The organism is Microcoleus sp. B4-D4 (assembly GCF_036705185.1).
Classification (GTDB): Bacteria; Cyanobacteriota; Cyanobacteriia; order Cyanobacteriales; family Microcoleaceae; genus Microcoleus.
This window is the reverse complement of the sequence record NZ_JAUBTX010000003.1, coordinates 115,343-173,013: the sequence shown is the minus strand read 5'-3', so window position 1 is coordinate 173,013 and position 57,671 is coordinate 115,343. Positions and strand designations below refer to the sequence as shown.

Genomic DNA, 57,671 nt, shown 5'->3' with positions numbered 1-57,671 from the left:
CGGCTTGGCTGGTAATTGATTCTAGGTTTTTCGTCCGCGAATGAGCTACAGTCACAGTACAATCAGCTTCTAACAGCATCAGCGCCATCGGTTTACCTACCAAAATACTGCGCCCCAAAACAACGGCATTTTTTCCTTTCAAATCAATCTGATATTCTTCCAATAACCGCATCACTCCGGCGGGAGTACAACTGCGTAAACCTTCTTCCCCGCGCACCAAGCGGCCTAAATTTATAGGGTGCAATCCGTCTGCGTCTTTGTCTGGGGCAATTTGGTACAGCAGTGCAATTGCATCTAGGTTTTCTGGTAGGGGGAGTTGCACTAAAATGCCGTCTACTCGATCGTCCTCGTTGAGCGCCCTAATTGCAAGTTCGAGCTCAGCTTGAGTCGCATTTGCTGGGTAATGCTGGCCAAAGGAAGCTATGCCAACTTTAGCGCAGGCTCGCTCTTTGTTACGCACGTAAGCCGCGCTGGCTGGGTTGTCCCCCACCATCAGCACTGCAAGTCCCGGAGGACGCCCAATCTGGGGCTGTAGGGCGCGGACTCGATCGCTCAGCTCGCTTTGAATCTTTGTCGCTAAAGCTTTGCCATCTAGTATTTGAGCAGTTTTGGAATCCATTGTAGACTCTGGGTTAGGGGCTGACGATTTTAGATTTTACCTTAATCGCAGACTCGGACTAAACTAGAGGAATTTCGCCTCTTGCGATCGAGTCTGGAGATTCTGTTAAAGTAAGTCGTATCTCAAATCTCAAATCAGTTGACCTAATGACTACATATGCAATTAAGCAAGTTTGGGTTCAAAGATTCTCCACTGGCTCTTTATTGCTAATACTTACCAGCGGTTTGCTCAGTTGTGGCAGTTTACCGATGTCTCAACTCAATCTTGGTTTTAATGTTACTAATATTGCGGACATTCAACAAAAGCGGCAAGTCGATAGTGAAGTTTATCTCCGGGGAAAGGTGGAAAATCGCGCTCCTTTTGTGGGGAATGCGGCTTATCAAATCCAAGACAGTACCGGTAAGATTTGGATTTTAACTAAGCAAGCTTTGCCCCAGCTTGGCGATGAAGTTTTGCTGAAGGGAGAAGTCCGCTACAAAAGTATTACGCTAAAGGGATTGGCAGGACAGGATTTAGGTGAAGTTTATGTTGAGGAACTGAAACAATTAAAACGCATTTCAGCGGCCGATGGTTCGCAATAGGTACAGGCGAATTTGTTCGCTAATTAAGATTGATTTTGATGTAGTTGGGATATTGTCTGTGGGGTGGGTGCTGGTTTATTAAAATTGTTTGTTGATGGTCGATATTATTGGTGAAACCGCCCCACAGACAATAAATGATTCCGTATATCCTAAGTCGCTAAACCTTTATGATTAATGACTAATGATATCAATTCCGGTTGCACTCAAACATGATTGTTGACTGTTGACTGTTGACTGTTGACTCGATTTTATTATTCCGATGCAACCGGAAACGATATGATTAATGACCAATAACCAATAACAAATAACCAATAACCAATGACTAAAATTCATGTTGCGGTCGCCATTTTATACCGAGACGGCAAGTTTCTCTGCCAGTTGCGGGACGATGTTCCTAATATTAGGTATCCGGGACATTGGGCTTTGTTTGGCGGACACATGGAACCGGGGGAAACGCCGGAAGTTGCCGTAGTCCGGGAATTGCAAGAAGAAATTAGTTATGCTGCTCCTCCTAGAAGTATCTCTCTTTTTTGTTGCGATGTCGAAGGAGATGTTGTTCGCCACGTTTTTCACGGACAACTTAGTGCGGATGTCAAGGATTTAGTTTTGCTTGAAGGTTGGGATATGAAGTTGTTGACACCGGAGCAGATTCGGGCTGGCAAATGCTTTTCTGAGCAGTCAGGAGATGTGCGACCTTTTGGCATTGCTCACCAACGTATTTTATTAAATTTTATTGACTCGATCGCTACCGTGAATATGAACTAGCGTACAGTACAATCACTAACAAACCACATATGAGACCTGGCTAGGGCGGCGAGAATGCTAGCCAACTGCCACAGCTCAGCCGTTGGTCGGCAAAAAATAGCAAGAAGACCCAACAGAAGGTTACGCGCAGATCATGCAACCATTTAAACTGCCAGAATTTTATATGCCTTGGCCGGCACGACTGAACCCAAACCTGGAAGCAGCGCGAGTTCATTCCAAGGCGTGGGCTTACGATATGGGCATACTTGGCTCAAAAGAGGAAGCCCAAGAGCAACCTATTTGGGACGAACGTAAATTCGATGCCCATGACTACGCTTTACTTTGCTCTTACACCCATCCAGACGCACCAGGGACGGAACTTGACCTAGTAACCGACTGGTATGTGTGGGTATTCTTTTTTGACGATCACTTTCTGGAAATCTATAAGCGCAGTCAAGATTTGGTTGGGGCGAAGGAATACCTCGATCGACTACCCGCATTTATGCCGATTTTCCCTAACGAAACCCCTCCCGTTCCCACCAACCCAGTAGAGCGCGGTTTGTTAAACCTCTGGTCTCGCACTGCCTTTACTAAGTCTGTGGAATGGCGGCGACGATTCTTTGAGAGTACCAAGCACCTCTTAGATGAGTCGATGTGGGAACTCGCCAATATCAATCAAAATCGGATTGCTAACCCGATCGAATATATCGAGATGCGGCGTAAAGTCGGTGGCGCACCCTGGTCAGCCCATCTCGTCGAACACGCTGCGTTTGTAGAAGTTCCAGCTAAAATTGCCGCCACTCGACCGATGCGAGTCTTAAAAGACACATTTGCCGATGCAGTGCATCTTCGCAACGACCTGTTCTCCTACCAGAGAGAAGTGGAAGATGAAGGTGAAAATTCCAACTGCGTGTTGGTTTTGGAGCGCTTCTTGAATATTAGTACCCAAGAGGCGGCTAATCTCACCAACGAGCTGCTGAACTCGCGGTTATATCAGTTTGACAACACTGCTGTTACCGAGTTGCCCTCCCTCTTTGAGGAACACGGAGTAGACCCCGTAGAGCGTGTGAACGTTCTCCTTTACATCAAAGGACTTCAGGATTGGCAGTCGGGCGGTCACGAGTGGCACATGAGGTCGAGCCGCTACATGAACGAGGAAGCGGGTAATTCTGCGACACCGACGCTGAATCTAGGCCCCACAGGGTTAGGGACATCGGGGTTGCGGTTGGAATCGTTATACTCCACCTTGGGTTTAGGAAGGTTCAATAGCTTTACTTACGTTCCCTACCAGGCTGTAGGGCCCGTGAAATTGCCTAAGTTTTATATGCCCTTCTCTACCACTTTGAATCCCAATCTGGATGAGGCGCGGAAGCATTCCAAGGAATGGGCGCGCCAGATGGGGATGCTGGACGAGCTACCGGGCATTCCTGATGGCTTCATCTGGAATGACCACAAGTTTGATGTTGCCGATGTCGCCCTATGCGGTGCGTTGATCCATCCGAAGGGGTCTGAGGATGAGCTGAATCTGACAGCGTGCTGGCTGGTGTGGGGAACCTATGCCGACGATTACTTCCCAGCCATCTACGGAAATAACCGGGACATAGTTGGTGCGAAAGTGTTCAACGCCCGAATGTCGGTTTTCATGCCCCTCGACGACTCCACTCCCCCTGCCGTGCCGACTAATCCGGTGGAACGGGGCTTGGCAGATATTTGGTCTCGCACTGCTGGGCCCATGTCCCTCACCGCGCGGACTGAGTTCCGCCGCGCGATTCAGGATATGACTGACAGTTGGGTGTGGGAACTGGCCAACCAGATCCAAAATCGGATTCCTGACCCGATCGATTATATTGAGATGCGCCGTAAGACCTTTGGCTCGGATTTGACGATGAGCTTGTCTCGACTAGCCCAGGGCGGCGAGATCCCGATGGAGATTTACTACAGCCGGCCGATGCGATCGCTGGAGAATTCTGCGGCAGACTTTGCCTGTTTCACTAACGATATCTTCTCCTACCAAAAAGAAATCGAATTTGAGGGCGAAATCCATAACCTCGTGCTAGTTGTGCAGAATTTCCTCAACTGCAATATACCCCAGGCTGTCGAGATTGTGAACAATTTGATGACCGATCGGGCAAAACAGTTTCAACACATTGTTGCCACTGAATTGCCTGCCCTATTCGACGATTTCAACCTGGATGAAAGTACCCGCGAGAAATTGCTGGGATACGTCGAGAAATTAGAAAATTGGATGTGCGGCGTACTCAGGTGGCATATCAAGGTAGACCGCTATAAGGAATTTGAATTGCGTAATAGTGCTTCCCCGATCGCGCGGCTGCTGGGCGGCCCCACAGGGCTGGGAACCTCGGCTGCACGGATCGGCTCGTTGGTCGGTGCGGGAAATCATTTTGACAATATTTGGTCGAGCAATTCAGACCCTTATGTAAGAAAATAGGTTTTGTTGGAGTGGGTTCTTTTGTCAGCGTTCGGTCAAATTAGACCGAGTTTTTTAGTAACTAGATAGTTGAGGATTAAGTTGTGACATATTCTAATGATTCGGGTGCGGATGTTGAGGGTCAACAGCCCCAACTGAGTTTGGGTACAGCCGCTGCCAAAAATTTGGCGACTACGACCAAATCTGCACCGCAGATGCAGGAAATTACATCCCGGTGGTTGTTGAAGCTATTGCCGTGGGTGCAGACGAAGGGTGGCGTGTTTCGAGTCAACCGTCGGTTGAGTTATACCGTCGGTGATGGGCGCGTCACTTTCACCAACACCGGAGCGACGGTGCAGGTGATTCCCCACGAACTTACTGAGTTGCCCTTGCTGCGAGGGTTTGACAACCTTGATGTGTTAACTGCCTTGGCAAATCAGTTTGTCCAGCGGGAGTACGCCCCAGACGAGGTGATCGTCGAGATTGGTCAGCCGGCCGATCGCGTGATCCTGATTGCTCATGGCAAGGTGAACAAGATTGGTGTTGGCAAGTATGACGAGCAAATCGTATTGGATGTGCTCGCCGACGGCGACCATTTCGGCGATGAAACTGTGGTGCAGTCCGACGACACTTGGCAGTACACCCTCAAGGCGATTACCAGAACCATAGTGTTGTCGCTACCCCAACAGGCGTTTGAGCAGTTGATCGACCAGTCGGAAGCGTTGCGAACTCATGTTGAGGAGTTCAGAGCCAGCTTGGAACAGCCGCAGAACATGCACGGTGAAGCCTGCATCGACCTGGCAGCGGGACATCTCGCGGAGACCGAGTTGCCGGGAACCTTCGTCGATTACGACCTTGCACCCCGGGAATATGAATTGAGCATCGCCCAAACTGTGTTGCGGATCAGTACCAGGGTAGCCGATCTCTACAATGAACCGATGAATCAGACCGAGCAACAATTGCGGCTGACCGTCGAAGCATTGCGGGAACGTCAAGAGTACGAGTTGATCAACAACCCAGATTTTGGGTTACTGCACAACGCTGACCTCAAACAGCGCATTTACAGCCGTGGTGGCACACCCACCCCCGACGACCTCGACGAACTGCTGGCTACGGTATGGAAGGAGCCATCGTTCTTCCTAGCTCACCCCCGCACGATCGCAGCCTTCGGTCGCGAGTGTAACAGCTTGGGTATCTATCCAAGCAGCATAGATATGAACGGCGCTCAAGTGACGGCTTGGCGCGGCGTACCCATATTCCCCTGCAACAAGATCCCCATCACCAAGGCCCGCACCAGTTCTATCCTCTTGCTCCGCACTGGTATGGAAAAACAAGGGGTGATCGGCTTACATCAAACGGGTATCCCCGACGAATACCAACCCAGCCTCTCTGTCCGCTTCATGGGTATCAGCGAAAAAGCTATCATCTCCTACCTGGTCACTGCTTACTACTCGGCAGCCGTCCTAGTACCTGACGCACTCGGCATCCTCGAAGATGTCGAAATCGGGCGCTAAATATTTGTGAGAGATTCAGGGAAATAACTTGTGTCAATGAGCAATTGGCAAAAGGGTTATCGCCTTAACTTCTTATCTATTGGATTAGGCACTCAGGACTTACGCAAATGTCATCCTACTAGATAGCGGTTAATGGCAGAATTTGCGTAAGTCCTTGCACTTTTGTTAGTAACTAAAGGATGAGGTAATGACGTATTCTAATGATTCGGCTGCGGATGTTGAGGGTCAACAGCCTCAACTGAGTTTGGGTACAGCCCCTGCTAGGAATTTGGCGACGACGACCAAATCTGCACCGCAGATGCAGGAAATTACATCGCGGTGGTTGTTGAAGATGTTGCCGTGGGTACAGACGAAGGGTGGCACCTATCGGGTGAACCGTCGCTTGACCTATACAGTGGGTGATGGGCGGTTGACTTTCACCAACACCGGAGCGAGGGTGCAGGTGATTCCCCAAGAACTGTGTGAGTTGCCCTTGCTGCGAGGGTTTGACGACATCGCGGTGTTGAGTGCGTTAGCAGGTCGGTTTGTGCAACAGGAGTTCGCACCTGGTGACATCATCGTGCAGTTAGGTCAGCCGGCCGATCGGCTTTTCTCGATCGCTCATGGCAAAGTCAACAAGATGGTTGTTGGCAAGTATGGCGAGGAGCCTTTGCTGGATATGCTGGCAGATGGCGATCATTTTGGCGATCATGTGTTGGTGGAGTCAGAAAGCACTTGGAAGTTTACAATCAAGGCTGTAACCCGATGCACCGTATTGGCGCTACCACAACAGGCGTTTCGGGAACTGCTCAACCAGTCGGGGGCGTTGCAGGCTCATGTTGAACAGTTTAGGACTCGTGCCGAACAACCACAAAACAAGCAGGGCGAAGCTTCGATCGCATTGTCTGCCGGTCATCTTGCGGAAACCCAGTTGCCAGGGACTTTTGTTGATTACGAACTCTCGCCCCGCGAATATGAGTTGAGCGTTGCCCAAACTGTGTTGCGGGTGAATACTCGCGTCGCGGATCTGTACAACGAACCGATGAATCAGACGGAACAACAACTGCGGCTGACCGTGGAGGCATTGCGGGAACGTCAAGAACACGAGTTGATCAATAACCGGGAATTCGGGTTACTGCACAATGCTGACCTGAAACAGCGTATCTACACCCGCAGCGGTCCTCCCACCCCCGACGATCTTGATGAATTGATTACTCGTCGGAGGAAGTCGAAGTTCTTCCTGGCTCATCCCCGAACAATTGCCGCCTTCAGTCGGGAGTGCAACCGCCGAGGCATCTACCCAGACAGCATTGACATGGATGGGAGCAAGGTAATCACTTGGCGCAATACACCCATTCTTCCCTGTAACAAGATCCCAATTACCAAGAACCAGACCAGTTCTATCTTGGTGTTGCGGACTGGTGAGGAAGACCAGGGCGTGATCGGTTTGCACCAAACGGGTATCGCCGACGAATACCAACCTAGCCTGTCTGTCCGATTGATGGGCATCGAGGAAAAGGCTATTATTTCTTACCTGGTCAGCGCCTACTATTCCGTTGCTGTCCTTGTTCCCGACGCCCTCGGTATCCTTGAAGATGTTGAAATCGGGCGCTAGGAGGGTACAGCTATTGAGCAGGTTCTGTGGGAAAAATTGTCCGATCCGAGACCCCGATTGCTTCCCCTAAATCCCGATCGCTAGCCAAGAAAACCTTCACTCAGCAACGCCAGAACTCCCACAAAACTCTAGGATATCTCATTACTTTAGGATTTACGCAAGTCTCACAAGTATTAAGGTACTCTACTATTTCAAACTTTCGATCGTCGCCCTATTATAACGAAAGTAGTAGAGCACTCTACAAGTCAATAGAAGTGTGCCAGTTGCATAAGTTTTCTACTTGTTAGGCACTACCAAATTTCCAAATAAAAGTAGGCGGACATCAATACAAACAAAATCAAGAAACCCGGTTTTTGTAGGCAATCCCTGTGGTTGCTATCGGGTTTCTTTGCAGTCTTTACCGAGCAGCAATCATTCCCGTTTGGCGCGCGTAGTCAAACAACCCTCCGGCATCAATTACCGGCCCTACTTCTCCTAAAGGTTTGAGCGAGAAAGTTCGATCGAGAGTGTGGTTGATAATTTGCTCTGCCGCAAAGTCGATCGTCACTTCTTGGCCTGTTACAAATACATCGCACAGTCGATCGACCGATTCGATCGGATACAATTCGCCAGTAGCCGAGCAATTGCGAAAGAAAATCCGCGCGTAAGACAAAGCTACCACAGCTTTCACGCCCGCAGCCCCCAGAGCGATCGGAGCGTGTTCCCGCGAAGAACCGCAGCCAAAATTTTCGCCAGCAATTATAATCGGATACTGGGTTTTGATTTCGCCGGCTTCCATAAACTTGCCGTAGCGATCGGGCAACCCAATCATCGCATAACTGCCGAGTTTCTCGTACTCGTCGGGCTTCGAGGGCACCAGGGTCAGATATTCGGCAGGAATAATTTGATCTGTATCGATGTTGTCGTCTAAAACAAAAATTTTACCGCTAATTACTTTACCCATAGTTTATTTATTTCCTTTTGGCGCGAGCTCTTCGGCTGTGCTGATAGTTTTAAGTGCGATCGGTATGCAAAATTTGCACCAGTTCATTTTAACCTGGCAGCGCCAGTGATAACCTGTAGGAGTAAAAATTAGATCCGAGACTTTGGATTGATAAATATACAGACTGCTAAGCGTCAAGAAGTTTTATGGTGAATCAACAAATAGATGATATTGCTCGACAAGCTCGCCTGGGCTCCGTGGCAGCGATTATTCAAATCCTTAACGACCAGCTCGCACAGGTAGGAGTCAGGGCCAGAGCCGTTTTTGCCGAAGGTGTGCTGCAACTGCTGTGCGAAGCTGCCACACCCCAACTGCTAGAACAGTCTAGTTTGGTCGATCGAGTCCGAGAAATTTTGGAGGGCCTAGATCCCCGCAATATTCGCCGAGTCAACATCAACAGCAGGCTTGTCCGAGAACACCAACTGCTGTGGCTCGAAGAAATTAGCCGCGATCCCGAAAATCAACTGCTGTGGTCTCAACAAATTAAACTCAGAAAGCCGAATTTGTTCAAGCGTTTGGCCGCCGCCCATCACGAACGCCACGATCGAGGGGGCAAGCGGGCTTTGCCGAGAATTGCTCCACTTCGCTCGATGCAGGAACCGCGAAAATTACCGCGCGGTCTCGTCGCAGGTGTCGGCTTGACCGTGCTGTTGCTCGCTGCGACCGCCGCCATCTACAAAGGGCTCAATTCCCAAGTGCCAAACAGCACCGCAGCCACCACCCAAGCCGTTGCTACTCCAAGTCTGGCAACACCAGAAAAGAAAATTTCTCAGCAGACTGCTAATTCTGCTGTGGACTCTTTTGCACAAGCTGTGCGAACGGCCGAGCAAGCAGCCACCGAGGGCAAAAATGCTCAATCTCGCCAGGATTGGTTAATGGTAGCTGCTAAGTGGCAACAAGCTTCGGATTTGATGGCCGCCGTGCCTCCAAATCATCCCCGCTACACGACTGCTGTCAACCGGACGGCTGTGTACCGCCAAAATAGCGATAACGCCCAAGAGGAAGCACAAAATAAGTAAGCAGGAAAGTTGCATAAATTTAACAAGATAGCTGGCTCAGTGTCTCTATAAGCAGTAAAAAATGATTTTTTGAGCAAAAACTTCGTAACCATCAGCCAGAGCGCGAGTAAGGATTTGGGGATTTTTTAATTTTTGCGCTCGCCATCACTCGATCGGCTGATTTGTATCACAATAAAATTTTGCTAGGATCACAAACTTAAATAGGAAACATCACAGACTCAGCAGAGGAGTGTCACCAAGCGGTCTCTAGAAAAGCTTGATAATCATAACGGTCAGTCGATTTTCGTATTGAAGATTTACCACAAAACTGGGTCTAAAGCCCCGTCCTTATAGGACGACTTTAATTTAGCCAAAACCGTGCTATAGTCTTTATATCCATCACAGCGACGTAAATGTTAGTATTTGAAGCCAAGCTAGAAGGAAAAAACGAGCAGTACGAACGGCTAGACGAAGCCGTTCGTACTGCTCGTTTTATTCGGAATAGCTGCATCAGGTACTGGATGGACACAAAAGATGTAGGTCGCTACGACTTAAGCGCTTATTGCGTAGTCTTAGCGAAGGAGTTTCCTTGGGCAGCCAAGCTCAACTCAATGGCAAGGCAAGCTTCTGCAGAAAGAGCTTGGTCAGCGATTGCGCGGTTTTTCGACAACTGCAAGAAAGCAAGACCCGGTAAAAAAGGTTTCCCGCGATTTAAAAAGCATGAAACACATGGTTCTGTTGAATACAAAACTTGTGGATGGAAACTTTCTGAAGACAGACGAAATATAACCTTCACCGATGGATTTAAAGCAGGAAGTTTTAAATTATGGGGAACTCGTGACCTACACTTCTATCAGTTAAATCAAATCAAGCGGGTGCGCGTAGTTCGCCGAGCTGACGGGTACTATGTACAATTCTGTATTGATGCGGAACGAAATGAGAAGCGCGAACCTACTGGACGAACCATTGGTTTAGACTTCGGGTTAACGTACTTCTATACAGACTCTGACGGAAATACCGTAGAGAATCCACGCCATCTGAGAAAGTCCCAAAGGTCACTTAAAAAGCTTAATCGGAGACTCTCTAAAACTCAGAAAGGCTCTAAAAATAGAGTTAAGGCTCGGAATCGTTTAAGCAGAAAACACCTCAAGGTAAGTAGGCGACGTAAAGACTTTGCCGTGAAATTAGCAAGGTGCGTAATCCAGTCCAACGACTTGGTAGCCTACGAAGACTTGTCGGTGCGTAACATGGTTAAAAACAGAAAGTTGTCTAAGTCTATATCAGATGCAGCTTGGACAGCTTTTAGAAATTGGGTTGAATATTTTGGCAAAGTGTTTGGGGTGGCGACTGTTGCAGTGCCTCCACACTATACAAGTCAAAATTGTTCTAATTGCGGGAAAGTCGCGAAGAAATCGTTAAGTCAAAGAACACATATTTGTCCACATTGTGGATTTGTCTTAGATCGAGATTGGAACGCCGCTCGCAATATATTAGAACTAGGATTGCGTACCGTGGGGCACACGGGAACCTCAAACGCCTCTGGAGACATCGACCTCTGTTTGAGTGAGGAAACTCCTTCAAATAAGTCGGGTCGTAGAAAGAGGAAATCTAAACAGTGATGTTTAGAATCACCGTGGCTTTAGCCCGGTGAGGATGTCAATTTCAGCATTCAATCTAGGAACCAGAACAAGACTCTAAAATCTTGGGATTTCCATGACAAAAGTGTCGGAAAGCAAGTACCCGTTTTTGGGCGCATGAAAATTAGTGGGATGGGATTTATCCCGATCGCGCACGAGGGTGTCAAAATCATCCAGTACAGATCGAAGGGTAGAAAAGAGCAAAATAAAACTCGATCCGCTTGAGGTATATTTTCCTACAGACAATGACCCGCCCGCAAGCTACACAAACACAGAAAGCGGGCTCATAACAGTTAAGCTGACTGTGATTGATAGGTTCAATTTGCAGCACCAGCTCAAACACTATTTAAAAATAAAGGCTTATTTGCCATGATCGATCGCCAGGGAAATCAAGACGTTACTCAGATCGATCGACCGATCGACCGATCGCCAGTCTTGCACTTTGCATCTACCACAAATCACAGAACCAGTATCAGTCCCAAAATTTCTGGATCGTCTTATGCAGTATCAGGTCGATCCCGCCCTTAATGGGCCGCAATTTTACCAAATTCTCGCTACCAGCATCGATCGAGAAGTCCTCCTGCAAATAGCAAATACTTTGGGGGCTGCATGGGGGGTAGATTTCTGCTTGGTTGCTGCTGTAGCTAACCAGAAACTAATAAATCCCAATGCTTGCTGGGAAAATAAGAGCGAGCGCCCAAATCCTGCCCCTGTCGCAGCGGATTCAACTCAAACAGCGGAACAGTCCCAAACCACAAAATTAGAATCGCCCAACATATCACTCGACCATCCACTCCTGGCCAAAGTCCTAGCAGAGGGCGAGATAGTGGCGATATCAGACTATCTCGATAGTGCAGCAGCTTCATCGCCCAATTCCCCCGTGACACCGCTGTCTTGGAGGGCAATTTTGGCAGGACCAGCACGATTTGGAGGAGCTGTAAATGGGATAATAGTTGTTGGTAAGTCGCAACCTCACGAGTGGTCGGCCGCCGACAAAAAGCGCCTAGAAGCAGTATCAGACGCGATCGGCATCGCGATTTGTCACATTCAAAAAAATCAAGAAATTGCCAGTTTAAAACAACAGTTACAGCAACAAGCTCAATACAAAAATCTTCTCAAATCTGTGGCCGCAGCGATTGAGACGAGTTCAGAAGTAGAGCTAATTTTGCAGCGAGTTATTGAACGTACCGTCGATACCCTGCAAGTAGATAGAGGTCAAATCCTGCTGTTGAAATATACAGATCCCCTCTTAGAAACATCTTCCCTGACTCAAACGCCCAAAGCAAAAGTCGAATTGGTTCGCGAATTCGCTGTTAAAAAAAATGCCAATAAACAAACAATAAAATCAAACAATGTCCCGAAAAAAAGTGCGAGTGGCAAAACAAAAAATTTAGAAAAAATATCAAATTCCAAATCTCAAATCTCCAACTCAAAATCAAAGAATTCTCCCGTTTTTTGGCTGTCGGAATCTAATTTGTGCGATCGAGCATTCCACACCGCACCCCAACCCCTCGCCCTCGCTGACGCCAGCGAATTAATCGGCAAGGAACCAGAGAAACTCGCAGAAATCTTGAAACTCCAAGACATTCGCGCCCTATTGCTAGTTCCCCTCACCGACACCAACAAAGAGCAAACCGTCTTGGGGTTCTTGGTGTTGCAGCGCTCCGAGCCCCGCCCTTGGAGTCCTGAAGAATTGGAAGTGCTCGAATCAGTCTGCTCCCGAGTCAGCAAGGCGATTATCCAAAATCAGAAACTCAAGCAAGCGCAAACCCTAGTCGAAGATAGAACCGCTCAGTTGCAGCAAAGTCTCGAGGTGCAGGAAAAACTGTACGCAAAATCTGCCAATCAACGAGAGCAACTACGCCAATTGAAAGTGATGAAAGACGAGTTTCTCAGTACAATGAGTCACGAGTTGCGTACCCCTCTAACCATCATGAAGCTGGCGATTCTGATGCTCAAACAAGCAGAACAGCCCTTAGCAAGTCGGGCTAGGAATCTCGACATTCTAGAGCAGCAGTGTTCTAAGCAAACCGCTCTGGTTAACGATTTGCTGGCTCTCAAGCAGTTTGAACCGCAGCAAGTCCCTATTGCTCCGATCGAAATCGATCTCAAGCATTTAATTCAAGATTTAGCTGGGGATTTTGAAAAAAATTGGGCACAGAAAGGATTGACTCTGAAGGTAAATTTGCCGAAGTCTTCCCCTTCGCTGCAAACCGACCTGGACAGTTTCAAGCGGGTGCTGCTGGAACTGCTGACGAATGCTGGCAAATACTCGGCTGCTGGAAGTGCGGTGATTTTCGAGGTTTCTGAGGCTGGTGACTGCATTGTCTTGAGCCTCTCTAATTTCGGGCGCGGCATTTCTGCTGCTGATTTACCCCACATCTTTGACAAATTCCGCCGCGGGACAGGCATTACTGACCAGGCGATCGCGGGTACGGGTTTGGGTCTGGCGCTGGTAAAGTGTTTAGTAGAGCACTTGAATGGTACGATCGAGGTGTCTAGCTCTCCTGCAGAAAGTTCTGAAGCTGGCGACTTGTGGCGCACATCTTTTACTCTGACTCTGCTAAAATCTCCAGCGGAATTCTGTCATCTAGAAGAATAGTTAGGTAAAAAAGCAACGCTTAATTGGCAACAAACAGGCGAAGACTTACCTTTATTCCGAGATTGGAAAATCTCGCAAACCTAGCAAATCCTGCTTTTAAAATTGTTTGTCAGGTTTCCTGTCTCAATAGCAGGTTCGTAGTGCGGACTTAAGTCCGCTCTTAAACAGGTTCGTAGTGCGGACTTAAGTCCGCTCTTAAACAGATTCTATAGGAGATAGAGGACTGGAGGGGGTGTTTAAATTATTAAATTTTAGTTCCTGAGTTTATTATCCATTTTTGACCGCATAAACCGGGTTTTTCAAATTTTTCCAAAGCCTGCAACGAAGTATTTTTGTACGTCGAAGCAGGTTTCTATGCTATAGAATATCCATAAAAAATTATCGCGCTGCATGGAACTAGAACCTGAATATTATGCTAACAAAAGCTGCACCAAAACTCCTGCGTTGGCAGCGTTCTAAATATTCGCCCCTGGCACGACAAATAGACGTTTTTGCTGCAACGGCACAGTTTATGTTTTTTTTGTGGTGGGATGGACTGCTGCAAAATAATTCTCCTCAAACTAGAAGAATTCGCGCCCATTGGTTGGTCAATACTTTGCTGGATTTGGGCCCGACTTTTATTAAAATCGGGCAGTCTCTCTCGACTCGGGCGGATTTGCTGCCGCTGGAGTACGTGAAGGAGTTGGAACAGTTGCAGGATCGGGTTCCTGAGTTTGGTTCCGAAGAGGCGATCGCCCTTGTAGAATCAGAATTAGGCAAAGATATTTATGCTTTGTACCGCGATTTTGACCCGTTTCCCATTGCTGCAGCGAGTCTGGGACAGGTGCACAAGGCGAGGCTGCACACCGGGGAAGATGTGGTTGTCAAGGTGCAGCGTCCGGGTTTGGAAAGTTTATTCGATTTAGATGTGAAGGCGGTGCGCCAAGTGATGCGTTTTTGCGATCGCTATTTTCCGGCGACGCGCAAGTACGATTTGGAATCTATTTATCACGAGTTTTTTAAGATTTTATATCAAGAAATTGACTACGTGCAAGAAGGTAAAAATTCCGATCGCTTCAGCCATAATTTTCAAGAATATCCTCAGATTATTGTTCCTAAAGTCTACTGGCAATATACTACTAAAAAAATTCTGACTGTAGAATACGCACCGGGCATTAAGGTGGACGATCGCCTGAGTTTAGAAGCGATAGGAGTAGATATTGCTAAGCTCAATCAAGTGGGGATTTGCTGTTACTTGAAGCAATTATTAATTGACGGCTTTTTTCAAGCTGACCCGCATCCGGGAAATTTGGCGGTGACAGAAGATGGTAGGTTGATTTTTTACGATTTTGGGATGATGGCTGAGGTGAAGTCTCTGGCTAAAGACCAAATGGTCAATACTTTTTTTGCGGTGCTCAGAAAAGATACTGATGAGGTACTCAATACTTTAATGACGATCGGCTTAGTTGAGCCGATGCCGGATATGATGCCGGTGCGGAGGCTGATTACTTTTTTGTTGGATAAGTTTATTGATAAGCCGATCGACTTTCAAGCTTTTAATGAAATTAAGAACGAACTTTACATTATGTTCGAGCAGCAACCGTTTCGCTTGCCTGCAGAAATGATGTTTATTGTCAAGTCTCTGACAACTCTCGACGGCATTGCTAGAACTCTTGACCCTGACTACAATTTCCTAGCATCCGCTCAGCCTTTTGTCAAGAGTATTGCTGTGAGTAAGGGCCGGGGAAGTGCGATCGCAGAATTGGCAAAACAAGCGCGAACTTTTATCACCTACAAATTGCGACAGCCGAGCAAATCGCAAGTTTTTTTGAAGCGTTTCGAGCAGCGGATCGAAGATGGCGAATTGCAAATTAGAGTACGAAATATCGAGAGCGATCGCGCCCTCAAACGCATTAATCTAGCTCTGAAAACTCTAATTTTTGCCTGTGTGACTGGTTTTGCGGTGCTGTCGGGTGCGGTGCTGCTGGTGGGCGGATATCAAACGGGGGCGATCGTGGCTTTTGCTGTTGCGGGATGCGGCGGCTTATTTGCGCTGCGCTTTTTATTAGATTTGCTGGTTAAGGAAAAGCTCGATCGCATGGTAGGAAAATAAATATACTTGGGAATTGGGAATTGCGATCGTAGTGAGGACTTTAGTTTTTTTAAAGAACTAAGGAATGAAAATTTAATAACTTAAGCGACTGCTCGTTACCAGGCTCTGCCTGGTAATGCAGATAGGCGAGGCTCTGCCTCCTTTGAGGAAGGCAACTTACAGGAGAGAGGACTGTAGGAGGTGTTTAAGTTATTAAGTTTTCGATCCTAAATGAAAGACGAATTGGGATCATGATGTCTCCTGCATTTAAAATTGCTAGTCCATATAATTTCCCAGAAACTCTTGCTGAGCGATCATCTCTTCTGCTGACTTTGCAGAAATCAACCTCAAAAATCCTCGCAATTGTTCCCCAATCGAATAACTTTGTCTGCCCATCACAATTCCTGAATGTTCCCGGTCTTGTTCCATATAAATTTTATGCAAGCGACAAAAGTCTCCCACATTCAAAGTATAGATAACTCGCCCTTGGGCAGTTGCCCATATTAATTGCTCTTCATCAGTGCAACTGAGATTGCTAGCTTCAGCAGTTGTAGCTACATCAATACCTGCATTTCGGAGCGCTTTGACTAAGGAACGTTCCAGAATATCCTCATCTAAATATAAACGAATTTGGCTCAAGATTAACTCTCTGCTTTGTGTTCATTAGCTAAGCGATCGCACTCAGCGTCTTCATCAGCAATATCAGCATCTATTTGCTGTTTATTGGCGTAGTAGTAAGCTAGTGCTGCATGAACTTGTGCTAAATTTAAGTGGGGAATTTCTGCAATAATTTCTTCGGGTTTCATCCCCATTTTGTACCAAACGGCGATTCGTTGAACTGTTATTCTAGTGCCTGCGATGCGGGGGCGATTTCCACAGGTGTCTGGTGTGGAAATGATGAGAGTGCCAATATCAGTTAAAGTTGGCATAGGTAAATCTGGGGTTAAAAATTAGAATTCAAGTATAGCATAAATTTATTAAATTTTTAAGTTATAATCAAATCAAATCAAATTGCCCTAATTTTTCCACAATATAAAAAGCAGGAGGATTTGCTATGTCAACTACTGTTCGAGAAGTTTACGATCGCGTTCTTTCTACCCTTTCACCAAAGGATAGACTGCGCTTGGCAACTCTTATTCTCAACGATTTGGTGCAGCAAAATGTATCGGTTGTCGATGAAAGCGAGACTTGGACTGAAGAAGATAAACTCGATGTAACGGCATTTTCTTTACAGTACGCGGCTACCATTTTTCCTGAAAACGAGGAGATTTAATAGTGTCTTTTAATCATGGTGATGATGAACGTAAAAAAAAAGGATTTCAATAGCATCGATCTGACTAATTTTAGGCGTTTTTAACTGCAATTGCAAATGCTTGAGAGCGGGCGATCGAGCTACGATCGATAAACTTAGCTATAATTGTAAGGAATCAGGTTATACTAAATTAGTAACTAACTTGCAATCAGATATGACTGCGGTAACTATCCTGCCTGTACTTAATACCAACGGTGAGAAATCCTATCGTGCTATTGCGGGCGATCGGCAATCTGTCGGTCAAACTGCGGGTCAAGCTTTAGATGCTTTGACTTCTTTGTTAGGCGAAACGGACTTCAGCGCATTAATAGTCATTCAAAGGTTTAATCCTGATGAATTATTTACTATCCAACAACAAAAAAGATTATCAGAATTAATGAATTTGTGGCGTACAGCGCGCGATCGAGGACAAACTCTTTCTCCCCAACAACAAGCGGAATTAGAAAGTCTTGTCGAAGCCGAACTTAAAGCTGCTACTATTCGGACAGAAGTTCTCGTACAACAATCGATCTGATGAATCCTAACTACAATTTAGTAGCAGATCGCGCTGCTCATCGTTGCGAATATTGCCGCGCACCTGAAATAGTATTTAACTTTCCTTTTGAGATTGAACATATTGTTCCACTTTATCGAGGCGGTAATAATGAGATTTCAAACTTAGCATTAGCTTGTCGCTCTTGCAATCTGCGGAAAGGAACTAATACAAGCGGAATTGATTCTACATCTAATACAGAACTTTCCCTGTTTCACCCAAGAGAAAATAGGTGGGAAGATAATTTTCAAGTGCAAGCTGAGTCAGGTGCGATCGCAGGAATGACACCAGTAGGTAGAGTAACAGTTACAGCTTTGGGAATGAATTCTCAAGCACAGTTAATAGCGCGACAATTATGGATTCGTTTAGGTTTATTTCCCTAATTTTTTTGTCAATCTATCTCCTTCACTACCTCCAAAGTTAGCCCCAAACAGTTTGTGTTGGCCAATTGCTATCACCCGAATTTCGCGAGTCTGTTGTTTGAATAGTAAACCCGCGCGTAGCAGGTAATGAAATGACCAAAAGCCGATAACTTCGTAGAAAAAGGTTAGAGAAAAAAGACTTGACAAAGGGCTGAAATCGCTATAGATTACAGCTTACAGCTCTCGATGCGAGAGAAGCTCTCGATGCGAGAGAACCACCACCACACCACCCGCCCCAACCCAACGACCGCCGGGCCCCACCCGCCGCCGGGAGGTGGCCGGTAGGTGCTTGCTTATTATTAAAGGTTAGGTTACTGTATTCCAACCACTGTCCTTCTTTTCGCCAACCCACACGATCGCCTAGCTTGCATTCAGTGTCATAATCAACTTTACCACCAACTTCCAACCAGATTTTTTTCTGGACGCTAAAGCCAAAACGACCCTGACTGCATTTTACCCACAACTGGTCGATCGTCCGCAAATCATCGCAAGGAAAATTCTCGATCGATTCCCTATTAAAATAGCCTTCCTTCTCCCGTCTTGCAGCTTTTAACATCACCTTGAGTGTTTTCCCATCCGCTGCTTCCCACTTTTCCGCTGCCAATAAATCCCGCAGGTGAGTATAGTCAACTCCCCGCGCCGATTTAAGCTGTACCGAAACACCGGCAACCGTTGACGGAATCGGTTCCCGGAGATAATTCAACCACTCTTTCATCGACTGCGGCCGATGTTGCGGAGCGGATGCCATGCCTTTTTCTATAGCTAAATTCACCCAATCCTTCACCCCAAAATCTTTAGCAGGTTTCAACGCTTCATTTCTAAAATGCCGATTGAGAGAAGCTGTTGGCACTTTTCCAGTTACCGCATAATATAAAGATGCAGCTAAAGCATAAATATCAACCGTTGGTTTACCGCTACCTTCGATATGCTGTTCCCAAGGAGCAAAAGCAGGGTTATGAGGATGTCGGCTACTAATAATACTTGGCATTAATTCACTTGCAAGACCAAAATCAATTAATACCGCTTGCCCGTTGGGACGCAACATAATATTACCTGGATGGGCATCTCGATGGACAATTCCTGCTTGGTGAACATCACTTAATGCTTCTCCAATTTGGCGGATAATTGCCACTGCTTCCGTATCCGGGAGTCGCCCCTGTTGCTGTACGGCATGAAATAAACTTTGCCCGACTACTAAATCCATTACCAAACAGTGAAGGCTTTTTTCCTCAAACAAATCGCTAATGCGGACAATTCCAGGATGCGCGTTTTGGCAAAATTTGGCTAAGATTTGCCCTTCGCGGATAAATCGGCGGACAAAGTTGGCGTATTCCGGGTCATTTTGCAAACTTAGATTCGGCGTTTTGAGGACAACTTGATGCTTGAGTTGCAAGTGTGTGGCCTTGTAAGTCATGCCAAATCCCCCCATTCCCAGGATGGTGTCAATGCGGTAGGGGCGAGTTTTGAGGATTTGTCCGGGCGTCCACAGCATGGCAGGTTGTTTAAATTCTCTTTAATTGCTAATTATGATAAACTGTCCGACCTCTAAAAAGCAACGAACAGGAAGCAATAACATGATTTACCGACTCCGACAAAGAAACCGGGTTTTTACCGAATTTGTCGATTGCAATGAAAGATTTTCGTAAAAAACCCGGTTTCTGAACTCCCACGCGCAACTCCTAACTAAGTCGATCGCCCTTATTGCCGACAGTCAAATCAAATTAGGTTAAACTACACTCAAGCCAAACTATCAACACATCGATTATGGCAACCAGAATCGTAACGTTCGAGTAGCTGCAATTTATCTCGATCGATTTTGTAGGTATCATTCCTTGCTATTTTTACTTAATTTGATAAATATAAGCATCTGAAATCAACATCTGATTTACCATGTTATTTGTCATGCGTTTACCTGATAAATTCAAGTCCCAATGTTTCTGTAATTGACGCAATCCTTCAATTAGTTTATGCTTGACACTCACTGCTACAATGGCTGTCCAATCGATTTTTAATTCTGGTTTTACTTGGCGAAATATTGATAATATTTCCTCATAACTTTTAAGGGGGCCCTTGCTATCGTACAGAGGCGAAGTGAGCATCAGTCGCCAGGTTTCCGGTTCTATTGCGTAGATCCAGAGAGCAGAATCAACTGATAAACCTGCTGTATTGAGAGCGTCTATAAGTCTTTGACCTTCTTCTATTTCTTGATTTACCAATGTTGCTGTAGCCATTGTAAAACTCCGTGATTGGGGTCGGTAATTGCTGAATAAACATCGAGAGCTTTTTGTTTGTTATGTTTTTCGTAGCGACTTTCTTCTGACCAGTCTTTGACTAATGCCCATCGAGGTGAAAAATTTGGATCTCGGAGGAGGGATGTTAATTCTGCATCAAGTTTAGCAACTTTAACAAGTTTTGCTAAATCGTGGGTGTAACTGTCAATAACGGTTTTTTTGTCAGGAAAATCGAATTTATGAGTTTGTTTGGCAATGCAAGCTTTTAAAGCGCATTCTACGATATAGCCACTCAGATAGTAAGCACCAGAGTATTGACGGTTGGTGAGCAGCACTTCTACTTCTTTAAGTCGAGTGAGTGCGATGTTTTGTAAATCTCGCCTATTCAAAAATTTAGCTTACCTCCATGAAATCAGCAAAGAAGACCCGGCGGTTGAAATCGCATCTGGATTTACAATTATCCAATACGAGAGGAAGTTAAACCCACCAAATGCAAAAATGATACCTAGCGTGTGGGTTCGGGTTTTTTCCTTTACCAGTTGCTAGATATCACTTTGATATCAGAGTTAGATTTTTAATACCCCCAGGGGAATTCGAATCCCCGTCGCATCCGTGAAAGGGATGTGTCCTAGGCCTCTAGACGATGGGGGCGCGTTTCGCTGCGTTTGCTTGTGTTCCGCACCTTTATTACCTTAACTAATTTTTCCCAATCTGTCAACTACTTTGTGAAAGTTTTTTTTCTAGTCGTCCGAAAGCTGCTCGCAGTAAGCTTTGAGGATGCTAGCGCAGTTGCCGATCGCCCCCAAGTGAGCAATTTCAAACCCGTGGGTGTTCTGCGTCGGGAAAGCCAAACAAGCCGCGCGGGCTACGTGGCCGAACTTCATGGCGATCGAAGCATCGCTCCCAAAACCGCTAATTACCGCCAACTGCACCTCCACATCGGCTGCTGCGGCGGCTGCGCGCAATTGGGCGTTCAATCCTTCATCGTAAACTCCGTAGCCGTCCTGAACCAGCAAAACCGGGTTTTCGCCATCGTCGATCGGGTATTCTGGCGCTAGAGGGCAAATTTCCAAAGCAATCAGCGCGTCCAACGGCTGGCGCTGCGAAAAATACAAAGCCCCGATCGCCCCAACCTCCTCCTTCGCCGAAGCCACCAGATAAACATTCACCGCAGGCTCTTGCAAACATTGGGCCAGAGCCAGCAAAATCGCCACAGAAGCCTTGTTGTCCAGGGTGTAGCTCGCTATCCAATCCTTCAACCGCAGCGGGCGCTTGCGGTGCTTTCCCACCACCATCCGCGTTCCCGGCCGAATGCCCGCCTCGGCTAATTCCTCGCTGGTACACTTGGTTTCAATCCAGGCATTTTCCCACTTGACAGAAACATCTTCCTGCTGAGCTTTTTGGGGAGATTCGTGAGAAACGTGGCGGCTTCCGAAGCTGAGAATGCCGCTAATTGTTTGCTTGTCGCCCAACAAATCGACAACGCCTTCGCCGTAAACCCACGGAAACGTGCCGCCCAATCTGCGGACTTCCACGCGGCCGCGATCGCCTATGGTTTTGACGATCGCCCCAATTTCGTCTTTGTGGGCGGTAATGGCGATCGACCTTTCGGGATTGCGGCCAGGAATTAGGGCGATCGCATTGTCCGCGCGATCGATCCAAGCATTCACACCCAAAGCAGCGAATTTTTCCATCAACCGCTGGTTAATTTCCGACTCTACACCGCTGGGAGAGTGCAGCATGACTAATTCTTCGATTGTTTGAAACAGGCGATCGAACTCTAACATTTTTTATTCCCGCGTTTGGAATCGCATTTTGAGATACATTAAAGCAGATTTACACCTGAGAGTTCAAACCCTCCGAAATATTGTTATTCTAACAGTGAAGACAAGGTAAATTCTTGCTTTATTATTGAAAAATTTAGCGCAACTAATGCAGCGCAAAATCACAGCCAAAAAGTTAGAAAAAAATCAACATATAGCGGTTATCACAAAAGTGAGTTATGCCCTATGCCCTATGCCCTATGCCCTATGCCCTATGCCCTATGCCCTATGCCCTATGCCCTATGCCCTATGCCCTATCCCGGATAGTACCTCATCTTTCGCTTGAAAGGCTATATTTGCTAGCTTCCAATTAGCAAAACACTTAATTATGCAAAAAAAACAGTATCAAGTAAACGTCCCTTCAAAAAAAAGCATAGAAGGAGAATTTATAGAAGTGCTTTTAAATGACTGCTACAGAGTCTAGCAATTCTCCCAATCGCTAAAAACAATTATTGATATTGGAGCCAATGTCGGCTTGTTTCCTATTGCTGCGACAAACAGGTTTCCCCCGACAGTGATTCATATCGTTTCCGTTTGGATTGGAATGATTTAACCGCAGAGTACACAGAGTACACAGAGGGAGAGAATATATATCTGAATCATTCCGATGCTACCGGATTTTATATCACACCTGCCAAGCTAATCCTAATTTGAGAATTCACCTCAAATATCAATCTAAAAGTCTGAATATTTCCATTTTGATGCTGCGAATCACTTTTAACAAAACAAGTTGAGTTAAATCTGTTCTTCTCCTTGATTAAAACGCTGACTTCCTTGATTGTCCTCAAGGCGAACAATACCATCATTGGGAACATTGATGATACCCGTGAATGACTCTTGACTTAGTGGCAAAGCTTGTTCCTTATTTTTGCGATCGGCAATTTCGCGTTGCAACTTATCAATTGTCTGTTGAAAACGAGAGGCTTGTCTGAGCATTTCTTGTTCTGAAAAATCCAGCAATTGAATCAAATTAGAAATTTGATATTCCAGAAATTGAGTTTCGTGAAAATCATTATTAATTGCCGATTTTGCCGCAGTGTTTGAGGAATCAAATACAACTTTTTCATCACCAAGCAACAAAGCTGTTTTGACACTCAGTGCTAAATGTTTAAACATTTCAGCCGTGTTTTGTGAAATTTTAACTTTCAGGAGAATCTCTACAGCAAACAAACTCCCAGACGGCAGAAGTCCCCCAAATCCCAACACAGATTTGACTTGGTAGGGAATAATTAAAGATTTTTGTTCGGGAATCAAGAGACTGCCTTTTGCCTCTGAAACGTGAAAAATATTTAATACTGCAGATTCTAATTGCAGGAACCTTTCTGGCTGGGTTCCGATGACTGTAGGAATGTCTAAACCAAATTGCCGGATTATTTCCGAAATCGTCGGCATTTGGGCTACTAATTCGGCGCTAACTAACCCAATAGCAGTATTTTGGGCTGCTGTATGCCGAGAATTCCACTGCGGTTGGGAGCCTGCTGCTGCTAGCAAAGTCCAGCATTTCATGTCGGATGCAGGGGAATTATGGTTCATCAAACGGCGGACAGATTGTTGCAATGAGTCTTCTAATTCGCCGTAGGGATGAGTTTTGAACAAACGCACCAAAACACAGCTATTTTCTCCTGTTTCCGAACTGCAAAAATGTTGATAAATAAATTTAACAATTTTCTGGCTGCAAGCCTCCATACTAGCTGTATTTCTACCTAGCTGGCGCAGGACTAAGCTGCATTTCGCCATGTCTTGCGGGGTAAATCGGGTCATATCGTACATTAAAAAACGCTCTCCCAGAGCTCAAACACTCTTTTTCATTTATCGTTAAGGCCGCTACCGCATCCGGAGTCCTACTGAGAGGTTTGAAAACTGTTGGTTAAAATACGTACAAAATATTCTCGGAATTCCCAGAAATTGTGTCGGAGGATACATAAATGAAGACTGAGGGAAAACAATTGATCCCGCAGCGTGCGCCGTTCAAGCAGAGAGATGTTGATGTACGGTTTTTGAAAGGATTTGTGACTGTGACTCGCGCACAGAAATTACAGAAACGGGAATTTTCTACTGCGGTGACTACCGCAATCAAAAAGGTTCGATGGTTCAAACTTGGGTGCTTCTTTTGCTGAGAACCTAAGTCGGAACGATCGAACTTGCTTCATAATAAGTAGATGCTTTGTGTGAACTTTTAAACACTCAAACAACTTTACTGGGTAGGTTGAGATTTTGCTTGCAGAGCATCTTTAGCTGACAATCCCCCATCTTGAACGCCAAAATACCACAAACTAGCGGCAGCTTCGGCGCGAGTCACCGATTTCTTCGGCTGAAACAAAGTTGTAAAACCAAAAACTCGGCGAATATTTGCCAAATCTCCATTGTTAAAATCAGCTAAAATTGCCCGCGAGGCCTGGGAGTCAATTTTAGAAGCGTCTTGAAAGCCCCACTTTTCTTTCACTCCGTCTATGTTAGCTGTCGGTAAAATTTGACGAGTATCTAAAGGCACTTTCCAAAGAATCATTGTTTCGCGAGTTAAAGGTGCATCGGGGCGAAATTTCACATCTTTAGTGTCCGCTGAAAGCGAACTCGGAATTACACCTGCTTCTGCTAAACCTTGAATTACTGAAAAATCTGGGTCTGTTTTGGATACGTCAGAAAAGGCGGGTTCGCTAGAGTCTACTGCTAATCTAATTTGTTTGGCTTGACGGCTGGCATAAATCTGGTTGTTTGCTGCTACTAACCAGCGGGCGTATTCGCGGCGGGTGATAATTTTGTTGGGTTTGGGCAAAGTGCTGTTAGTTTCTAAGTTAGCATTTTCTGTCGATCGCACTTTCAGCACTTCCAACTGAGCCAAATCTGCCACATACTGGCGCAATTGTTGAGGAATTTGGCTGTCTAATTCGCTAACTTTTGCTGATTTTGGCGCAGTCGGTGTCGCCGGAGTAGTTTCCTCTGAGTTAGATGGAGTTGGTGAAGCGGTGGGAGATGGGCTAGACTCGGAATTGCTAGGTTGGGGACTACTGGCAATTTCTGAGTCCTCTTTACTATAATCGATCGCAAATTCTGTAGAACCCCCTACTTTTTGAGTAGGAGAAAGCGACACTGTTACCCGCAAATTATCTCGCGTTGCGACTAAAGTACCTGGTTCGTCGGCGCTGGGGCTGCTGACTATTTGCCAGTTGCTGCGCCCAAATTCTTTGGTGTAAAAGTTCTGCACTGAATTAATCGGATCTGTGCTTTCCCAGCGCAGCCGCACAGTTTTTGGCGACGGATCGGTTTGCCCGCCAACTTCGATTAACTGAGCGTTAGGATAGAGTGGAATCTCGGTGGGGAAGTCGGGAGGAAGTTTGGCGGTTGTGCTGGTTTCGACTGCTGGTGGAGGAGGCGGGGGAGATAAAACTACTGGATTTTGTTGTAATTTGGGATCGGCGGCTAAAGATTCTTCGAGTGCTTTGCTGTTGGGGCTGTTTGCACAAGCTGTGACAGCAGCTAGCAGACACAGGGCCAGCGCAGTCTTTACACCAGGGAGTATATTGGTTTTATTGGTTTTACTGGTTTTAGCTTGCCCGATCGACTTGCGTTGTCGTTGAGTAAATATAGTATTCAGCATAAATCCCTCGTTTGCGGATATCTTTCTAGGCTAGCGCAGATCGATCGGGTAAATATAATTTTTACCCACATGAAATTGCTGCATTTATTCTTAGTTACTGCTACATTACTGATATTCCCTGTCAAGTTTGGCACTTTGGCAAAAGCTCAAGCCGCCCCGCAGAGGCCTGCTTTTGAGATGCCAGAGTGGCAGCCGTTTTGCTCGGCGATGGGTTTGTTTGCGATCGATATGCCGGGAAATCCTAAAATTAATGCCGAAACTTTTTCAACTCAAGTTATCGCTCATACATACAGGTCGATCTTAAAAAACAAAGACACTTATTTACTTCAATACTTCGATCTCGATTTTCGGATCGGCAACAATAATAGTAATAATAATATCAAAATTACTTTAAATAATGCCGTTGATTTCTTTGTTGTGGGGAAAAATGCTAAATTGCTGCAAGTGCGGGATATTTCCCTCGGCAGCTATCCGGGAAAAGAGTTTGAGTTTCAACCGCTTTCCCCCACGGAACCTGTAGGTGTGGGTCAAGTATTTTTGGTGGAAACCCGCGTTTACGGCTTGGTTGCGACTACCTCAAAACCAGAAAACGCTCAAAAATTTCTTGATTCTTTTCGTTTGTTTTGAATCCAGAAAATCGGCAACTAATTGTTTGTGGCGTTTAACGAATTTAGCCGTAGTGGGTAATAGGTTCGAGGTGGGAGGGGAAAATTTGTTGGGAGTGGCGACGATCGAATTTATTAATAAAATTGAGGCTTTTCAACTTTGTTTGCACGAAAATATTGACTTTGGTAACGAAAAATATCGAGAACGATCGGGTTTTTGAGGAATAGTGCGTCTAGAACTAATGATATTTTTTCTTAAAAAGGTGATAATTTTAGATTGGGGGATTTTAGATTGGGGGGATTTTAGATTGGGGGATTGAGAACTCGATCGGTCAATACCCGATATTTGGCTCGAACTGCTACAAGTTAAACAGGACGCAACACATTGTTTGGTTTTTTGTCATCTATCTAACGAAATACATACACCACTTACGCAAATGGCAGAATTAGTAGGATGCCCCGGAAGTCCAAACCCTGATGATCTCGATCTAGTAATGCGTCTGACGCACCCTATAAGTTGATGGTAGCGTGACAATTGCGTAACTTATAATATAAAATTTACACCTGTAGAGCGATGTAAGAACTTCCTCAAATTTATATATTTGAGATAAGGATTTTTCCGCAATAAGCACAAACTACGTAGCCAACACAGATTCTGTCAGGCGCGGTGCAGTGCTCAACCAAGTCTAGACTCATCGAAAGCTTACCCGGAGGTTATTAGATATTATGAACAAACTAACACCAATTGTCATCAGCGCTCTCCTATTATTTGGAGCTGCAGCTTGCACCGACGGAGCTAAAACAAGTGCTGACGCTCCTAATTCTACCACCACCACAGAAAATGCCGCCAGCCCGCCCCCAGCGGAGACGGTTAAAAAAACTCAGTCCGACGCCACTAGCGAAATTCGCAAAAACCAAGCAAATTCTGATATCAGGGCCCGAGAACAGCGCAACAACGTGACTGGAGGCGATGCAATCAGAGCCGATGGCGACCTCCAAAGTGAAGTTCGCTCCAAGTTGGAAGTGAACATCACCAAAGGTCAGCTAACTGTTGACGCCAAAGATGGGGTTGTCACCGTAGCTGGCACTGTTCCCAATCAAGAAGATTTAGCTAAAATTGAGCCGCTAGCTAAAGAAATTAAGGGTGTCAAAATGGTGAACGTTACGGCTGTTGTTGCCCCGGCTGCACCTGCATCGCCTAAGTAATTAATTAGCAGGAAGAAGCAATAAAGCCCTTCGGCTTGCTTCGGCTATGCTGGCTCACAAGTCACGAGCGGGTAACAAGAAGGAAAAGGGAAAGAAGGAAGAGAGCAAACGGAAAATTGGGAGTTTTAAAAGTGCTTTTAAAAGCGGCTCTCAATGCTTGGGTGACTCTTCCTTCCGGGTAACGGGGTTTTAAGTTAAAAGTTTTAAGATTCACGCACTCAAAACTCCCAACTCAAAACTCGTGCAATACCTGCAATTTCCCATTCCCAATTTCCGCCGATTTCCAATTTCTGAAAATCAGGGTAAATCCGCCTGAAGAAAGAGGCCGAAGTTATTCCCAGCGACCGATGAAAAATGTCGAAAAAAATGAATAAATGTGATTAATGGTAGCAAGCAGAGCATAAATTCTGTAGTTGTGTAAAAGTAGTTTATTTTGAAGGAGAAAAAAATGGCTTTAGGTCAAAACAAGCGAGCTGTAGGAGCATTTTCTAATTACCGGGATACGGAACTAGCCCTGATGGAACTGCAAAGTACCGGGTTTCCGATGAATAAAGTTTCGGTAGTTGGTGAAAATCTCAATGGCAACGAAATTGGGGGCGCTAGCACTGCTAAGGGTACCGACGAGAAAGTGGGGGGCGGCGCGAAAGCTGGCGCGACGGCGGGAGTCGTGACGGGCGGTTTGATTGGGTTGCTCGGCAGCATTGGGGCGCTGGCAATTCCGGGAGTGGGCCCGATTATGGCGGGGGGCGCGATCGCGACTCTGCTGGCCGATACTGTGGTCGGAGGTGCGATTGGGGCTGCAGCAGGCGGTTTGGTGGGCGGCTTAATAGGTTTGGGCGTTCCCGAAGACAAAGCTAAAGTTTATAGCGATCGCCTCTCGCGCGGAGAATATTTAGTATTCGTAGAAGGAACAGATGCCGAACTTGCCACTGCTGAAGGAATTATGAGCGTGCGGGGCATTCAGGATTGGGGCATTTACGACGTGCCGACACACACCGACCGCAGAGCTTCGACCCACGACAAGCGCGCCGTCGGGGTATTTTCAACCCGCCGCGAGACCGAACACGCCCTGGGAGAACTCAGAACAGCGGGTTTTGACATGAATCGGGTTTCGGTGATCGCTAAAGATGCTGATTCTCAAGGCGACATCGCAGGGATTGATGTACACGACAGCGCCGACAACAAGGCTGATGAAGGGGCGACCAAGGGCGCGCTCACAGGCGGCACCTTGGGCGGTTTGACGGGCTTGTTGGTGGGTCTGGGTCTGGTGGCAATTCCTGGTATCGGGCCGATTATGTTGGCTGGAGCTGCGGCTACGACGATCGCCACTACACTGGCCGGTACTGCTTTGGGTGCGGCTGCAGGCGGCTTGATCGGAGCTTTGGTCGGTTTGGGAATTCCTGAAGAGGAAGCTAAAGCATACAGCGATCGGGTGGCGAGGGGAGATTATTTGGTACTGCTTGACGGTAGCGAAGCAGAAATCGCTAGAGCTGAAACGATTCTGAGCCGCGGCGGCATTCAGGATTGGAGCATCTACGACTATCCCAGCGTCGATAGCGCTCGGGCAGATTACGGCGCTCCCGGCACTCCGGGCGTTGATACTACGGCTGGTATTTACGACCCCAATCAGGGCCTGACCGGCCACCCGAGGGTTTGATAGTTCAGACTTGGTTTGGGTATTGTTTCTACGAACGGCAGCGTAGTGCCTCTCCCGCACTCGGATTGTGTATGGCGTAGGCGTTTAACGCTTTGCCGATCGAATTATCTCAAAAGTCGGCTTTTTTTGTGAAAGCTGGCTTTTGTTTTTTTTTGGAAACTTCAAAAAAGCGACACCATTCAACCGTTGACAGTTGACTTGGAACAGTTACCCCGTAGTCGATCGCGAGGTGATTGCCTGCGAGGGAAATTAATTTTTCCTTGCACCCTACAAGGGGAAGGCTTTAAACCCATTTTTTCTGGTAAAGAAGCAACTTGAGACCAACTCCAAACTCATACAGAATAAGTCATTGGCAATGCTAAAATCTTAAATCAAAAACTTGTACGTTCGCGAAGCCGAAGTATCTTAAATCGAAAATCTCAAATAATATGACCTGTTAAAAGTTCATAGGACTAATAACTTCAAAACCAGGTTTCTTTGACGATCGCTAGGGATAGCTTGAGACTCAGATGAACAAATCGGGTTTTTGAACTGCGATGCGTGAGGGAACTAATTTAATTTTGATCGGCGAGCAGGGCTTTGGACTGGAGGCTCGATCGGCTCCTTTAATTTTTACCAGAAAAAACGGTAAGCTGTTGTGCATTTAAATTGTATATTTCGACGATCGATCAAAAATCTTCTCCCCCTCTCCCCCTCTTTACCCTGAGCGAAGCCGAAGGGCCCTTCTCCCCCTCTCCCCCTCAATCACGATACACAATTGGGATGCACACCAGCTTAGTGGTTTTAACTCTGTAACACTCACTACTGCTAGATTGCAAACTCCGCAGCACGATCGAATTCGATCGCATAAATTACAGCAGATATTGCTTGCTCAGTCAAAGAGCGACTATCTTTAATTATGGGATAGCTAATTTCAGCAACTTAATACAGGTGAAGTAGCCCGTCCCGCGCAGCACTGCCTGCTGCGGTCGGCAATTTATTAAAATAATAATATTGTCGTCGCTTTCGGTTCAGACTGAGGCTGGTCATTGGTTGGCTGTAGCAGCCCAATGGCCGTTGGCAACACCTGCGGCATGAATACAGTTTTGCTGGGAATGCCTCTGCGAAGCATTTGAGCCAGGAACAGCTTTGATGTCCGGGAGCGCGTCTGGTGTCCGGCTTTCTGTTAATTAGAACCGCAAGCGCTCATGGATCGAGTAAAGATTGACAGCAAGCATAGCATCGCGGGAGCAAGTACCAGGCTCGCGGGGCATTTTTTCGGGAAATCTCAGGCGAGGGATAGCCTGTTTTTTGCTTCGCCCGGCCCTTGGGAGCGAGTGAGGGAAACAGCCTTCCTGTTGGATTTCACTGGACGCGAGTACAGTGGGGGGAGGTGAAACTAGCTGAGCTGACAGGGTTCTGCTTTGATGGGCGATCGAAGATAGAAGGCAGAAAGTAGCAGACATTCGGATTTGAAGCTTCGATTTCTTATTTCTTTCTGGCACTAATAAATTAGATCGCCCGTACCGGCAATTTTTCGGGTCAGAATGGGGCGGGGATACCGCCAGCAATACCCCAAATATGCGATCGACCTTGACAAGGGCGATCGACAACTTATCAATATTTTGCGAGTTTGGCAAATGGTTAGTAGTTAATAGTTAGTGATTAGCAGTTAGTATAAATACAACTAACAATTAACAACTAACATCAGTCGCAACTAACTATTAGCAAAATAAGACTTACAGGACTTACGCGGGGTGGCGATAAACTCTGTTTATTAATGACTGCCTCGGTGGAAAACCCAAAATCTGTTACGAAAAACATGGTTACTTTTCGTAAGTTATAACTAGGCAGCCCTGTCTGGCGCGTGTCAAACCCTTGGTTAAAACTGCCTGAAACCCTTGAAATTTGGTAAAAAACTAGGGTGTGCACCGCGTACCGGTTGACCTTGTTTCTCATCGCTGGGCGATCGGTTGACTTTTTGGCTACCGTCTTAAGCCAACCGTTCAAGATTAGCCGGTGCTGGCGGCCATCCTACATTCTGACGATATTTCAAGTATTTTGGAGAGTTTAAACCAAACTCATCAAACACGCCCTACAGGGCTGGTTATAACTAAGTTAACAGAGTGATGCTAGTAATCAACCAGTTTTGATAATTTTTACTGTAGCCGTATCGATGGACAAAACTGACTAGCAAACACGATACAACCAACTTTCAGACAACATAGAAGATCGAGAAATTAAGGAAACTCACTCAACTTTTTTTATGGATTTCACTGAAATTTTAAGTGCCAATGAACTTTTAACTAGACATAGAAACGGGGAACGAGATTTTCGAGGAGCAAACCTCATTGAAGCTCATTTGATTGAAGCTAATCTCAGTCGCACAAATTTGAGCAACGCTAATTTGAAAGGAGCCAACTTAATTAGAAGCAAACTAATTGGAGCTAATTTAAACGGTGCCGACTTAAGCGGGGCTAATTTATCTAAAGCAAAATTAATTGAAGCTAACCTCGGCACTTCTAGTTTAACTGGAACTGTGGCGATCGCAGCAGATTTTAGTGGGGCAAATCTCAGCGGAGCAATATTGTCTCGCGCTGACTTGAGCAAAGCTATTTTAACTGGAGCGAGTTTAGTAGGAGCTTGTTTGTTAAGCAGCTCGAAACTAAATGAGGCTAATTTGAGCGGGGCGACACTTAGTCGAGCAATTATGAGCGGGGTTGACTTAAGCAAAGCAAATTTGACTAGAGCGATTCTCAGCGAAGTGGATTTGAGCGGGGCCAACCTGAGCGGAGCAACTTTAATTCGGGCTTATCTCAATCGCGGAAATCTCGGAGGTGTCAACTTAGTTGGCGCTTATTTGAGCGAAGCAAGTATGCGGGAGGCTTCTGTTTGCGCTGCTGATTTAAGCGGTGCTGATTTGAGCGGGGCTGACTTGAGCGGTGCTAATTTAAATGGCTCTAATTTGAGCGGTGCTGACTTACACGGAGCTAATTTAAGTAAAGCCAATTTAAATGGTTTGATTCTGCACAATGCTGATTTGAGGGCTGCGAATTTGAACAAAGCTTCTTTGCGGGGAGCTGATTTGAGCGGTGCGAACTTGTCGGGTGCTAGCTTGTTGGAAGCGGATTTGCGGGGGGCAAATTTGAGTCACGCCAATTTGTCGGGAGCGGGTTTGCTGCTAAGTTCTTTGACAGGGGCAAATTTGACAGGAACTAATTTGTCAGAGGCTAATTTGATTGGGGCGAGCTTAAATGTTGATAATTTGAATCAAGCGGCTTTGGGCGGCGCTATTTTGCCGAATGGAGCTACTCACAGCCGCGATTGATATGTTGCAAGTTGTTAGTTGTTAGTTGGCAGTTGGCAGTTGGCAGTTGGCAGTTGGTTGTTGGTTGTTGGTTGTTGCTATAAGAGACCTCTCCTAAAAGCCAAGAACAGGCTCTAGGCCTGTTTCAAAATAATTCTTGGAAATGTCTAATAGCAAATATTAGACAGTTGATTCAAGTCTGGTTGAGTCGATAAACTATAATACCTGTAAACCGGGTTTATTTGAGAAACTGGGTTTCTCACAAGCGCGGGTTTGAGATCGCTCTCAAATCCGGGTTTGGGTTCCCCTTTAGAAACCAATACGGTTCACTTAACATATTTATGCCCCGGAGATCCCCCTAAATCCCCCTTAAGAAGGGGGACTTTGAGGGGATTCTTGTTCCCCCCTTTTTAAGGGGGGTTAGGGGGGATCGTCTTAAGTAAACCGTATTGCTTTAGAAACCAGTCGGCGCAGGCCGACTTTGTTTGTGTAGACGCGGTTTCAACCGCCCCCGTCACAATTGGCGTTTAGTATAATAGTGCTGGCGATTTTGGTTTATCCAATGAGATTCTGACCAATTCGGATCGGGTTGGTGCGCTAAATGGAGGTAGATTAATTCGGGCGATCGACAAAAAGATCTATCCTCTCCTAAGTAGCGTTCAACAATATCTTGATCCTCTGCTCCCCAGCCAATGAATGTCTCGTCCCATCCCCCGATTTCTATTAAGCGCTGGCGTTGAAATATGGGTGCAACTCCAAACCGTTCCCGCCGTGTCAAGTGCTTAAATATGGCTGTCGGCATATCTTCTGGCGCAACTTTCAACTCTTCAATTATGGCAGAATTTTGCTCAAAATCCAAGCAGGCTTTATCGCACATCATTCGATAGCCAGTGACTAACATTTGGGACGAAATTTGAGCCATTTTTAAATGGCGCTCTAGGGTATTTTGGTAGGGAATGAGATCGACATCAAAAGCTGTCACCCATTGTCCGCGCGACAGAGATAAACCTAAATTCAAAGCTTTGGTTTTATGAAAAGTTCCCGCACAGGGAAGATAATTGTAGCTGATTGGTAGGTTGGTAATTTCTGGTAAAATCCAAGGTGAAGAAACCCGATCGAGTTCAATTAAAATAATTTCGCAAATAGATAATAAATTTGAGGAAGCTTGAGTTTTCCACCACGCGAGTTGAGTTTTCAAGTGGTGTTCTCGCTGACGGTAGGTAATAATTAAGGATAACTGAATTTCAGTCACGGCTATAATTCGGGGTAAAATTAGTGGTGATTTCCAAAATTTGAGGAGGTAAAATTGGTGGTTGGACTAAATCGCCAAAGAGAGCGCCTTTTTGGAGAGATTGCAAGCAAGAGATGATATTGCGATCGCGCGTTTGCTGGGTTGGTAGTTGCTGGTGATGTTGGTTGCGTGTCCGATCCGCATGAGAAATATGGATTACATTCCCCGCGCTGCATATCTCGATTCCCAAGAGGGTAGCGCGAATTAGCAAATCTTGGTCTTCCCATCCCCAACCTGTAAAAATTTGCTTGTATCCTCCCAAGCGTAATAGCGTTTGTTTGCGGGCACAGATTAAGCCGCAGCCCGGTCGATCGCGATCGCCCGATTTAGCCTCTACAATATTAACCGTGGCAGTCTGTTGGCGCATCTGGATGTTGTAAGTATAGCGTTTCCGCTTTAAAGCTGCGGTTTGCGGGTGAGATTCTCCGACAGTTTTCACACAGCAAATAATCCCATTTTCTCGCGATTTGGCAGATACAGGCAATAACTGCGGTAGATTTTCTACAGGTTTTGTCCTATTATTGAGCGATAATAATTTTAGACTGTTTGGGGATAGAACAGAGTAGAATAATTGTAAAATTGCCTGCTGATTCCAGATAATGTCTGCATCGGAAATTAGCAAATATTCGCTGGTAACGCTGAGAATTCCTTGATTGATTAACTGAGATTTATTAAAGTCGTATTGAGGATATCTTAACCACTCTATTTGTGCGGAGTTGGATAAATTTTGTAAAGCAGTTAAACATTGAGGTTCTGTTGTGCCGCCATCGCAAATAATGATTTTAGTGACGGGGAAAATCCCTAAAAGCGATCGCACACAGTCGCCGATTTCGGGACGATTTTTAACGGGGATAATTACCTGTAACATGATGTTTTTGGCAGTTTGAAAAAAGAGGATAGCTAAACAAGGAATTGCCAAGTATAAAATCAATCTAAAATCTAAAATAGTATTAGCTTGCCCAGTTTAGGGAAGCACCGGTAATATAATTGAGTTCGATCGCCTCTGCTATCTTCAAAGGACGCAAATCTGGTAGTTTACCCTCGCGCACCGCCGCAGTATTGGCGATCGCTCTACTCTTGAGTTGCTGAATCAATTCTAAACGCACCGGAGCATCTAGTCCAGTTTGTCGATCGGTAGTTAGCGAACCCTCTCGGTGTCGGCGAAAATAAGCAAAGTCAGGAATATTAACTATTTTTGCAGCAAAGTGCGATCGCAGCAAAAACTCACTATCTCCAGAAAACCGCAACCCCGTAGCAAAACCGCCCAATCTTAAGACTAAATCCCGCGAAACTAAGCTAGTAGGGTGCAACAGCGGATGTCCCGGTTTTTCTGCTAGGGCTGCGCTGACATTGAGAGGATAAACAACAGGTAACAGTGTATCATCTTCAAACGCGCGCAATTCCTGCGTGCCCACTAATTCAGCACCAGTATTTTCGGCGGCTGCTAACAACAATTCTAAGCGATTTTCGCTAGACCAATCATCAGCATCTTGGAACAAATAAGCATCATAATTTGTTAGTTCGATCGCCTGTTGAATTAAGCGGTAAGGCCCGACATTCACAGCCGAAGCTAATAAAGTCACTCCCGGAAATTCTCGGACAATATCGATAGGTGGCGAATCCGAGCCATCATCCAGCACCACAATACCATCCAGAGGTCTAGTTTGACTTACTAGGGACTGCAAGCAGCGATGCAAAAATTGTTCGCAGCGATAATGGGGAATCACCGCCAGGACGCGAGATTGATTTGTAATTAAATGATTATTTGTAGCCTTGATGTTTTTTTCAGCAATATTCTCTGAACTTGTAGAGGAAATAGAACGATTTATTTTGGGATAATCATCCGAGTCTAAACTGGCAAAATTTATGTTAGTAGTTCCCCAATTAAAAGCGATATTTTGCCGTTCTAATTCTCTAGCAACTCCTAAAAGACTCCAGCGATTTATTTCTAACTGCGGTAGTGCTGCTTTTAGCAAAGGCGTTGACGCCATCCAGCCCAAGGCGGGGAGAGGATGTTGTTTGGCAGTTTCTAGTGGTAATACCACCGCTGGAGGTAAGGATGCTAGTGCGAAATTTGTTAGTTGAGGCGGCAAAAACATTACCGGCGTATTAGCCGTTAAAATTGCAGTGACTTCTGTATTAATTGTCTGTAAAACTTTCAAACACGATGCAAAAGATTCAATATTAAAGACGAAAAAATCAACATCATCTTCATCGAATGTGTAAATTGTACTTTCACCCTGATGATTTGAGGGATCGATCCCAATTATATGTTTTAATTGATAGAGTCCATTGTGTTGCAAAGCGCCCATTGCATTCGTTGACCAGCCCAGATGACTTTTACCCAGGATAATTAAAGTTAAACTTACCATTGGCTCGATCGCAAATTGTGGATTGTTTGTAATTCATTTCTCGTGCTAATCTTTCAAATCCCGAAGCGCGCATATCCGGCGGGGCGGCGGCAATTAAAAACTGATAAGCTAATTCCGATTCTCCCCGTGCTAACCAAAGTGGGGCTAATTTCCACAAAAGCGGTATCCAAGGTATGGGATCGATATCTCGATCGGGCAAGTTGGTGCTAATTAGTCCAGCATTGTTTTGAATTTTATCTAACCATTCTACGGGGTTAAGTGGTTCTTGCCAAAGTAGTTTAGCATATCCTTGTTCGAGTTCGACTCGTGCTATTTCTGTCGGTAAAGTTGCGGTGGCTTGTAACTGAGATAATGCTGTGGTAGCTGATGCGCGATCGCCCAAAATTGCTTGCCGCCAAGTTAGCCAAGCGTCTAAAAAGGAATCGCCCGTTGTTTGTCGGTGGATACTGGATGCGAGGGTTTTTCCGTTGAGCAACTCCCACCAGGATGCTAAAATTTGAATCTGGAATCTGGAGGCCCAAAAATTCAAATCTCCGATTAAAATAGATAAAATTGGTTTCCACGCGATCGCGATATTTGGATTTTCGCGTTTGGCTGTGCTTGCTGCGAGATTGAATGCTGCTAATAAGTGTTGAATATTAAATACATCTAACTTGCCAGAATCGGGTAAATTGGTATTTTCCCAGATGGATCTAGCGGTGTTACTGTCGAATGCTAAACTGGGAATTAATAAATCTACCATCGCGGAATATTCGCCGCAATTCATCTCGGCTAAACGTTGTTGGGCGCTGTGGTAGATATTTTGTCTGGTTGGGCGATCGGCTAAAAAGCTGCAGGTCAACAGCAATACTCGTACAGACATCAATTCTACTGGCGATTTCCGACAAGGTGAAGGTTGCAAAAGTTTTGCAATCGCTTGTTGGGCGATCCTCTTCGAGGGCTGCGCCAACGGCGAAATCCCCGAATTTACCATCGCTGTCGGCTGAATTAAACTTTTTAACAATAATGCAATTTCTCGGGCTTCTCCTGCGGGTAATAAACCCAATTCCAACCACTCGCGCCAAGATTTTTTCGTCACCCATTCGATCCACTCTAGATCGCTACAACTTTGGGTATTTTCCAGTTGACTTAAATCCGATGAATCTACAATAACTCTCCCTCGAACTTCTCCAAATAAATTTTCTAACCAAAGCTGTAAAGGTGACAAATCAAGACTTTGCTGCGGTTCGACTTGCAGCCAAATATCTACATCTAATTGATTTTGCTTGACTATCTGATAATTCAGAATTCCCGGAAATTTAGGTAAACAGATTTCTCCAGGATATTTCCAGCCTTGCTGAGTCTTGATTTGTTCTTGACTGCGGCCCAGAATTTTGGCGGTGAATCCCGATCGCCCGCAAAGACACGCCTCAAAATCTAATTGAATGCGATCGCCACATTTATAGCGAATCAAAGGCATTGTATAATTGAATAAATCTGTAGTGACTAATTCACCGTCAATAATTTCATAAAAACAGCGATCGACATCTAAATGCAGTCGCCCGCATTCAGGACAACTCAAGCCAGAAATCCCCGTTTCTTGGCAACCGTACTCGTTAATAACAGAAGTTTGAAAAATTGATTCAAGTAACTGTTTTTGAAATTCAAATAAAACCTCACCGGTACAAATAACTCCTAAAACAGCAGGAATTGAATGCCCAACTAGGGCGGCCGCCACTTCCGACAAACGACTGGGATAACCTCGAATTACCGCAGGCTTAATTTGCAACAATTCCTTTAAATTTTGCAGCCAATCGGCGGTGATATTTCCAATTAATGAAATATCGTTAAGTCGAATCGGTTGCAAGCGACTGGCGAGATTAATAATTGGGACTTGTTCGTCAATTCCCCACCAACCTAAAGCGCGTTGGCGCGCCAATAAACGCGCTTGATTCCACTCATTACCGGCAAAGTAAGTAAAAAAATCACCGGAAGTTCCGCTAGTCATTCCTCGATAAACTAAATCGTCAGCAGTTGCCAGAAATAACCCTGGATTTTGCCGGACAGTTTGTTTGTCTACGGGCTGCAAGTTACTAAAAGCAGTTTGCCAATCGGTTACAAGTTGTTTTAACCCAGAGTCGGAATCAATTAGTCCAGCTTGCAAAAAGCGGTGGTAATTTCCTGGGAGAGTTAGGGCAACTTCTAAGACTTTTTTTAAGTTGATGGCGGTGCGATCGCTCAATTCTCTCATAAGCTGTTATCGCTCGAATTTTGCAGGCTGCGCTGTGGTTTTTATGCGTATTTCATTAAGGTCAAATTATTTTTCAGAGTTTTGGCTGGCGATTTGATCTCCGATTTGCAGCCAATCTTGATGGATCAAAACTTGTTGTTTCTCTGATACTTCTGGCAAGGTTCCCCGCTGTGCGTTCAGTGGCTTTTCGCAAAAATCTCCTAAAGGTTTTAGATAACTTTTATAAACCCAACCCACTCGGAAATCAGGTGCACTCATAAACCTGCCTTCGCCAAAATTTTCGGTATTAGAATTAAAGTAACTGCCAATTTTTACCCATTTTCCTGTTTCGTCCCGATCGCCCATAACGACTTGCCAGCCTTTTGGAACTAAACCGATAACCGGGCCGTTGGGGGAGGAACGGATAGTGAGGGGATCTTTGTCGGTGACGACTTGAGCGAAGGGTCGAGGTTTGCCTCCGTAGGGACAATTTTGAGCTTGTAAGGTTGTTGCCGGGGAACTAGCAGAGGCGGCTGTTTTGACACCCGAAAGCGATAACAGCATTAAGCTAACAAACAGAGCAATTTTTTTCCAAACTTTTAAGGGATTCACGGAATATAATTATCTATGGTTTCACCAACCGATTATTACATATATTTGCTATAGGTTGCTCCTCCTAAAGTGCCAAAATTATTCGGACGATCGCGCTTCACCACTATTTTTTGATTTTTTGGGTAGACTACTTGCAAAATTTTTTACATCGTGCTATCGTCAAAAGGTTTGATACGAATTGTGAGTTAGAGGTAAAACCCCGCAGAATGAAACAATTGGGAACCCATCTGATCGCTGATGCTTGGCAGTCTCCAGGAGACCTGCTCAACGATCCTGAACGTATCCGCCGCGCCATACTCGATGCGATCGAAGCCGGAGGAGCTACTCTCATCGATTTGTGCGTGCACCAGTTTAGTCCTCACGGAGTAACGGCTACTGCAACTTTGGCAGAGTCTCATATAGCAATCCATACTTGGCCCGAACACGGTTATTTTGCTGCAGACTTATTTTTCTGCGGAGCCGGAGACCCTCACAAGGCCATGAAGGTGCTACAGTCAGCTTTGGAAGCTAAACAGGTAAAACTCACTGAGTTTACGCGCGGTTTCGAGCCCGGGGTGGGCAGCCTAGGTTCTGCTTGTGAAGAGCAGTATGCGCCTCGTCCATTAGAAACGAGTGCCGCCAGAGTATAATGGCCAATTAGCGTAACTTTGAACATTTTATGCTAGGTTTTGGTAAAAATCCCACGGCTCGGGCTGTGGGATTCTTGTTGGAAATTACTTTTTCATTAATAAAGGGCGAACAACTAAATAACCAGCACCGAAGGCGGCAATAACAATCAAAAAAATCGCGATGGCCAACCACAATCCGCTTAAGTCTGAGGATTTTTTGGGTTGAGAGCGAATGCGGTAAGGAGTTTCCTGCACCTCTGAAAATAATTTTTCTGGAAGCGTTTCGGGCGTCGGAGGGGGTGTGGGCGAAGTTTCCGGTACGGGAAAGGGAAAAGCCACTGTCTGAGGTGGTTGAGGTATGGTAGAGCTACTCCGCGAGATGACAGGTTCTGGAGGCTCCGGTTCAACGCTAAAATTGAATTTGACTGAGGGCATTTGCGGCATCCCTGTCTGGGTGACGCTTTGGGCCGAGTTGACTACTTGCTGTAGTTGTTGGGATACTTGAACTACTGTTTCTACTTCTCGCCGCAGTTGTTGATTTTGTTGGACTAATTGCTGGTTGTGGGTTTTGAGGGAGTCGAGCATCGCTTGGGCGGCTTGCAATTCGGCGGTGACTTCTCGATAGAGCGAAATCGGTACCGATGGAGAGTAACTATTGGAGTTTTCAGGGGATGTATTGTCAGATAAGGTAGTATTTTGCATAGTAGTTGGCGAGGGTGAACTTTTTTTAGTTTAGCCTGAGAGTATTTACAATTAGATCGATCGCAATACAATTCGTCAAGATATTTGTTAAAAATATTAATAGTGAGTTTAGTTAAATGTTAGAAATTTTTAGTCGATCGCTATGAATCACCAGCAAACCGAACAAAGTATGTCGCAAAAGTCAAGTACCGAGGAAATGAAATACGGCGAACGCGAGATTTTGGAAGGGCAGTTAATTACTTTTCCGAATCCGCGAGTCGGGCGGCGCTATACGATTAACATTACTTTGCCGGAGTTTACTTGCAAGTGTCCGTTTTCTGGCTATCCAGATTTTGCCACAATTCACGTTACTTACGTGCCAGACGAGCGGGTGGTGGAATTGAAGGCCCTGAAATTGTATGTTAACAGTTATCGCGATCGCTACATTTCTCACGAAGAATCGATCAATCAAATTTTAGACGATTTTGTCGCTGCTTGCTCGCCGCTGGAAATGACTGTGAAGGGCGATTTTTCTCCACGGGGGAACGTGCACACTGTGATTGAGGTGCGGCACGAGAAGTAAAAGGTAGAGTCTTCTGTGGCTGGTACTTATTGCGGTAGGGTGCGTCAGGTTTGAGATTCTCAATCAGCACCAAAAGCATGATTCTGACGCACCGTTTTTTGCAAGGGTGCGTCAGTGAGACTGTTGGTTTGGATCGAAAATAACGCTAGAGTAGAGCAGCTTACTTAACTGCTTCAGAAAAAGCTTCTAACGAGATAAATTGTTTGACCTCTAATATTTCAATCAACACCAGTTCTCCGCTGCTAGAATAGTGCAGAATCATCTGCCCTTCATCTTCGGCATAAGCGATCGGGCGTTGGCGAAGCCCTCGAAGAGGATCGGAAATTTCAATCAGCATCGCATCTACATCAGGGCTATATCTAATCTTTTTCATATCTTGACCTCTTACCAGGATAAGCAGTAATTACTAAAATTCTATCTGAATATTCTTGGTAGACCACTCTTAGGACAAGTCCATTCAATCTTTTTTGACAAATAAACTTCCCTTGACCGCTTGCTTCTACCCAACTCGGCTATCTAACAGTTTCGGAAATTAAATCTGTTGAAATTGTAACCCCGTGACTTTCGAGAATTTCTATTTTCAGCAAGGCGTGTTGACTAAATTCTATTTTTTTATCCACATTTATTGTTTATTTTATTTTTCGTTCTATCCCTTGGTGTAAGGTGCACAGCGTGCACCTTACAGATTGGTGCGGTTAACTTTGACTGGCTAGAGAAGTCGGGGATATTCCACTTTTTCCCTCTGCTGTTTTCGACTCAGCTAACTTATCCAAAATCTCCACAACTTCTCTTTCAAAAGTCACCTGAGCGCGGTTAGTGCGCCCGCCCACATAAAGCTTGCCGTTTTTCTCCAAAGCCCAAATCTGCGAGTGAGACAAATAGCTCATCAACACACTGAGCATCAGCAACCCGAAGCCAGTATAGACGAGCGGAATCCCCGGATCAGCCTTAATTTGCAATCCCGTGCTGCCTACAACTTCGTCAATTGTCAGCATCACGCCGTTAACTTCTACAGCGGTGCCGGCGCGAACTGTAGTTAATAATTTGCCATCGGTACCGTAGATTAACATTGTTCCTTGCAAGTCCTTTGCTAGCAGAGAAACTCCTGCACTCAAATCTGGTTTTGTCGGAATCCAAGCACCCCAAATTCTGCCTTGACCTTGAGTGTCTAACTGAGCCATTGGTAGTTGCAAAACCGGGCTTTTGTTGAGGCGGACTCGCACGGCGGCGATCGCCCAATCTGCTTGATAAAAAGTCACTCCCCGATATCTCAGAGGCTCGTTAACGTGAATGGTTTTGCGATCGACCTCTTGGCCTGTTTTGTCCAAAACCGACAGATCCGAGTAAAATTGGTCGATCGCCCCGCTCGGACTATAATCGATCCAGAACCGATTCACGCGCATCGACCAATCCTTCGGTATTTGCGGCCCCGCCCAAGGCCCAGCATCCATAATATTCTGCACCTTAAAATTTTCACCGCTAGCCACCATTTCTTGACCTAGAAACCCCGTCAGCGAGCCCCACATCGACCCAGCTAAAATAATTAGCATACTGGCGTGAACAATAATCGGGCCGATTTTGCCAATTATCCCCTTGCGAGCATAAACTTTTTCACCTTCTCGAAAGATGCGGTAGTTTTTTTGCTGCAAAAGTTGTTCTAACGAAGTCAAAGGAACTGTTTCTAACTCCGCACTCAGAGCTAATTTTTCAAACTGCTTTGGTTCTTCATAAAATTTCCAGCGGCGGGCAGCTTTTAGCGCCGGAAATTGTCTAGTAAAAGTGCAAGCCGTCAAACTACTGCCGAACAAAATTAGGATTGACAAAAACCACCAAGTGCGGTAAACGTGGTCTAATCCTGCAATCAGTACAACTTTCCAAGTTAGGAAGCCGAACAAAGCCGGGTGTTCGGGATAGTTGGATTGGTAAAACTCTACCGATTGGCCTTGTTCTATCACTGTGCCAGAAATGCTGAAAAGTGCGATCGCCAGCAACAAAATAATTGCCAGCCGCAAATCTGCCAGCACCGGCAAAATTTCTCGCTTGAAAAACCTTTGAGGCGCAGTCGCCCAGTTTGATAGTTTAGATAGAAATACTTCTTTTGATGTCATTGGTAATTATGAAGAAGGAAGTTCGGCAACGAGCAATGTACGGGATGTAACGGATGTAACGGATGTAACGGATGTAAGTCCGTCGGAAGAGGGAAGAAGGAAGAGGGAAGACGGAATAAACAGTTCTTATCTAGCAATTATCAATCAATTGTCAAGTCTTTCTTTGTTCTTCCTTCGTGTACTTCGCGTCTTCGCGGTTCGCCCAAAAAAACGCCAATTTTGTAATAATTGCTATATCTTTACTCAACAATAACTAAAGTCCTTACTACAAACCTAACTGCAAACCTAACTGCCAACCTTACGCGGGAAGTATGCGGGAAATTAGGGAAAAAACGCCAAATCCTACCAGCAAAACGCCACTGACAGGCGTAATCCAACTCGACCACCTGCGTAATTCTAACAACTTTTTAATGCTCGCGGTAAAAGTCCCGGCTATAATTAGGGGAGCGACGTAGCCAGCGGCGTAAAACAGCAGCAACACACCACCTAAAACAACATCTCCCGTTTTGGAAACCCAAGCTAACAGCGTCGCTAAAACAGGCGTGCTGCAGGGAGACGCTACTAAACCAAAAGTTAAGCCCAATAAGTACGATCGCACCGCTGCGGGCAAATTTTTCGGCACCCAGCCCGCAGCGTCAAAAGACGGCATTTGCAAGGGTAAAGCTTCGAGTAAATTCAGCCCCATTAAAATAGCGATGATGCTGACAACGATCGGCAAACCCAGACCAATTTTGCCATAAATTTGGCCGGCAAATGATGCTACAATGCCTAAACCCGCAAGGGTTGTCGCCAAACCCAAGGAAAACCATGCAGACTGGGTGGCGGCTTGGAGGCGGCTTTTTGCTTCGTATCCGCCGATGTAGCCGATCGTAATCGGCAACATGGAAAGCATACAGGGCGTTAAGCTCGTTAGCAACCCTGCCAGAAAGATGACTCCGACGCTGACTAAACTTAGATGAGTCAGTTGAGTGTTGACTAAATTATTAGCAAATTGTGCGAGTTCGTAAAGTAGGGTTTCCAAGGTTTCCATCAGTCGATTTTAGATTTTAGATTGAATAATTTTAGATTGACTCCAGTGTCGATTTTAGATTTTAGATTTTAGATTTTAGAGTAATCTGAGAGGTTAAACTAAATATCTAGTTTTTTCGATTTCCGGTGAATTCAGACGGGCGTGCTGTTCTGGCTCTGTTAAAAATTGTAACAGATGCGTGCAGCTTCGGTCGGAAATTTGAGATAGATTTTAGCGATATTGACTGGTTGGGAGTTGAAAGGTCGATCGCACCCTGCTTTTAACGGAATCTTGACACCATCCTCAACCAGCTTTTAGGAACTTTTGTTGACTGGTTCAGAAAATTAATACATTGTGGAACAGGCCGGAAAGCCTGAAAAAAGTCAGGCATTGTGAAACAGGCATTTTACCTGTTATTACTGGTTTTGGAGATAATTCAAAGCGAGTTTACTTTAAATTAAAGCCAACTTCTTCATTAATAGATCCGTCGGGCATTATTGCCCCAGCCAGCACCGCACCTCTGAAATTTGCTTTCGTTAAAATAGCACCTTCTAAATTAGCATTGCTCAGATTTGTGACTTGTTTGGAACCTCTAAAATAAAAGCTGTGCAAGTCAGCACCTGTCAAGTTCGTATCTGCCAAATTAGCATATTGCAAGTCAGCACCGTGCAGCGTCGCATCAGTTAAATTAGCTTCAGTGAGATTGCTTCCCCAAAGTCGAGAATCTAACACATTAGCATCTTGTAGGTTGGCGCGACTGAGATTTGCTAGAGTCAGATTAGCGTCCCACAATTTGGTGCGGTTTAAATTAGCTTCAGTCAAATTTGCTCGACTGAGAGTAGTACCCAAAATATCAGCATTTGTCAAATTGGCGCGGCTGAGATCTGCGCCCGAAAGGTCAGCATTTTTTAAATTAGCACCAGACAAGTTAGCGCCGGACAAATTAGCGCCACTCAAGTTGGCTTCAGTGAGATTAACTCCCTGCAAATCGGCAGCGCTCAAATCGCACTGCTTCCACAAAAAGCTGACGCACCAATTATCTTTTAATAGCTGACTCAAATCCTCGGCATTCGCGGCGATCGCAGGAGGAGTTAAGTAGAGAGTGAACAGGGCGATCGCCAGCACTGTAGCAGCTAAAGTTTTCAACCTCAGAACTCTGTTCATTGACACTAATTTGCGCGATAAATTCTTGATGTACAATCAAAGCATAGCAAATAACCAGAAACTTTCACCGGTAATATTACTCAAAAATATTAGTAAAATGTCGATCGGGGTTGATCCAGACACGAACTTAACTATGGCCGTGACGGGCGATCGCTAATAATCCGGTTATTTCGCAGATGCTTTGTAGGCAAACAATTTGTTTCATAAAAACCGGGATAGCAGTTCGATCTCTCATATGAAAGATCGATCGCTCAAATTAGACAACTGCGGTATTAGTTAAATTTGGAAATCGGGAATTAGGAATCTATCGTCGCGTAAGGTGCGATATCAGCACCCTACACCTATAGGTTAAAGTTAGCCGAGTCTGAACGCAGCGTCGCCTACTGGCAAGTCATTCGGACGAGAAATAGTAGCAAAATCAACGGCAAAAACAGCACTTTGAACTGCTGCGGCCGTAGCATTTTGAACATTAGCCAAAGTAGCCCCGCCTGATTGAATTAAAGTGTTGCTTCCAGATTGAGTAAATACCAGACTTGCCAAACTGGTACCGCCAATGCCAATGCGATCGCCCTGCTGCGATATAAAATCAGTAATTGTATCCGTTTCTCCATCACCTGCGATTAAAACAAAAGTATCTGCACCTGCGCCACCAGTGAGAGTGTCGTTGCCTAAATCTCCAATCAAAATATCGTTGCCATCACCACCAATTAACACGTCATTCCCTTTGCCACCTCTCAAAAAGTCGTTACCAGCATCGCCATTGATAGTATCGTCGCCGAGATTTCCGTTGATAATATCGTTGCCAACACCGCCACTAATTAAGTCGTTACCTTTGCCACCTCTAAGGAAGTCGTTGCCTGCTTCGCCTGTAATAGTATCATTGCCTTGGCTACCGTTAATCGCATCATCAATCGGCGAACCGACGATGCGATCGTTTCCACTACCGCCGAGCACGCCGCTGGGGTTTTGCTGAGAATCTTGGGTGGTAACTTGATAGTTATTCGGGGCATCAGGCAATCTGAGTGCTCGCAAAGACAGATTTACAAAATTGGTAGTATTAACCAAATTGTTCAGCAAACCAGTATCGCTAATGATGTTGGAAACCCGACTCGGGACGATTCCTCCAACGACTTTAGCGCTCGAAATGCGATCGCCCTGCTGCACCGCATTCACCGTTTCAAAACCTTGAACAACATTGCCAAAAACAGCATAATTGCCATCCAAAAACGGCAAAGTATCCAAAGCAAAATAGAACTGCGAAGAAGCCGAATTCAAAGCAGTAGCCCGAGCCATTGCCACAGCCCCGGCAGTGTGCTTCAACTGCGGTGTCTGAGTCACAACTTGGTTGTAAACAGGTTGCGCCGCGCCTTGCGGCTTGATTTCCAAAGGAATAAAACGCGGCCCATTAGTATCCGGGTCAATAAAATTACCTGTTCCCAATTGACTTGCGGGAATTGTAGGATCTTTGCTGCGCGGATCGCCTCCTTGCACCACAAAAGGATCTGGCTGGCGTACCACTCGGTGAAACATCACCCCATCGTAGATGCCCCGTTCAACTAAATCAACAAAATTTCCCCCAGTAATCGGGGCATTAGTGCCGTCAACTTCGATCGTAACGGGTTGACCGTTAATTACCTGGACTACTGTAACTTTGCCTGTTAACGGGAGTGCAGCGCTCATAAGTAAATTGTGATTTGAGTGAGTTATCTCTTGACTAATACCAAATCCTGGCTAAATATCCGCTTTATTTCTTAACCTGCTAAGGCTGGTTCCCTCTGTCGAGAAGCGGTTTTAACCGCCGAATCATCAAAGGGTAGCTAACACCGGATTTGGTTTCAGAAGCAATCCGCGAATTGCCCCTACCCATTTAATCAGAAAACTGTAAACTTGTCTTAAGTACAATTCTACTTGTGAATTTATGATTTCCCGCCGCAAGTTTTTTAGCACTTTATTGGCAATTTGTCTAGTCTTTCTCAGTTATAATTTTGCGGCCCCTGCCTTTGCCCTCGGCGGCAAGCTGCCGGCGGTGAATCAAGCTGCACCGGATTTTAGTTTGCCGACAAACAGTGGCGGCGGACAAGTGTCCCTCTCCGATTATCGCGGTAAGTGGCTGGTAGTCTATTTCTATCCCAAAGATTTTACATCGGGTTGTACGATCGAAGCGCGTCGATTCCAGCAAGACTTGCCGAAATACTTGGCAAAAAACACTCAAATTATCGGCATCAGCGCTGATGATGTCAACTCCCACGCAGAATTTTGCGATGCTGAAGGTTTAAAATTTCCGCTGTTAGCTGATACCGACGGCCAAGTCAGCAAAGCTTACGGTTCTTGGATGAGTTTTATCTCGGCGCGGCACAGTTTTATTATTGATCCTGAAGGCACTTTGCGGGAAACTTTTGTTAAGGTTAACCCGGCGATTCACTCGCAAGAAGTGTTCGCCCGTCTGGAGGAATTGCAGGCTGAGGGTTAATATCGCGCCCCGTCGGTTACACAAAAACGGTTCCTAGTGCGGACTAAAGTCGGCCCTCGGCCCAGGAATCCTGTCCGCAAGCGCGATTCTTAGTTCTTGGGGTTGGGCGATCGCACAGGATGTAATGTAATGGAGCGCGATCGTCCAACCCCAATCAAATAAAATAGTAGTGAAGAATTCCAGTCCTCGGAAAACGCAAAAAACTTGCATTCCGAACGCTATCATGTTTATTTTTCCGAAAACAATGGCTAATAACGCCACCATCTGTAAAAGAGCTAATCTCAAATCTCAACTCGCCATTTAGCCCTACTCAATGAGAATTAAAATTGCTATTAACTGCAACAGGTTCTGAAGAAGACTTTGACTCTAACTGATTCTTCCTTTTGCTAGCAAAACGGCGTTCCGGGTCAATTCCCTCAAAGGTGGGCGGCAACCAAACTCGGACTACCAACAACACTCCCAAAACCAGCAAAAATGCTCCTGTTGATAATATTTGAATCCAGGGAGTTTCCAGCACTCCCCGCACGATTACTTCTCGCAAAACTGATACAATACAAACTTCAACAGCCACACCAATCGAAACGCGCTGTTCTTGCAAATAAATAATTAGCAGCCGAAATAATTCCACTAAAACTAATAGAAATAGAATATCGGCCGTCACTTGCTGGAAATTCAAAGGAGGTAACAGCGAGAAAAACATTTCTCGCAGTTCGATGACCATAAAGCTGAACAAACCGATACACAAAGAAATTACAATTAAATCTTGAATTGTTTCGAGAACGCTGACTATTAGTTTCAAATTCAACCACTGCGGGGGGTTACTTGTATGGTTAAGTGAACGATTTTCCATTGACAGCTCCTGCAATCTGTTTGACCTGCTTACAGCTTAAGTTAAATAAAGTCACTCTTTGACAAAAAATAGGTTTAATTTATTTATAACTATTATCATACTTCCCTGTGTTGACCATTTCCCCCCCCAAACTTTTATTTATCGCGCAAGTGGGTTGACATCTTGGCAATGTTTGTGCTAGCCAGCCCATAGTATTAGTAGATTTGGTGAAAACCAGAATTCAAAATTCAAAAATGCTGCAACTGAGATAAAATATAAAAATTGTAAAGAATTATTTACGACAGCTTGATCAACTCAAGCTAGGGACTTTAGGCTCGAATCAATGAAAAGCCGGAAAGTCAACCGAAAAACAACAGCCACCTAGAGAGGATTGAACACAATGGCATTTACACTCGCACCATTACCCTTCGCCGCTGATGCCTTAGAGTCAGATCATATGTCGGCTAACACGTTTTCGTTTCACCACGATAAGCACCACGCTGCTTACGTGACCAATCTCAACAAAATGATTGAAGGCACGGAACTTGCCAGCAAATCCCTGGAAGAAATTGTGATGGCATCTGCTAAAGACCCATCCAAATCAGGCATTTTCAACAATGCAGGTCAAGTTTGGAACCACAATTTCTTTTGGAAGTCGCTCAAACCAGGTGGTGGCGGCACTCCGACAGGAGCTTTAGCTGATAAAATCAAGGCCGACTTTGGCAGCTTCGACAAATTCAAAGAAGAATTCAAGGCTGCTGCGACAACTCAGTTCGGCAGTGGCTGGGCTTGGCTGGTTTTGGACAACGGTACTTTGAAAGTTACCAAAACTGCGAACGCCGACACTCCGGTAGTACACGGCCAAACTCCTTTGCTGACTTTGGATGTGTGGGAACACGCTTATTATTTGGATTTCCAAAACCGCCGTCCCGACTACATTACTAATTTCTTGGATAATTTGGCTAACTGGGATTTCGCAGCAGAAAATTTGGCTGCGGCTTAGTAGCACCTAAGTTTTAGGATTAAAGTCCTCACTACGAATCTATTAAGTTCGTAGTGAGGACTTTATTTTTTGTTTCCAAGGACTGAAGTTCTCACTACTAGCTTAATAGGTTCGCTTAAGTAGGTCGGCGCTGTAAAACGCAAATATATAAACGACTATAAATCATTCAAATGCACATCTAGCAACACTCTTTAGCCTTATTTACATATTTTTATATTGTTAAGTTTAATATCGCCAACCTACTTAATAAGTGGATGTAAGAATAGGGATGGTAGTTTTGGAACTTCCACTGCCTCACACGGTATCTAATTTGTGAAGATTTCTAAACCCATTTGTAGGGAGAAAAGGATAGTATAACTCTCCTTTCCTCGCAAAGTCGGGACGTTTCCCCTTGTTAGAGCAATGTTGTTGTGATAGATAGAGTTTTGGATAGATAGATGTGTGGACAGATAGACGTCTGGAGAGATATATTTTTAATATTGGGTGCCGAAATATTTAACACAACCTTTTGGAGTATAAAAAATGACAAAAAACGTATCAGTAGTGATTCCATCCTACAATAGCGCCCAATTTTTACCGGAAGCAATTGATAGTATACTTGGGCAGACTCTACCCGTATTTGAGATTATTGTCGTAGATGATGGTTCTACTGATGAAACGAAAGAAATTTGCGATCGTTACCCGACAGTAAAATACTTCTATCAAAACAACCGAGGCCATGCTACTGCACGCAATACTGGTCTGCAGATTAGTACGGGAGAGTATCTTCTCTTCCTGGATAGTGATGACTGCCTTTTGCCTGAAGCGATTGAGATTGGAGTCAAGCATCTCAACACCATGCCAGAGATGGGCTTGGTATTTGGTCGTTATTTCTTCTATTCCATTCAACCCGATGGCTCATACAAAGTAGAAGAGAAATATGAGAACCAGCCTGAAGTTGCTAATTATGAAACCCTTTTGGCTATCCGGCATAGGGTTCAATGCGGTTGTATTATGTTTCGCCGTGCTGCCCTCGATAGTGTCGCCATTGAGTCTATTGGTGCATTTGATCCAAGTGTATTAGCGACCGAAGATTACAATTTATGTCTGCGAATTGCCCGTAATTTTCCTATCTATTTCCACGGTCAAGTCGTTTCTCAATATCGCTACACTGGCAATAACATATCCAGTAAATCGACCTACTTTCTGATCCATGCAATCCGAGATCATTATCAGCAATGGAGTTACGTTCAACAAACAGAAAAAGAAGAATATATAGTTGCTTATGAGCAGGGCAAACACCACTGGATTAATCTTTTTGGCAATCGATTGCCTTACGAAATCCTGAAATATATAGCAGCTAAAAAATGGGTTGCAGCCTTGGGTATTCTGAGATTAATCTTGTATTACGATCCCAAATTGCAATCTATCGATCGGGCCATTTACGAAACATCCTATACAACTCTGATGTCAGAGCTACGAAAGCTCCCCCTTCAAGACTCCTTAGCCTATTGGCAAAAACAACTTGCAGGAGCCACCCCTTTATTACCCCTACCCACTGATCGGCCACGTCCCCCAGAGCAATCCCTCCAGGGAGCTTCTCTGTCTTTTGGCATTTCTGGGGAAATCACGACAGCTCTCAGCCAATTGGGCGGCCAGGAAGGTGTCGCTCTATCAACAACCCTGTTAGCCGCGTTTAAGATCTTGCTCTATCGCTATACAGGTACGGAAGACGTGATTGTTGGCTCCCCCTTTGTGAGCCGTGTGAATGCAGAAAATTTTGTCAATGCCGTCCCCCTTCGTACAGATATGTCGGGTAATCCCACGTTCCCAGAGTTTCTGGGACGAGTGCGGAAAGTTGTTTTGTTAGGGCAAGCCTATCAAGATGTGCCCTATTGCTTATTGGTCGATCAATTTTGTCCCCAGCCCGACTTAAGCTATTCCCCTCTGTTTCAAGTGACCTTTGTCTTTGAGGAAAATATTCCCTTCCAAAGGATCGATCTGTCAAGATTAACAGCCAGTCCGTGGGTGATTGAAAACAACGAAGGAAAGTTTGACTTAACTTTATTCTTAAAACCAACCAGCGCAGGATTGGAGGGGAGTTGGTACTACAGCACGGATTTGTTTGATGCAGAAACTATTGAACGAATGAACGAGCATTTCCAGATTTTGTTGGCTGGGATTGTGGCTCATCCAGAACAATCGATTTCTGCCTTGCCGCTGTTGCCAGAACAAGAGAAAAATCTGTTGCTTGTGGAATGGAATCAGACTCAAAAAGATGAGTCGCAAGAGCTATGCCTGCACCAGTTAATAGCTCAACAAGCAGAAGTAACTCCAGAGAAAATTGCGGTTTCCTTTGAAGGTCAAACATTGACGTACAAAGAACTACATCAACGCTCTAATCAACTGGCCCACTATTTGCAACAAAGAGGGGTGAAGCCGGATGATTTAGTGGGCATTTGTGTCGATCGCTCTCTGGAAATGCTTGTGGGATTATTAGGTGTGCTGAAGGCGGGCGGAGCCTATGTTCCCATAGACCCCAACTACCCTCCCGATCGCGTGGAATACATGATCGAGAATTCCCAAGCCCAAGTATTGTTAACACAACAGCAGCTTGTGAATAGCCTGCCTGCCAAAGAAGCAAAAAAAGCATTGGTCATCTGTTTGGATACGGATTGGCCACTGATTGCCCAAGAGAGTCAGGAAATGCCGCTCGCCAGCGTTACCCCAGAAAATATGGCTTATGTCATTTACACATCTGGTTCTACGGGTAAGCCCAAAGGCGTACAAGTTCTCCACCGTGGGGCAGTCAATTTTTTAAAGTCGATGCGCGAGCAACCGGGGATCAGTGCGACGGATATTTTGCTGTCTGTCACAACACTTTCTTTTGATATTGCAGTCTTAGAACTGTTCTTACCCCTGACTGTGGGAGCGCAGGTTGCGATCCTGAGTCGGGAAGCTGCTATGGATGGCAGAAAGTTATTAAGGACGATCGTCCAATTAGGCATTACGATCCTGCAAGCGACTCCAGTGACTTGGCGATTATTGATAGAATCGGGTTGGGAAAGTCAGTTCCCGCTGAAAATCCTCTCCGGTGGGGAAGCCATGCCCAAAGAATTGGCTGCCCAATTGTTAACCAAAGGTACAGAACTTTGGAATATGTACGGGCCGACGGAAACAACAGTTTGGTCAACGGTTTATCAAGTCAAAGACGCCGAACAGCGAATTTTAATTGGTAAGCCGATCGCCAACACCGATATCTACATCTTAGATTCTCTCCTGCAACCCGTTCCCGTTGGGGTGGCTGGGGAATTACATATTGGTGGTTCAGGATTAGCGCGAGGCTATTTGCAACGTGACGATTTAACCACTGAGAGATTTATTCCTAATCCCTTTCGAGAAACCGAACGAATATATAAGACAGGGGACTTAGCGCGTTATTTGCCCGATGGAAATATTGAGTGTTTAGGTCGCCTAGATTTTCAAGTCAAAATTCGCGGTTTTCGGATCGAACTCGGTGAAATCGAGTCTGTTTTGGTCAAACATTCTAACGTGCAGCAGGCAGTGGTCATCGTCAGGGAAGATTTTCCTGGCGACAAGCGTCTAGTGGCTTATATTGTCGCTCTCAACAATCAGAACCCAAGCATCCAAGAACTGCGAAGTCTGCTCAAGGAGTATGTACCAGAATATATGGTGCCATCTATCTTCGTTTTCTTGGAAGCTCTACCTCTAACACCGAATGGTAAGGTAGATCGTAAAGCTCTACCTGTACCTGAACAATCTCGCGAAGCAGCAATCATACCCGCCACTCAAGAGGCTCTAGATTTGCCCGCCCCTACAACTCAAGAAAAGCCAGAAAAGCCAGAAAAAATTGCCAAGCCCAAGGATGATTTGGAAGTTCAACTCATCAATATTTGGGAACAAGTATTGAATATTTCATCCATCAGTACGACAGATAATTTCTTCGAGATGGGAGGACATTCCCTATTAGCGATATCCCTAATGCGTGAAATAGAGAAAACCTACAAGAAAGAGCTACCTTTACCTATCCTTTTCCAATCACCAACGATTCACCAGTTGGCTCACACCCTTCGTAAACAAAGATTATCGTCTTCTTCGCAGGCTTTAGTCACGATTCAGAAAGGTAGTTCCAAACTGCCTTTATTCTTTATTTACGGCATCTTCCTTTACTATAACTTATCAAGACACCTGGGCAAAGACCAAACCTGTTATGGAGTCTATGTCAAAGAGGAAGTCAATATGTTCCAAAGGAATAAACTTGACCAATCACCAACGCCTTCAGTGAGTATTCCATATCTCAATACGGTTTACTTAAGGCTTGGGAGGCTTTAAGATTTTAAAAATAGGAGGATTAGTTTTTATTCCAGTACCTCTGTGTTTGACTTTTTTGGATTTAAACTTTGAAACAGGTTTTTTGACAACTCTTGGGTTGTTTCTCTGAACTCTTGGCGGCAAAATTGCATCAAGTATCTCCAAATTCAGGCAAGTTAAAAAAAAGGGATTTCCTGTGATTCTAATCGCTGAAATCTTGGAACAGCACGACGAATAACTCGTAATGTACCCGTGAAAGAAATACTTAATGGGGAAATTTCTGCACTATGCGCTGTTTGACAAATTAATGACCTCACAGCCCAATGTCCTAATAATAGACCATAAATTTCTTGTACTACTTCTCTTGGTCTTTGAGAGCGAACATGAGTTTTTCTTTCTAACAGATGTACTTTGAATTCATCAATTGTATTTTCCACTTCCCAACGTTGATGATATTCGGCCGCCAATAACTTTGCCGGAAATTTTTGAGAGTTCAATAAACTTGTAATTAAACGATACTTAATTTCTGCTGTTGGGTCGTTTGAGTTTTCAATCGTGTACTCAATTACTCTGATTTGGATGGGTTTAAATCCTTTTTTTCGCTTATTTGCCTGGCGGATTAATAAAACTTAAGTAAGAACCATCTTCTAGTTGTGTTTCGTTGAGGAATTTAACATTTGACGGAATTCGTCCTAAGTAGTCACAACCCTTGCTGAGTGTGGCTGACACCATCGCATATGAATGTAAACCTCTATCCCACATTAACAACATTTCTTTAGTAACTGAGCGTAATAACCTTAATGATCTGACTCTTTCTCCCATCTTGTATGGGCATATTAAAGCATCAAATATTAAATGTGTTCCTGCTTCTACTAAAATAACTAATCTAGCTTTGGGAAAAGCAGCTCTTGTACCTGGACGGCTACCTGGACGGCCAAAAACTCTGGCATTTTCATCACTATCTGGGAGGTCTAAACAGGTTCCATCTATTGCTACAACTCTCAATCCATTCAGAAAAGCTCCCACTGTTTCAGTTGTAGCCATTGGTCGTACTAACTGATGAAATAACTGGCTCATTACAAGACATCCTAATCTTTTTCGGGCTTTGGTAATAGCTGCCTTGCACGGAATTTTCCAATATTTACCTGTTTTCAACCAGACTTCATTAAGTCCATCAATCAGATTCTTTAGTACGTCGCGCATTGAGTCTTTTGACCATAAGCTCATTGCTACGATCAAACATACTACCAGTTGTGACGGTAGCGCACGATGCCGTTTTTCTCTTGCTTTTGTTTTCAGGATAGCCGATTCTATTTCTGTTGATGGAATCGCTATCTCTATTGCTTTGAATATCTCGCTATTTTTGAGCTTGGGAGATTCTAATAATAATTTTTTGTACGGCACTATACTTGATTTACTTTTGTATATCATATATAGTTTATCACTTGTTCGACCTTAAGTAAACCGTATTGCTGTATAGAGGTAATTTAAGTTGGTGTCAGACGGCAATTTGCTAATCAAATTTAAATTACAATTTCTGACAGCATCCCAGAACTTAGCGCGGTAATAATAACCGTCAGCTACCAAATAACGTACAGATTCTGGCAATAAAGAACGAGTTTCTTTTAAATGTTGATAATAGTCGTCAACTCTTGTTAATTAAGGCATTGAGCTTTGGGGTACTTCTTTTTTAGTCGGTATGCTGCTACGATCGCCGGGATGGCATTTGCGAACGCTTTTCTGGGGGTTTGTCACTCAATGGCTCACCAATTAGGTGCAACTTGTCACGTCCCTCACGGTTTAGCGAATGCGCTGATGATTTCCCATGTAATTCGGTACAATGCAACGGATGTTCCGTTCAAACAAGCGATTTTTTCTCAGAATAAGTATCCTAACAGCAAGTGGCGTTATGCGCGAATTGCGGATTATCTGAATTTGGGCGGGGAGACACTAGATGAGAAAGTTGAGAACTCGATCGCAGCGGTGGAAGATTTGAAGCGTCAGGTAGATATTCCTAGCACTATTCAGGAGGCGATCGCCAGTCAGGGAATGAGTGATGATTTCTTTTTTGCTCGCGTTGAGGAAATGGCCGATCGCGCTTTTGACGATCAGTGTACCGGAGCAAACCCCCGCTATCCGCTGATTGAAGATTTAAAGCAACTTCTGCTGCAAGCATACTCTGACACCAACACTTCTGGGGTCGATCGAGAGTTAACTGTAGTTGGATAAGCTGTACTGCATCTAACGATCGATCGGAAACCGGGTTTTTCAACCAAAATCGTGGGTAGAAACCCTCAATTTCCTGAAAACCCGGTTTCTTTGTCCTCAAATCTCAAATCGAAAAATCGCCCTTGCAAATAAATCGACTTTGGCGATTTATTTGCAAGGGGCGGTTTTAAAGTTCATAAATTGTGATATAGTTGAAGAGGTAACTATTTTACGAATTTTGTAGTTTCAGTGGCTGTTCGCGCGATGACCTCTTCACCAACCATAGCACCCGTTCGATCGAGTCAAGTTACCCGCAAGCCTTATCCTAACTATCGGGTAATAGTCCTCAACGACGATTTCAATACATTTCAGCACGTAGTGGAATGTTTGACGAAATACATTCCAGGGATGACGAGCGATCGAGCTTGGGATCTCGCCAACCAAATCCACAACGAAGGCCAGGCCACCGTCTGGGTTGGCCCGCAAGAACAAGCAGAACTTTATCATATGCAATTGAGCCGTGCTGGACTGACAATGGCTCCGCTAGAATCGACTTAAAAGTCTGTAGAAGCCCGAAAGTTCGACTTTTTGTGGCTAATTAATCTTCAAGCAATACGATATCCGCTGAAGCTAAACTCGATCGGCATAAATATTCGATCTGTTAACTGCCGATTTCCAGCGGATAGACACAGATATAGCCTTTCTGTGCTCTCATATGAGCTACTATCTGGGATAGGGCAAACCGGGCATAGGGCATAAGGCATACCTCACAACGCTTGAGAACCACTATAGACGCAGATAATTCAATGCAGTCTGCGATTGAATTATCTGCTAGTCTCAACTATGGGATAGGAGGATTAAGAGGCGATCGCAATTTTGCCAACCATCCCCGCCTCAGTATGTCCCGCTACGGTACAGCGAAGGTTGTAACTTCCCGATTTCACCGGCACAAACAACCATTCTGCCACCGCCCCTGGTTTAAGTTCCAGTTCGTGAATACTGCCTTTAACTTCCACGTTACCAGCTTCAACTTTTTGAGTCCAACTCGCATCTGCAAAATTTTTGGAAGTGAAATAATGTTTCTGCGGACTGGGATTTTTTAGCACTAATTTATAGCGCTTACCAGATTCAAATTCTAGCTGATTGGGAAAAAAATTTAGTTCTCCAGCTTCGTTACCCAAGCTAACATTAATTTCGGTGATAGGTTGGCGAGACAAATCACCAGCATTGGCAATTGTCGCAGGTATTAAGATTGCACCCAAACATAAAATTAGTCCCAAAATTCTTTTGAGAGTTGGTTGTAATTGTTGGTTTCGGTAGAATTTTTCTAATTGTAAACCGAGTATTTTTATCATGGCTGTTTTACTAATGTTAACTGACTGCTGACTGCTGACGTTGGACGGAAAGATCGGGGGGACAGCACCAATGCCCACTGACTAATGACTAATGACTAATGACTACTTACTACTTACTACTTACTACTTACTACTGACTACTTACTTAATTCGATCGCCAAACTTCATCCCAAGGCCCGCCCCCAACTTCCAAACCAGACAAAGAACTTTGAGCCTCTAAGATAATTCTAGAACGCTGCTTGCCATTTTTTTCCACATTTCCCCCCAAAAACTCTCGCAGTTGCAAGCGCAATTCGCCCTGCGTCGTATCCCGGCAGCAAAAAGCGAGGCCTTTTTCTGTAGGAGCTCGCAGATAAGTACCAGGACTGTTTGTAGTGCCAATTAACTCAACTTCAAACTGACTATTTCTAGCCTGCATT

At 45.1% G+C, this 57,671-nt stretch carries 48 protein-coding genes, 1 tRNA gene and 2 pseudogenes (2 of these 51 running past the window's edge); 24 read left to right on the top strand and 27 right to left on the bottom strand.

All coding sequences use genetic code 11. The features are described 5' to 3' along the window. Positions 1–619 carry the 5' portion of a bifunctional methylenetetrahydrofolate dehydrogenase/methenyltetrahydrofolate cyclohydrolase FolD gene (folD, locus tag QUB13_RS04010; protein ID WP_333092612.1) on the bottom strand. Its footprint begins 257 nt before the window's first position, so 619 of the gene's 876 nt are visible here — the first part of the coding sequence; it begins with the start codon at positions 617–619; its stop codon lies off the left edge, out of view. Positions 620–765: 146 nt separating this feature from the next. On the opposite strand from folD, the gene QUB13_RS04005 reads away from it, so the two are divergent. The 5 genes from QUB13_RS04005 to QUB13_RS03985 all read left to right on the top strand — a co-directional run bounded on the left by QUB13_RS04005 (position 766) and on the right by QUB13_RS03985 (position 7,480). After that, positions 766–1,200, top strand: a complete 435-nt coding sequence (locus tag QUB13_RS04005; RefSeq protein ID WP_333379161.1) for a DNA-binding protein — start codon at positions 766–768, stop codon at positions 1,198–1,200. A 318-nt stretch (positions 1,201–1,518) separates the two neighbouring features. Beyond that, entirely contained in the window at positions 1,519–1,965 is a 447-nt protein-coding gene (locus QUB13_RS04000) for an NUDIX hydrolase (RefSeq protein WP_333379159.1), read from the top strand. A 133-nt stretch (positions 1,966–2,098) separates the two neighbouring features. Then, positions 2,099–4,393: a family 2 encapsulin nanocompartment cargo protein terpene cyclase gene (locus QUB13_RS03995; RefSeq protein WP_333379157.1), complete on the top strand. Its 2,295-nt coding sequence runs from the start codon at positions 2,099–2,101 to the stop codon at positions 4,391–4,393. Positions 4,394–4,476: 83 nt separating this feature from the next. Beyond that, complete coding sequence (locus QUB13_RS03990) at positions 4,477–5,886, top strand: family 2B encapsulin nanocompartment shell protein (RefSeq protein WP_333379154.1); 1,410 nt, start codon at positions 4,477–4,479, stop codon at positions 5,884–5,886. A gap of 187 nt (positions 5,887–6,073) precedes the next feature. Further along, on the top strand, positions 6,074–7,480 hold the full coding sequence (locus tag QUB13_RS03985) for a family 2B encapsulin nanocompartment shell protein (protein ID WP_333092607.1): 1,407 nt from the start codon (positions 6,074–6,076) through the stop codon (positions 7,478–7,480). A 397-nt stretch (positions 7,481–7,877) separates the two neighbouring features. On the opposite strand, the gene QUB13_RS03980 is transcribed toward QUB13_RS03985, so the two are convergent. Beyond that, positions 7,878–8,423: a LeuD/DmdB family oxidoreductase small subunit gene (locus QUB13_RS03980; protein WP_333379151.1), complete on the bottom strand. Its 546-nt coding sequence runs from the start codon at positions 8,421–8,423 to the stop codon at positions 7,878–7,880. A 185-nt stretch (positions 8,424–8,608) separates the two neighbouring features. Here QUB13_RS03980 and QUB13_RS03975 point away from each other — a divergent pair, with 185 nt between their 5' ends. From QUB13_RS03975 to QUB13_RS03960, 4 genes are all read left to right on the top strand, one after another. Beyond that, positions 8,609–9,481, top strand: a complete 873-nt coding sequence (locus QUB13_RS03975) for a hypothetical protein (protein ID WP_333379149.1) — start codon at positions 8,609–8,611, stop codon at positions 9,479–9,481. Between the two features lie 392 nt (positions 9,482–9,873). Next, positions 9,874–11,079 (top strand): RNA-guided endonuclease InsQ/TnpB family protein, encoded by a 1,206-nt coding sequence (locus tag QUB13_RS03970; protein ID WP_333379147.1) that lies wholly within the window; start codon positions 9,874–9,876, stop codon positions 11,077–11,079. Positions 11,080–11,596: 517 nt separating this feature from the next. After that, positions 11,597–13,699: a GAF domain-containing sensor histidine kinase gene (locus tag QUB13_RS03965; protein ID WP_333379145.1), complete on the top strand. Its 2,103-nt coding sequence runs from the start codon at positions 11,597–11,599 to the stop codon at positions 13,697–13,699. 412 nt (positions 13,700–14,111) lie between these two features. After that, positions 14,112–15,791 (top strand): ABC1 kinase family protein, encoded by a 1,680-nt coding sequence (locus QUB13_RS03960; RefSeq protein ID WP_333379142.1) that lies wholly within the window; start codon positions 14,112–14,114, stop codon positions 15,789–15,791. 255 nt (positions 15,792–16,046) lie between these two features. On the opposite strand, the gene QUB13_RS03955 is transcribed toward QUB13_RS03960, so the two are convergent. Together QUB13_RS03955 and QUB13_RS03950 are read right to left on the bottom strand one after the other, a co-directional pair. Beyond that, entirely contained in the window at positions 16,047–16,409 is a 363-nt protein-coding gene (locus tag QUB13_RS03955; protein ID WP_333379140.1) for a DUF5615 family PIN-like protein, read from the bottom strand. Between the two features lie 2 nt (positions 16,410–16,411). Beyond that, positions 16,412–16,699, bottom strand: a complete 288-nt coding sequence (locus tag QUB13_RS03950; protein WP_333379138.1) for a DUF433 domain-containing protein — start codon at positions 16,697–16,699, stop codon at positions 16,412–16,414. A gap of 125 nt (positions 16,700–16,824) precedes the next feature. Between QUB13_RS03950 and QUB13_RS03945 the strand changes: the two genes are divergently transcribed. The 3 genes from QUB13_RS03945 (at position 16,825) to QUB13_RS03935 (ending at position 17,997) form a co-directional block, all read left to right on the top strand. Continuing rightward, positions 16,825–17,043, top strand: coding sequence for a hypothetical protein (locus QUB13_RS03945; RefSeq protein WP_333379136.1), 219 nt, complete (start codon positions 16,825–16,827; stop codon positions 17,041–17,043). 193 nt (positions 17,044–17,236) lie between these two features. Then, positions 17,237–17,596, top strand: a complete 360-nt coding sequence (locus QUB13_RS03940) for a hypothetical protein (protein WP_333379134.1) — start codon at positions 17,237–17,239, stop codon at positions 17,594–17,596. Beyond that, positions 17,596–17,997, top strand: a complete 402-nt coding sequence (locus QUB13_RS03935) for an HNH endonuclease (RefSeq protein WP_333379132.1) — start codon at positions 17,596–17,598, stop codon at positions 17,995–17,997. The genes QUB13_RS03940 and QUB13_RS03935 overlap by 1 nt, the downstream gene beginning before the upstream one ends. 199 nt (positions 17,998–18,196) lie before the next feature. Here the strand turns inward: QUB13_RS03935 and QUB13_RS03930 are convergent, their stop codons facing one another. From QUB13_RS03930 to QUB13_RS03900, 7 genes are all read right to left on the bottom strand, one after another. Then, positions 18,197–19,528, bottom strand: a complete 1,332-nt coding sequence (locus QUB13_RS03930) for a serine/threonine-protein kinase (protein WP_333379130.1) — start codon at positions 19,526–19,528, stop codon at positions 18,197–18,199. Positions 19,529–19,877: 349 nt separating this feature from the next. Further along, positions 19,878–20,267, bottom strand: coding sequence for a hypothetical protein (locus QUB13_RS03925; RefSeq protein WP_193975323.1), 390 nt, complete (start codon positions 20,265–20,267; stop codon positions 19,878–19,880). Beyond that, entirely contained in the window at positions 20,246–20,656 is a 411-nt protein-coding gene (locus QUB13_RS03920; protein ID WP_333379126.1) for a HEPN domain-containing protein, read from the bottom strand. Before QUB13_RS03920 ends, QUB13_RS03925 begins: the two co-directional genes overlap by 22 nt. A 189-nt stretch (positions 20,657–20,845) precedes the next feature. Then, positions 20,846–20,918 (bottom strand) — tRNA-Glu (locus QUB13_RS03915). An 89-nt stretch (positions 20,919–21,007) separates the two neighbouring features. Then, entirely contained in the window at positions 21,008–22,054 is a 1,047-nt protein-coding gene (locus QUB13_RS03910) for a M42 family metallopeptidase (protein WP_333116014.1), read from the bottom strand. 771 nt (positions 22,055–22,825) lie between these two features. Beyond that, positions 22,826–23,860 carry a histidine kinase gene (locus tag QUB13_RS03905; RefSeq protein WP_333379123.1) on the bottom strand — a complete coding sequence of 345 codons (1,035 nt, stop codon included), beginning with the start codon at positions 23,858–23,860 and terminating at the stop codon, positions 22,826–22,828. Between the two features lie 424 nt (positions 23,861–24,284). Further along, the gene (locus tag QUB13_RS03900) at positions 24,285–25,685 is read right to left on the bottom strand and encodes an S-layer homology domain-containing protein (RefSeq protein WP_333379121.1); all 1,401 of its coding nucleotides are present in this window, start codon (positions 25,683–25,685) and stop codon (positions 24,285–24,287) included. A 69-nt stretch (positions 25,686–25,754) separates the two neighbouring features. Between QUB13_RS03900 and QUB13_RS03895 the strand changes: the two genes are divergently transcribed. The 4 genes from QUB13_RS03895 (at position 25,755) to QUB13_RS03880 (ending at position 29,153) form a co-directional block, all read left to right on the top strand. Beyond that, the gene (locus tag QUB13_RS03895; RefSeq protein WP_333379118.1) at positions 25,755–26,312 is read left to right on the top strand and encodes a hypothetical protein; all 558 of its coding nucleotides are present in this window, start codon (positions 25,755–25,757) and stop codon (positions 26,310–26,312) included. A gap of 25 nt (positions 26,313–26,337) precedes the next feature. Next, on the top strand, positions 26,338–26,511 hold the full coding sequence (locus tag QUB13_RS03890) for a hypothetical protein (protein ID WP_333092594.1): 174 nt from the start codon (positions 26,338–26,340) through the stop codon (positions 26,509–26,511). Between the two features lie 505 nt (positions 26,512–27,016). Then, the gene (locus QUB13_RS03885) at positions 27,017–27,496 is read left to right on the top strand and encodes a BON domain-containing protein (RefSeq protein ID WP_333379116.1); all 480 of its coding nucleotides are present in this window, start codon (positions 27,017–27,019) and stop codon (positions 27,494–27,496) included. Between the two features lie 448 nt (positions 27,497–27,944). After that, positions 27,945–29,153 (top strand): general stress protein, encoded by a 1,209-nt coding sequence (locus QUB13_RS03880; RefSeq protein ID WP_333379114.1) that lies wholly within the window; start codon positions 27,945–27,947, stop codon positions 29,151–29,153. 1,169 nt (positions 29,154–30,322) lie between these two features. On the opposite strand, the gene QUB13_RS03875 is transcribed toward QUB13_RS03880, so the two are convergent. Continuing rightward, the gene (locus QUB13_RS03875; protein WP_333379111.1) at positions 30,323–30,772 is read right to left on the bottom strand and encodes a hypothetical protein; all 450 of its coding nucleotides are present in this window, start codon (positions 30,770–30,772) and stop codon (positions 30,323–30,325) included. Positions 30,773–31,398: 626 nt separating this feature from the next. Here QUB13_RS03875 and QUB13_RS03870 point away from each other — a divergent pair. Beyond that, a complete protein-coding gene (locus QUB13_RS03870; protein WP_333379109.1) occupies positions 31,399–32,460 on the top strand; it encodes a pentapeptide repeat-containing protein in 1,062 nt (353 codons plus the stop codon). Positions 32,461–32,953: 493 nt separating this feature from the next. Here the strand turns inward: QUB13_RS03870 and QUB13_RS03865 are convergent, their stop codons facing one another. The 5 genes from QUB13_RS03865 to QUB13_RS03845 all read right to left on the bottom strand — a co-directional run bounded on the left by QUB13_RS03865 (position 32,954) and on the right by QUB13_RS03845 (position 38,923). After that, positions 32,954–33,691 (bottom strand): galactosyltransferase-related protein, encoded by a 738-nt coding sequence (locus QUB13_RS03865; RefSeq protein WP_333379107.1) that lies wholly within the window; start codon positions 33,689–33,691, stop codon positions 32,954–32,956. Continuing rightward, positions 33,684–34,598, bottom strand: a complete 915-nt coding sequence (locus tag QUB13_RS03860; RefSeq protein ID WP_333379105.1) for a glycosyltransferase family 2 protein — start codon at positions 34,596–34,598, stop codon at positions 33,684–33,686. The genes QUB13_RS03865 and QUB13_RS03860 overlap by 8 nt, the downstream gene beginning before the upstream one ends. A gap of 82 nt (positions 34,599–34,680) precedes the next feature. Further along, a complete protein-coding gene (locus tag QUB13_RS03855) occupies positions 34,681–36,102 on the bottom strand; it encodes a glycosyltransferase family 2 protein (protein ID WP_333379103.1) in 1,422 nt (473 codons plus the stop codon). Further along, on the bottom strand, positions 36,071–38,332 hold the full coding sequence (locus QUB13_RS03850; protein ID WP_333379101.1) for a hypothetical protein: 2,262 nt from the start codon (positions 38,330–38,332) through the stop codon (positions 36,071–36,073). Before QUB13_RS03850 ends, QUB13_RS03855 begins: the two co-directional genes overlap by 32 nt. 66 nt (positions 38,333–38,398) lie before the next feature. After that, positions 38,399–38,923, bottom strand: coding sequence for an SH3 domain-containing protein (locus QUB13_RS03845; protein WP_333379099.1), 525 nt, complete (start codon positions 38,921–38,923; stop codon positions 38,399–38,401). Positions 38,924–39,129: 206 nt separating this feature from the next. Here QUB13_RS03845 and speD point away from each other — a divergent pair, with 206 nt between their 5' ends. Further along, entirely contained in the window at positions 39,130–39,552 is a 423-nt protein-coding gene (gene speD, locus QUB13_RS03840) for an adenosylmethionine decarboxylase (RefSeq protein WP_194008626.1), read from the top strand. 84 nt (positions 39,553–39,636) lie between these two features. Here speD and QUB13_RS03835 read toward each other — a convergent pair whose 3' ends face one another. Next, on the bottom strand, positions 39,637–40,233 hold the full coding sequence (locus QUB13_RS03835; protein WP_333379097.1) for a hypothetical protein: 597 nt from the start codon (positions 40,231–40,233) through the stop codon (positions 39,637–39,639). A 142-nt stretch (positions 40,234–40,375) separates the two neighbouring features. Between QUB13_RS03835 and queF the strand changes: the two genes are divergently transcribed. After that, positions 40,376–40,795 carry a preQ(1) synthase gene (gene queF / locus QUB13_RS03830; RefSeq protein WP_333379095.1) on the top strand — a complete coding sequence of 140 codons (420 nt, stop codon included), beginning with the start codon at positions 40,376–40,378 and terminating at the stop codon, positions 40,793–40,795. A 160-nt stretch (positions 40,796–40,955) separates the two neighbouring features. Here the strand turns inward: queF and QUB13_RS03825 are convergent, their stop codons facing one another. The 5 genes from QUB13_RS03825 to QUB13_RS03805 form a co-directional block, all read right to left on the bottom strand. Next, positions 40,956–41,168: a DUF2283 domain-containing protein gene (locus QUB13_RS03825; protein ID WP_333379093.1), complete on the bottom strand. Its 213-nt coding sequence runs from the start codon at positions 41,166–41,168 to the stop codon at positions 40,956–40,958. A 322-nt stretch (positions 41,169–41,490) separates the two neighbouring features. Further along, the gene (locus tag QUB13_RS03820; protein WP_194066298.1) at positions 41,491–42,903 is read right to left on the bottom strand and encodes a cytochrome c biogenesis protein; all 1,413 of its coding nucleotides are present in this window, start codon (positions 42,901–42,903) and stop codon (positions 41,491–41,493) included. A gap of 298 nt (positions 42,904–43,201) precedes the next feature. After that, positions 43,202–43,933, bottom strand: coding sequence for a cytochrome c biogenesis protein CcdA (locus QUB13_RS03815; protein ID WP_194066297.1), 732 nt, complete (start codon positions 43,931–43,933; stop codon positions 43,202–43,204). A gap of 426 nt (positions 43,934–44,359) precedes the next feature. After that, on the bottom strand, positions 44,360–45,076 hold the full coding sequence (locus QUB13_RS03810; RefSeq protein ID WP_333379091.1) for a pentapeptide repeat-containing protein: 717 nt from the start codon (positions 45,074–45,076) through the stop codon (positions 44,360–44,362). 354 nt (positions 45,077–45,430) lie between these two features. Then, complete coding sequence (locus QUB13_RS03805; protein ID WP_333379089.1) at positions 45,431–46,756, bottom strand: peptidylprolyl isomerase; 1,326 nt, start codon at positions 46,754–46,756, stop codon at positions 45,431–45,433. 238 nt (positions 46,757–46,994) lie between these two features. Here QUB13_RS03805 and QUB13_RS03800 point away from each other — a divergent pair, with 238 nt between their 5' ends. Beyond that, on the top strand, positions 46,995–47,546 hold the full coding sequence (locus QUB13_RS03800) for a peroxiredoxin (protein ID WP_194066295.1): 552 nt from the start codon (positions 46,995–46,997) through the stop codon (positions 47,544–47,546). Positions 47,547–47,856: 310 nt separating this feature from the next. Here the strand turns inward: QUB13_RS03800 and QUB13_RS03795 are convergent, their stop codons facing one another. Further along, entirely contained in the window at positions 47,857–48,396 is a 540-nt protein-coding gene (locus tag QUB13_RS03795; protein ID WP_333092582.1) for a phosphate-starvation-inducible PsiE family protein, read from the bottom strand. 379 nt (positions 48,397–48,775) lie between these two features. Between QUB13_RS03795 and QUB13_RS03790 the strand changes: the two genes are divergently transcribed. Beyond that, on the top strand, positions 48,776–49,378 hold the full coding sequence (locus QUB13_RS03790) for a superoxide dismutase (RefSeq protein ID WP_333092581.1): 603 nt from the start codon (positions 48,776–48,778) through the stop codon (positions 49,376–49,378). Positions 49,379–49,900: 522 nt separating this feature from the next. Further along, positions 49,901–53,710, top strand: coding sequence for an amino acid adenylation domain-containing protein (locus QUB13_RS03785; protein WP_333379086.1), 3,810 nt, complete (start codon positions 49,901–49,903; stop codon positions 53,708–53,710). Positions 53,711–53,865: 155 nt separating this feature from the next. On the opposite strand, the pseudogene QUB13_RS03780 reads toward QUB13_RS03785, so the two are convergent. Continuing rightward, positions 53,866–55,003: pseudogene (locus tag QUB13_RS03780) on the bottom strand (IS4 family transposase). Positions 55,004–55,387: 384 nt separating this feature from the next. Between QUB13_RS03780 and QUB13_RS03775 the strand changes: the two are divergent. Continuing rightward, positions 55,388–55,918 (top strand): annotated as a pseudogene (locus QUB13_RS03775) (bifunctional acetaldehyde-CoA/alcohol dehydrogenase); the annotation flags it as partial. A gap of 243 nt (positions 55,919–56,161) precedes the next feature. Further along, on the top strand, positions 56,162–56,455 hold the full coding sequence (gene clpS, locus QUB13_RS03770) for an ATP-dependent Clp protease adapter ClpS (protein ID WP_194008643.1): 294 nt from the start codon (positions 56,162–56,164) through the stop codon (positions 56,453–56,455). A gap of 299 nt (positions 56,456–56,754) precedes the next feature. Here clpS and QUB13_RS03765 read toward each other — a convergent pair whose 3' ends face one another. Both QUB13_RS03765 and QUB13_RS03760 read right to left on the bottom strand, forming a co-directional pair. Continuing rightward, the gene (locus tag QUB13_RS03765) at positions 56,755–57,252 is read right to left on the bottom strand and encodes a plastocyanin/azurin family copper-binding protein (protein ID WP_333379084.1); all 498 of its coding nucleotides are present in this window, start codon (positions 57,250–57,252) and stop codon (positions 56,755–56,757) included. A gap of 145 nt (positions 57,253–57,397) precedes the next feature. Continuing rightward, positions 57,398–57,671 carry the 3' end of a tocopherol cyclase family protein gene (locus QUB13_RS03760; RefSeq protein WP_333379082.1) on the bottom strand. 845 nt of this gene lie beyond the right edge of the window, so the window shows 274 of its 1,119 coding nt (coding positions 846–1,119); its start codon lies beyond the right edge, outside the window — the gene reads right to left on this strand; the stop codon is at positions 57,398–57,400.

Bases quoted from the DNA above. Each gene is read 5' to 3' on its own strand.
- QUB13_RS04005 (WP_333379161.1), top strand. From the start codon at position 766: ATGACTACATATGCAATTAAGCAAGTTTGGGTTCAAAGATTCTCCACT.
- QUB13_RS04000 (WP_333379159.1), top strand. From the start codon at position 1,519: ATGACTAAAATTCATGTTGCGGTCGCCATTTTATACCGAGACGGCAAG.
- QUB13_RS03995 (WP_333379157.1), top strand. From the start codon at position 2,099: ATGCAACCATTTAAACTGCCAGAATTTTATATGCCTTGGCCGGCACGA.
- QUB13_RS03985 (WP_333092607.1), top strand. From the start codon at position 6,074: ATGACGTATTCTAATGATTCGGCTGCGGATGTTGAGGGTCAACAGCCT.
- QUB13_RS03980 (WP_333379151.1), bottom strand. From the start codon at position 8,423: ATGGGTAAAGTAATTAGCGGTAAAATTTTTGTTTTAGACGACAACATC.
- QUB13_RS03975 (WP_333379149.1), top strand. From the start codon at position 8,609: ATGGTGAATCAACAAATAGATGATATTGCTCGACAAGCTCGCCTGGGC.
- QUB13_RS03970 (WP_333379147.1), top strand. From the start codon at position 9,874: ATGTTAGTATTTGAAGCCAAGCTAGAAGGAAAAAACGAGCAGTACGAA.
- QUB13_RS03965 (WP_333379145.1), top strand. From the start codon at position 11,597: ATGCAGTATCAGGTCGATCCCGCCCTTAATGGGCCGCAATTTTACCAA.
- QUB13_RS03960 (WP_333379142.1), top strand. From the start codon at position 14,112: ATGCTAACAAAAGCTGCACCAAAACTCCTGCGTTGGCAGCGTTCTAAA.
- QUB13_RS03950 (WP_333379138.1), bottom strand. From the start codon at position 16,699: ATGCCAACTTTAACTGATATTGGCACTCTCATCATTTCCACACCAGAC.
- QUB13_RS03945 (WP_333379136.1), top strand. From the start codon at position 16,825: ATGTCAACTACTGTTCGAGAAGTTTACGATCGCGTTCTTTCTACCCTT.
- QUB13_RS03940 (WP_333379134.1), top strand. From the start codon at position 17,237: ATGACTGCGGTAACTATCCTGCCTGTACTTAATACCAACGGTGAGAAA.
- QUB13_RS03935 (WP_333379132.1), top strand. From the start codon at position 17,596: ATGAATCCTAACTACAATTTAGTAGCAGATCGCGCTGCTCATCGTTGC.
- QUB13_RS03930 (WP_333379130.1), bottom strand. From the start codon at position 19,528: ATGCTGTGGACGCCCGGACAAATCCTCAAAACTCGCCCCTACCGCATT.
- QUB13_RS03925 (WP_193975323.1), bottom strand. From the start codon at position 20,267: ATGGCTACAGCAACATTGGTAAATCAAGAAATAGAAGAAGGTCAAAGA.
- QUB13_RS03910 (WP_333116014.1), bottom strand. From the start codon at position 22,054: ATGTTAGAGTTCGATCGCCTGTTTCAAACAATCGAAGAATTAGTCATG.
- QUB13_RS03905 (WP_333379123.1), bottom strand. From the start codon at position 23,860: ATGTACGATATGACCCGATTTACCCCGCAAGACATGGCGAAATGCAGC.
- QUB13_RS03900 (WP_333379121.1), bottom strand. From the start codon at position 25,685: ATGCTGAATACTATATTTACTCAACGACAACGCAAGTCGATCGGGCAA.
- QUB13_RS03895 (WP_333379118.1), top strand. From the start codon at position 25,755: ATGAAATTGCTGCATTTATTCTTAGTTACTGCTACATTACTGATATTC.
- QUB13_RS03885 (WP_333379116.1), top strand. From the start codon at position 27,017: ATGAACAAACTAACACCAATTGTCATCAGCGCTCTCCTATTATTTGGA.
- QUB13_RS03880 (WP_333379114.1), top strand. From the start codon at position 27,945: ATGGCTTTAGGTCAAAACAAGCGAGCTGTAGGAGCATTTTCTAATTAC.
- QUB13_RS03870 (WP_333379109.1), top strand. From the start codon at position 31,399: ATGGATTTCACTGAAATTTTAAGTGCCAATGAACTTTTAACTAGACAT.
- QUB13_RS03860 (WP_333379105.1), bottom strand. From the start codon at position 34,598: ATGTTACAGGTAATTATCCCCGTTAAAAATCGTCCCGAAATCGGCGAC.
- QUB13_RS03855 (WP_333379103.1), bottom strand. From the start codon at position 36,102: ATGGTAAGTTTAACTTTAATTATCCTGGGTAAAAGTCATCTGGGCTGG.
- QUB13_RS03850 (WP_333379101.1), bottom strand. From the start codon at position 38,332: ATGAGAGAATTGAGCGATCGCACCGCCATCAACTTAAAAAAAGTCTTA.
- speD (WP_194008626.1), top strand. From the start codon at position 39,130: ATGAAACAATTGGGAACCCATCTGATCGCTGATGCTTGGCAGTCTCCA.
- QUB13_RS03835 (WP_333379097.1), bottom strand. From the start codon at position 40,233: ATGCAAAATACTACCTTATCTGACAATACATCCCCTGAAAACTCCAAT.
- queF (WP_333379095.1), top strand. From the start codon at position 40,376: ATGAATCACCAGCAAACCGAACAAAGTATGTCGCAAAAGTCAAGTACC.
- QUB13_RS03825 (WP_333379093.1), bottom strand. From the start codon at position 41,168: ATGAAAAAGATTAGATATAGCCCTGATGTAGATGCGATGCTGATTGAA.
- QUB13_RS03820 (WP_194066298.1), bottom strand. From the start codon at position 42,903: ATGACATCAAAAGAAGTATTTCTATCTAAACTATCAAACTGGGCGACT.
- QUB13_RS03815 (WP_194066297.1), bottom strand. From the start codon at position 43,933: ATGGAAACCTTGGAAACCCTACTTTACGAACTCGCACAATTTGCTAAT.
- QUB13_RS03810 (WP_333379091.1), bottom strand. From the start codon at position 45,076: ATGAACAGAGTTCTGAGGTTGAAAACTTTAGCTGCTACAGTGCTGGCG.
- QUB13_RS03805 (WP_333379089.1), bottom strand. From the start codon at position 46,756: ATGAGCGCTGCACTCCCGTTAACAGGCAAAGTTACAGTAGTCCAGGTA.
- QUB13_RS03800 (WP_194066295.1), top strand. From the start codon at position 46,995: ATGATTTCCCGCCGCAAGTTTTTTAGCACTTTATTGGCAATTTGTCTA.
- QUB13_RS03795 (WP_333092582.1), bottom strand. From the start codon at position 48,396: ATGGAAAATCGTTCACTTAACCATACAAGTAACCCCCCGCAGTGGTTG.
- QUB13_RS03790 (WP_333092581.1), top strand. From the start codon at position 48,776: ATGGCATTTACACTCGCACCATTACCCTTCGCCGCTGATGCCTTAGAG.
- QUB13_RS03785 (WP_333379086.1), top strand. From the start codon at position 49,901: ATGACAAAAAACGTATCAGTAGTGATTCCATCCTACAATAGCGCCCAA.
- clpS (WP_194008643.1), top strand. From the start codon at position 56,162: ATGACCTCTTCACCAACCATAGCACCCGTTCGATCGAGTCAAGTTACC.
- QUB13_RS03765 (WP_333379084.1), bottom strand. From the start codon at position 57,252: ATGATAAAAATACTCGGTTTACAATTAGAAAAATTCTACCGAAACCAA.